This is a genomic window from Moorena producens 3L, assembly GCF_000211815.1.
Lineage (GTDB): Bacteria > Cyanobacteriota > Cyanobacteriia > Cyanobacteriales > Coleofasciculaceae > Moorena > Moorena producens.
In genome coordinates, this window is the sequence record NZ_GL890840.1 from 545,138 (window position 1) to 585,591 (window position 40,454).

At 43.9% G+C, this 40,454-nt stretch carries 36 protein-coding genes and 1 pseudogene; 21 read left to right on the top strand and 16 right to left on the bottom strand.

All coding sequences use genetic code 11. The annotated features are described in order from the left end of the window. Positions 1-4: 4 nt before the first annotated feature. Positions 5-223: a hypothetical protein gene (locus tag LYNGBM3L_RS38075; protein ID WP_229414377.1), complete on the bottom strand. Its 219-nt coding sequence runs from the start codon at positions 221-223 to the stop codon at positions 5-7. 68 nt (positions 224-291) lie between these two features. After that, positions 292-555, bottom strand: a complete 264-nt coding sequence (locus LYNGBM3L_RS08665) for a hypothetical protein (RefSeq protein ID WP_008177637.1) — start codon at positions 553-555, stop codon at positions 292-294. A 174-nt stretch (positions 556-729) separates the two neighbouring features. On the opposite strand from LYNGBM3L_RS08665, the gene LYNGBM3L_RS08670 reads away from it, so the two are divergent. Continuing rightward, positions 730-1,557, top strand: a complete 828-nt coding sequence (locus LYNGBM3L_RS08670) for an ABC transporter permease (protein ID WP_008181450.1) — start codon at positions 730-732, stop codon at positions 1,555-1,557. Positions 1,558-1,616: 59 nt separating this feature from the next. Here the strand turns inward: LYNGBM3L_RS08670 and LYNGBM3L_RS08675 are convergent, their stop codons facing one another. From LYNGBM3L_RS08675 to LYNGBM3L_RS08690, 4 genes are all read right to left on the bottom strand, one after another. Beyond that, positions 1,617-2,927, bottom strand: a complete 1,311-nt coding sequence (locus LYNGBM3L_RS08675; protein WP_008181451.1) for a hybrid sensor histidine kinase/response regulator — start codon at positions 2,925-2,927, stop codon at positions 1,617-1,619. A 2-nt stretch (positions 2,928-2,929) separates the two neighbouring features. Then, on the bottom strand, positions 2,930-3,379 hold the full coding sequence (locus LYNGBM3L_RS08680; RefSeq protein WP_008181452.1) for a response regulator: 450 nt from the start codon (positions 3,377-3,379) through the stop codon (positions 2,930-2,932). 20 nt (positions 3,380-3,399) lie between these two features. Beyond that, entirely contained in the window at positions 3,400-5,436 is a 2,037-nt protein-coding gene (locus LYNGBM3L_RS34770; RefSeq protein ID WP_008181453.1) for a PAS domain-containing sensor histidine kinase, read from the bottom strand. 294 nt (positions 5,437-5,730) lie between these two features. Continuing rightward, entirely contained in the window at positions 5,731-6,384 is a 654-nt protein-coding gene (locus LYNGBM3L_RS08690; protein WP_008181455.1) for a DUF8692 domain-containing protein, read from the bottom strand. Positions 6,385-6,933: 549 nt separating this feature from the next. On the opposite strand from LYNGBM3L_RS08690, the gene argB reads away from it, so the two are divergent. The 3 genes from argB (at position 6,934) to LYNGBM3L_RS43060 (ending at position 8,674) form a co-directional block, all read left to right on the top strand. Beyond that, positions 6,934-7,827, top strand: coding sequence for an acetylglutamate kinase (gene argB / locus LYNGBM3L_RS08695; RefSeq protein ID WP_008181456.1), 894 nt, complete (start codon positions 6,934-6,936; stop codon positions 7,825-7,827). A 100-nt stretch (positions 7,828-7,927) separates the two neighbouring features. Beyond that, entirely contained in the window at positions 7,928-8,446 is a 519-nt protein-coding gene (locus LYNGBM3L_RS08700) for a hypothetical protein (protein ID WP_008181458.1), read from the top strand. A 33-nt stretch (positions 8,447-8,479) separates the two neighbouring features. Then, positions 8,480-8,674 (top strand): hypothetical protein, encoded by a 195-nt coding sequence (locus LYNGBM3L_RS43060; RefSeq protein ID WP_154659714.1) that lies wholly within the window; start codon positions 8,480-8,482, stop codon positions 8,672-8,674. Positions 8,675-8,694: 20 nt separating this feature from the next. Here LYNGBM3L_RS43060 and LYNGBM3L_RS08705 read toward each other — a convergent pair whose 3' ends face one another. Beyond that, positions 8,695-9,018 (bottom strand): PepSY domain-containing protein, encoded by a 324-nt coding sequence (locus LYNGBM3L_RS08705; RefSeq protein ID WP_008181460.1) that lies wholly within the window; start codon positions 9,016-9,018, stop codon positions 8,695-8,697. A gap of 137 nt (positions 9,019-9,155) precedes the next feature. Here LYNGBM3L_RS08705 and LYNGBM3L_RS08710 point away from each other — a divergent pair, with 137 nt between their 5' ends. Both LYNGBM3L_RS08710 and LYNGBM3L_RS36140 read left to right on the top strand, forming a co-directional pair. Then, positions 9,156-9,989: a DUF3153 domain-containing protein gene (locus LYNGBM3L_RS08710; protein WP_008181465.1), complete on the top strand. Its 834-nt coding sequence runs from the start codon at positions 9,156-9,158 to the stop codon at positions 9,987-9,989. 369 nt (positions 9,990-10,358) lie between these two features. Then, positions 10,359-10,704: pseudogene (locus tag LYNGBM3L_RS36140) on the top strand (zinc ribbon domain-containing protein); the annotation flags it as partial. Here LYNGBM3L_RS36140 and LYNGBM3L_RS45560 read toward each other — a convergent pair. Together LYNGBM3L_RS45560 and secA are read right to left on the bottom strand one after the other, a co-directional pair. Beyond that, positions 10,637-10,786 carry a hypothetical protein gene (locus tag LYNGBM3L_RS45560; protein WP_008181467.1) on the bottom strand — a complete coding sequence of 50 codons (150 nt, stop codon included), beginning with the start codon at positions 10,784-10,786 and terminating at the stop codon, positions 10,637-10,639. The pseudogene LYNGBM3L_RS36140 and the gene LYNGBM3L_RS45560 overlap by 68 nt on opposite strands. 192 nt (positions 10,787-10,978) lie before the next feature. Next, positions 10,979-13,795, bottom strand: a complete 2,817-nt coding sequence (secA, locus tag LYNGBM3L_RS08715) for a preprotein translocase subunit SecA (protein WP_008181469.1) — start codon at positions 13,793-13,795, stop codon at positions 10,979-10,981. A gap of 164 nt (positions 13,796-13,959) precedes the next feature. On the opposite strand from secA, the gene LYNGBM3L_RS47135 reads away from it, so the two are divergent. Continuing rightward, entirely contained in the window at positions 13,960-14,103 is a 144-nt protein-coding gene (locus tag LYNGBM3L_RS47135) for a hypothetical protein (protein WP_229414379.1), read from the top strand. A gap of 33 nt (positions 14,104-14,136) precedes the next feature. Here the strand turns inward: LYNGBM3L_RS47135 and LYNGBM3L_RS45565 are convergent, their stop codons facing one another. Then, a complete protein-coding gene (locus tag LYNGBM3L_RS45565) occupies positions 14,137-15,264 on the bottom strand; it encodes a hypothetical protein (protein ID WP_008181471.1) in 1,128 nt (375 codons plus the stop codon). 366 nt (positions 15,265-15,630) lie between these two features. On the opposite strand from LYNGBM3L_RS45565, the gene LYNGBM3L_RS40125 reads away from it, so the two are divergent. The 3 genes from LYNGBM3L_RS40125 to LYNGBM3L_RS08725 all read left to right on the top strand — a co-directional run bounded on the left by LYNGBM3L_RS40125 (position 15,631) and on the right by LYNGBM3L_RS08725 (position 17,710). Beyond that, positions 15,631-15,846, top strand: coding sequence for a hypothetical protein (locus LYNGBM3L_RS40125; protein WP_131827014.1), 216 nt, complete (start codon positions 15,631-15,633; stop codon positions 15,844-15,846). A gap of 178 nt (positions 15,847-16,024) precedes the next feature. Then, complete coding sequence (locus LYNGBM3L_RS40130) at positions 16,025-16,441, top strand: hypothetical protein (RefSeq protein WP_131827015.1); 417 nt, start codon at positions 16,025-16,027, stop codon at positions 16,439-16,441. Between the two features lie 81 nt (positions 16,442-16,522). Then, on the top strand, positions 16,523-17,710 hold the full coding sequence (locus tag LYNGBM3L_RS08725; protein ID WP_008181473.1) for a GNAT family N-acetyltransferase: 1,188 nt from the start codon (positions 16,523-16,525) through the stop codon (positions 17,708-17,710). Between the two features lie 238 nt (positions 17,711-17,948). On the opposite strand, the gene LYNGBM3L_RS08730 is transcribed toward LYNGBM3L_RS08725, so the two are convergent. Beyond that, complete coding sequence (locus LYNGBM3L_RS08730; RefSeq protein WP_008181476.1) at positions 17,949-18,896, bottom strand: Rpn family recombination-promoting nuclease/putative transposase; 948 nt, start codon at positions 18,894-18,896, stop codon at positions 17,949-17,951. Between the two features lie 369 nt (positions 18,897-19,265). Here LYNGBM3L_RS08730 and LYNGBM3L_RS08735 point away from each other — a divergent pair, with 369 nt between their 5' ends. The 7 genes from LYNGBM3L_RS08735 to LYNGBM3L_RS08765 all read left to right on the top strand — a co-directional run bounded on the left by LYNGBM3L_RS08735 (position 19,266) and on the right by LYNGBM3L_RS08765 (position 30,588). Then, entirely contained in the window at positions 19,266-20,588 is a 1,323-nt protein-coding gene (locus LYNGBM3L_RS08735) for a P-loop NTPase fold protein (protein WP_008181478.1), read from the top strand. Between the two features lie 645 nt (positions 20,589-21,233). Continuing rightward, a complete protein-coding gene (locus tag LYNGBM3L_RS08740) occupies positions 21,234-21,809 on the top strand; it encodes a Uma2 family endonuclease (protein ID WP_044492501.1) in 576 nt (191 codons plus the stop codon). Between the two features lie 195 nt (positions 21,810-22,004). Beyond that, complete coding sequence (locus LYNGBM3L_RS08745; RefSeq protein WP_008181483.1) at positions 22,005-27,932, top strand: tetratricopeptide repeat protein; 5,928 nt, start codon at positions 22,005-22,007, stop codon at positions 27,930-27,932. A 433-nt stretch (positions 27,933-28,365) separates the two neighbouring features. Next, the gene (locus tag LYNGBM3L_RS08750; RefSeq protein ID WP_008181484.1) at positions 28,366-28,893 is read left to right on the top strand and encodes a P-loop NTPase family protein; all 528 of its coding nucleotides are present in this window, start codon (positions 28,366-28,368) and stop codon (positions 28,891-28,893) included. Between the two features lie 51 nt (positions 28,894-28,944). Further along, positions 28,945-29,916: an NAD(P)-dependent alcohol dehydrogenase gene (locus LYNGBM3L_RS08755; RefSeq protein ID WP_008181485.1), complete on the top strand. Its 972-nt coding sequence runs from the start codon at positions 28,945-28,947 to the stop codon at positions 29,914-29,916. Between the two features lie 46 nt (positions 29,917-29,962). Further along, a complete protein-coding gene (locus LYNGBM3L_RS33785) occupies positions 29,963-30,292 on the top strand; it encodes a hypothetical protein (RefSeq protein WP_008181486.1) in 330 nt (109 codons plus the stop codon). A gap of 38 nt (positions 30,293-30,330) precedes the next feature. After that, a complete protein-coding gene (locus tag LYNGBM3L_RS08765; protein ID WP_008181487.1) occupies positions 30,331-30,588 on the top strand; it encodes a hypothetical protein in 258 nt (85 codons plus the stop codon). A gap of 212 nt (positions 30,589-30,800) precedes the next feature. On the opposite strand, the gene LYNGBM3L_RS08770 is transcribed toward LYNGBM3L_RS08765, so the two are convergent. The 3 genes from LYNGBM3L_RS08770 to LYNGBM3L_RS36150 all read right to left on the bottom strand — a co-directional run bounded on the left by LYNGBM3L_RS08770 (position 30,801) and on the right by LYNGBM3L_RS36150 (position 34,364). After that, on the bottom strand, positions 30,801-32,963 hold the full coding sequence (locus LYNGBM3L_RS08770; RefSeq protein ID WP_008181488.1) for a heavy metal translocating P-type ATPase: 2,163 nt from the start codon (positions 32,961-32,963) through the stop codon (positions 30,801-30,803). Positions 32,964-33,208: 245 nt separating this feature from the next. Beyond that, complete coding sequence (locus tag LYNGBM3L_RS08775; RefSeq protein ID WP_008181489.1) at positions 33,209-33,604, bottom strand: ArsR/SmtB family transcription factor; 396 nt, start codon at positions 33,602-33,604, stop codon at positions 33,209-33,211. Positions 33,605-34,109: 505 nt separating this feature from the next. Continuing rightward, positions 34,110-34,364: a hypothetical protein gene (locus LYNGBM3L_RS36150; protein WP_071986830.1), complete on the bottom strand. Its 255-nt coding sequence runs from the start codon at positions 34,362-34,364 to the stop codon at positions 34,110-34,112. 330 nt (positions 34,365-34,694) lie between these two features. On the opposite strand from LYNGBM3L_RS36150, the gene LYNGBM3L_RS48485 reads away from it, so the two are divergent. The 4 genes from LYNGBM3L_RS48485 (at position 34,695) to LYNGBM3L_RS43070 (ending at position 37,880) form a co-directional block, all read left to right on the top strand. Further along, on the top strand, positions 34,695-34,823 hold the full coding sequence (locus LYNGBM3L_RS48485; protein WP_267872000.1) for a hypothetical protein: 129 nt from the start codon (positions 34,695-34,697) through the stop codon (positions 34,821-34,823). Positions 34,824-35,468: 645 nt separating this feature from the next. Beyond that, complete coding sequence (locus tag LYNGBM3L_RS08785) at positions 35,469-36,896, top strand: MAC/perforin domain-containing protein (RefSeq protein WP_008181491.1); 1,428 nt, start codon at positions 35,469-35,471, stop codon at positions 36,894-36,896. 499 nt (positions 36,897-37,395) lie between these two features. Continuing rightward, positions 37,396-37,557, top strand: a complete 162-nt coding sequence (locus LYNGBM3L_RS43065; protein ID WP_008181495.1) for a hypothetical protein — start codon at positions 37,396-37,398, stop codon at positions 37,555-37,557. Positions 37,558-37,742: 185 nt separating this feature from the next. Further along, positions 37,743-37,880 (top strand): hypothetical protein, encoded by a 138-nt coding sequence (locus LYNGBM3L_RS43070; RefSeq protein ID WP_154659715.1) that lies wholly within the window; start codon positions 37,743-37,745, stop codon positions 37,878-37,880. On the opposite strand, the gene LYNGBM3L_RS08790 is transcribed toward LYNGBM3L_RS43070, so the two are convergent. Then, positions 37,831-39,171 carry a TIGR03279 family radical SAM protein gene (locus LYNGBM3L_RS08790; protein ID WP_008181497.1) on the bottom strand — a complete coding sequence of 447 codons (1,341 nt, stop codon included), beginning with the start codon at positions 39,169-39,171 and terminating at the stop codon, positions 37,831-37,833. The genes LYNGBM3L_RS43070 and LYNGBM3L_RS08790 overlap by 50 nt on opposite strands. Before the next feature lie 387 nt (positions 39,172-39,558). Beyond that, a partial coding sequence (locus tag LYNGBM3L_RS08795) for an undecaprenyl-diphosphate phosphatase (RefSeq protein ID WP_044492424.1) occupies positions 39,559-40,454 on the bottom strand: 896 nt, incomplete at its 5' end.

Below are 40,454 nucleotides of genomic sequence, written 5' to 3' on the forward strand. Positions count from 1 at the left end.
GCCCCTAATTCAGGGTAAGATCGGCAATGTATAGCCAGTCGTGACGATACTCGCACGGACGCTGTAGCAAGTATAGTCCCATCCGCAATACCCATTGCCGAATACTACTATAACTCGGTAAAATTTGACCGATGAACCGACTCAATAGGGCAAAATTTTTCGAGGCTCCCCGGAAACTGCTTAAACTTTCAACCACAAACGAGATGGCTAAGCTAATCGTCAATGCTCCATAATGGTGGCTGGCTAACAGGGTGCCTTGGGTTTCAACGATCCCAACGGTGGCAGAGCCGCCTAAGGACGGGGGGGGACTGCTGTCTGATCAGACAGGGGGCTAAGCGATGGGGATGAGGTCTGTTGACGATACCCTCGCACTTCCTTTTCCGCTATCTGGGCTCGTCGTTTCCACAGGGCTCGACTTTTCTCTAAGTCCCGAATCCGGATTTCTTGTGCTCGCAATTTCTTTTGCTTCTCACTCGCTCTTTGCTTCCAACGATCACGGCTTTGCTTAAATAAATTGGCCAGACGCTCAATTGAGCTTTTGTATCCTTGTATCATGGGCAGATCCTGGCAACCTCTTCACACAGATTATGCATGAACTCATCCCATCAATCAAGTCCTAGAGTGAACAGCCTAGGCACTGCCCACCCTACGATTAATGACAATGGTGCTCAGGGTCAGTGATAACATTTAGTAATGTAAAGGAAAATTAACTTAATTTAAACGGATACTGTGAAATCCAATCTATCACTGCCCCATCAAAACACCATAAAAGGGTCCCAGTTACCGACTATCGTCACAGACAGCCTCACGGTTTTGTGGGGGGACTGGCTAAAATTACGGGTGCGAGCCACCCAAGTTGTTGCTAGTGGGCTAATCTCCCCACTGATCTACATATTGGCATTTGGTCTCGGTCTAGGGAGTACCTTAGATCGGACAATGGTTCCCCCAGTTGGTGAATCCTATTTAGAATTTATTCTGCCAGGAATGGTGGCGCTGTCGTCTATGACCATTAGCTTTGCTGGCACCACCTTTTCCATTTGCGGTGATCGGCTATACACGAAAACCTTTGAGGAAACCTTGTTGATGCCAGTGCATCCCTTAGCCTTGCATGTCGGCAAAATGATGGCGGGGATTTTGCGGGGATTAATGACATCTGCTTCAGTGATTTTAGTCGCAGTGCTGTTTACTGGGAAAGTATGGAGTTTTCTCAATCCCTTATTTTTATTGTTGCTAGTGCTTAATTGTGCTGTGTTTGCCGGTTTAGGGGTGATAGTGGGATTGAATGTCAAATCCTTGGAAATGGTTGGTCTTTTCAACAACTTCTTAATTGTGCCGATGTCCTTCCTAGGTGGGACATTTTTTGACCCAGGCACCTTACCTACAGCCCTAAAAGTGATTGTCTATCTATTGCCTCTAAGTTATACCAGCACTGGACTCCGGGCTGCTGCTTACTTACCTGTGTCTGAGTTTCCCTGGTATGCGATACCGATTCTGCTGGGGTTTGCGATCGCACTTTCTCTATTTGGTGCTCACCAATTCGCTCACCAGCAAGACTGATTAGGCACACTTACACGCTTACAGTAGGTATTAAGCGTTAACGACTAACCACTATTAACCTAAGACCTAACACCTGAAGAACGGGATGAGTGTAATGGTAATGTGACCGTAAAGGCTGTACCAACTCCCACTTCACTATCTACACAAATCTCACCACCGTGGAGATTGACACATTTTTTGACAATTGCTAATCCTAGTCCGGTACCAGAGATAGTACCAACATTACTACTGCGCTGAAAAGCCTCAAATAACCGTTCTTGGTCTTCTGGGGGGATGCCAATTCCGGAATCTTGGATCCGGAACATAGTACTATGATCACTCATGATCAGATCAAATTGGATATCACCCCCATCCGGTGAATACTTAATCCCATTGGAGAGCAAATTAGACAGAATTTGCCGCAATAGTTTTTCATCTAGATCAGCTTTTTCAAACCAACCCTGATTAATACAGCAGGAGGTTTCCTTTGAATTATTTGTACAGTTAAAGTTAATAGTCAACCCAGTATTAGCTGTTAGTTTAAATTCTTCGACAATTTCCTTACAGAAGGCTACCACATCTATAGGTAATGGTTTGAATTCCAATTTTCCTGCCTCAGCTTTACTGAATAGCAGTACATCACTCACTAACTTAGTCAGATGTTGAACCGTGGTTTGAATCCGCTGAAAATGACGTCGCTTTTTTTCGGAAGACCATTTATGACTATAATGTTCTAGTAATTCTGTCGAAGAGAGGATGGTGGCTAGTGGGGTGCGATATTCATGAGAAACGACAGAAACAATCCGAGATTTGAGGTCATTGAGTTCTTTTTCTTTATTCAACGCCTGACGAAGTTCTTCTTCCAAGCACTTCCGACTGGCAATTTCCCGTTGCAGGTACTGATTTTTTTGCCTTAATTCATCAGTTTGTTCCGCAACGCGATGCTCTAATTCTTCATTGAGTCGTTGCAATTGCTCCTCACTTTGTCGAAGCTGCTTCATAGTATTGGCTCGCTCAATAGCATAGCGAATGGTGCGGATCAGCAATTCACTATCAATTTTGCCCTTGACTAAATAATCTTGTGCTCCTTTTCGTAAAGCTTCTAGGGCGGTCACTCTATCATTAAGACCCGTTAACACCACAATGGGTAAATCCGGTACTACCTCGTGGGTTTTTGTGACTGTAATCAATCCCTGTTTATCCGGTAACGATAGGTCTAACAAGATTATATCAAAATGATGTTTACTGAGAGAATCAATAGCATCTTGTAACTTTTCTACCTGCACCAGTGACCACTGAATCTCTTGGGCATCAGTTAAAATGATTTGGAGAAGATCCGCATCAGCTGGGTTATCTTCTACTAGGAGTATTTTCAGGGAATTGGTGTCCATATTTATTGATATGATGGCAGTCTAACAAGGTCTAACCAAAATTCTTCAATCTGCTTCACCATCGACAGAAAATTTTCCCAATCAATGGGTTTACAAATGTAGCAGTTAGCTTTTAGCCTGTAAGTATTGATAATATCTTGCTGAGAGTCAGATGTGGTTAATATAATAATTGGTATCGTACTTATCTGGGGGTCTTCCTTGATTTCTTGGAGAACCTCGCGACCATCTTTTTTAGGTAAATTCAGATCCAGAAAAATTAAATGTGGACGTGGGGCTTCCTGATATTTTCCCTGCTGACGGAGGAATGCGATCGCTTTAGCACCATCATCAACCCAATGAAAGTTACTAGATAGGTTGCTATCACATAATGCCTCTAAAATGAGTTCGGCATCACTCGACGAATCTTCTACCAGCAGAATATCAATTGGTTGAGTATTTGTGATAATATTCATGATGCCAGTTCCTGAAATTTCTAGATAATGTTTAAATCCTGGTGATGCTGTGGTATTGAGAAGTAAAATGTTGTGCCTACTCCTAGCTCTGACTCTACCCAAATTTTTCCGCCATGACGCTCTACAATCTTCTTACAAACTGCTAGACCAATGCCTGTGCCGGGATACTCACGGCGGGTATGCAAGCGCTGGAAAATAGTGAAGATGCGCTCAAAGTATTCAGGCTCAATACCAATACCATTATCACGAACTGAAAAGATAAATTCTTTAGCCTTCAGTTCCGCTGAAATATGGACTCTGGGTAGCTCTTGGCTGCGAAACTTAATGGCATTACCGATCAGATTTTGCAGAAGTTGACTCAGTTGTATATCATCCCCCATAACTACAGGTAAGGAGTCATGGGTAACTATGGCATCGCTCTCGATAATCGCTACATTTAAATTGTCTAAAACCCGATTCAGTACTACCTCACAGTCAGTAGCTGCTAATTCTTTACCATGGGTTCCCACCCGAGAAAAACTCAGCAGATCTTGGATTAACTGCTGCATGTTAGTAGCGCCATCTACGATGTAATGAATATACTTATCTGCTTGAGCATCCAGGTTACTCTGGTATTTTTTAGCTAAGAGTTGGGTGTAGCTACTAATGGCTCGCAGTGGTTCTTGTAAATCATGGGAAGCCACGTAAGCAAACTGTTCTAACTCACGATTAGATTGGGATAAATCTTGATTAAGTCGTTTGAGGGCCTCTTGAGCTTCTTTACGCTCTGTAATCACCTCAGTACTCATAATGATACCGCTAATTTTCCCAGCAATGTCAACCCAAGGACCGATTTCCCACTTGAGCCACTGTTGTTCACCATTAGCGCGAATAAACAAATCTTCTTCACACTCTGCTGAATAACCCTCTAAGCACCGTTGGTGTATTTTCTTCCAACCCTCAGGAGTTTCTGGAAATACCTCGTAGTAGCTTTTGCCAATGATGTTGTCATCAGATATGTTGTACTCTGAGTACCAGTTGCGACTAACAAACTGGTACCTCATCTGCTGATCGAACATGGCAATAGCTGCGGGTACATATTCCAAAAATCGGTTAAGCAGCTCTAGGTTGTTGCCTAATTCCGACTCAACCTGGCGTCGCTCTCTGATTTCAGCTTTTAAGACTTGATTAGCTGCTGCTAGTTGCTTTGTCCGTTCTAATATTCGTTGTTCTAACTCTTCATAGGCTTGGGTGAGGACATCATCCTCTAGCTTGCGCTTCGTGATATCCTGTACCACGGACACCACTCCGATGATGGTGCCATCAGATTCAATTAAGGGAGCATTGTGCCACTGGCAAAATATACTACTGCCATCTTGTGGATGGTAGTTTTCGGTAATGCAGTTGCTATACTGAAAATTCAAACAGTCTTGCAGAACTCGCTGGAACTGCTCTACGGAAGATTGCGGCTTGATCAATTGATGGGCACGATGTCCAAAGGCTTCCATCTTGGAATAGCCAAAAATTTTCTCGGCTACATGGTTCCACTGCATCACTTCACCATCCAGGCTCCACTCAATGAAACCAAGAGGAGTTTGCTCTACCAAGAGGGACAAGGTTTGTTGGGATCTCAGTAGTTCTTCTACGGTTTGCTTACGTTCAGCAATTTCCTTTTCCAGAGCTGTGTTAGTCGCTTCTAGTGGAGCTCGACTGGAGAATGCTAAGACTTTTGGCATCACTACTACTAGTGCGATCGCGCTAGAAAGAGAAAGTATGGCACTAGTCCCTTTGACTAAACCAGAGAGCCAATAATCGGGATGCCAAATTCTCCAGACCTCCAGCAAGTGACTGTTGCCACAGAACAAAACCCAGGCACTAAATAGTAATAAAATCTTGAGTAATGGCAGATCTTGGTTTTGAGACCAACAATAGATCAGCAACAGCAGAATAGAGTAATAGGATAGGGCAATTAGCAAATCCGATCCAGCATGAAGTCCAACTAATTCAGGCTTCCAGACATAGCAATGCTCCTGGGATAGATAATGACCGGAGAACATGTCTTGTAAGGTTTTGAGCATATGCCGTTGGTCAATTGGGCAAGAATTTCCAGCAGCACCGACGGTAACAGCAATGGTCAGATTAACCAGCTTGGTTTCGTACCAAGTAGCAGATCTCCCACTTATCCGTTGGAGTTAATTCCCTTTTGAAGTGGAACTGGGTATCAAGAAGGTAATCACCTCCGAGGACACTAAGACACACTTAGTTCTTATATTGTTAACGTTTTGACCACCGACTGTAAATCTGTGAAATTACGGAATTTTAACTTGCCCCATAACTCTTTGCCCAGAGAACTTTAAATCCCAATTTAGGAATTAGATAGCTCGATTTCTCTTTCTATTCCAAGATTGCAGCATCACCTGCCAGCATACCTGGCTGAAATAGAGAGTGATGTTCATAATACCCAATAACCGAGTGGCATCTTCTAGCATGGCTCGGGTTCCTTTTCCTGACAAATGGGAGAAGTCCACCAAACCAGATATGACAAATAAAATTGCCGCAATCATCAGGAGTATATATGGTGTAGCTCGAATTATCCTCCAAAAAGCTAATCCATAGAGGATGGCACCTATGCCATACATAAAATACACCGGCGCTTTGGAAATCCCTTGTTTTGCTAGTATTAAATTAATCCTGAAGACATCATCAATTAATAATATTCCAATGCCAAGGGCAGAGTATAAAAGAAATCGATTTATTTTTTGATTGGGCTGGATTTTGTTCAGCAATAACCAGCACCATAAACAAATGGTTACTACTACGCACCACATTAATTCAGACACAGCTGATAAAGTGCCGATGTAGGGGCGATTGAGAAGAAAAGGATCATCAAAAAGTCCTACGACTATATAACCCCTGTCCTGAATCTTGACATAGATACTTAAAACTAAAAATAGTATAATAACTAAGCTGTTATACCAAAGAATATAATTATCGTGGCGCAGCTGTTTTATAAGGATTTTCAGCATCGAGGTGAAACAGGTAAATAAGCAATTGTTTGTTGGGCTATATACTTAAGCTAACACAGGAGCTAATGGTAATCGGTCATTGCTCGGTAGTAGTGAGGAAAAATTACTGATTACTAATTTACCATTAAGGTAAATTTAATATAAAGCCCTGGTTGAAGCTGTTAGCCTTGTTTTCTTCTGTTAAATTAGTCTTGGCTTTTGCTTGTAAATCCGCAATTTTTTCTAAAAACTATCTGATTTCAATCTGGGTGAGGTACCTCGTCCTAGGTTAATTGGAGTCGGGAGTCGGGAGCGGTGCGACCCGTGGCGAATTTAATTCGCCAACGGAAAGCGCACCGAGGGAGTCGGGAGTCGGGTCGAAAATTATACCCATATCACCATCTGACCATCTGACCCATCTATCTTTTACGAGAAGAAAACAGCTCTACCTCTGTTCCCCTGAAGCTTTGTCTGTTCCAATTCTTAAGGAGGGTGTGATTCCATCTAGCCCTAAGCCATGAAAATGATTTAAACTGCTGTGGATGTGATTATAGATTTCAGTGATTGCCTATGCTCTATACTCAAGAGTACATTAGGGAAACTGAAGCAACCCGCGTGCGGGTACTCAGTGAAGCACTACCCTACATCCAAAAGTTTGCTGGTCGCACAGTCGTGGTTAAGTATGGTGGTGCGGCAATGAAAGACAGCAATCTCAAAGAACAGGTGATCCGGGATATTGTATTCTTAGCTTGTGTAGGTGTACGACCAGTCGTTATCCACGGTGGTGGTCCGGAAATCAATAGCTGGCTGGGGAAATTAGGGATTGAGCCACAATTTAAGAATGGTCTGCGGGTGACCGATGCTGCCACGATGGATGTAGTGGAAATGGTGCTGGTGGGTCGGGTGAATAAAGAGTTGGTCTCTGGGATTAACTACGCCGGTGGTAATGCTGTTGGGCTGTGTGGCAAAGATGGTAACTTATTCGTAGCACGCCCAGAAGGTCAAGAGGGTATTGGCTTTGTTGGGGAAGTGAGCACTGTGGATGTGCGGCTAGTAGAGTCTTTGGTCAATAGTGGCTACATTCCAGTAGTGTCTAGCGTGGCGGCTGATGATACTGGCCAAGCTTACAATATCAACGCTGACACGGTGGCTGGTGCGATCGCAGCTGCTTTAGAAGCAGAAAAGCTGATCTTGCTGACTGATACCGCTGGGATTTTGAAGGATCCTAAAGACCCATCTAGCCTGATTCCTCAGCTAGATATTCAACAATCACGGCAGTTGATTGAGAGTGGGGTAGTGTCTGGTGGGATGATTCCTAAGGTAAACTGCTGCGTGCGATCGCTTGCTCAAGGGGTACGTGCGGCTCATATTATTGATGGTCGCATTCCCCATGCCCTGCTCCTGGAAATCTTCACCGATGAAGGAATCGGTTCGATGATTGTCGGATCAGCATTTACCAACTAAGCACAAATGGCCAATGGCAACTAAGAAATTGTTAATTGAAAATTAAAATTAACAATTAACAATAATTAATTATTAACAATTAATAATTAAAGAATGACTAATGGCTAATGAAAAATTTTCCCTAGAGTACCAGTCAGGAAAAGCTGCATTTGAACGAGGAGAGTATCGTGCTTCTATAGAGCATTTGACCACAGCCAGGAATTTGGTAAATCTATCCTCTGGGCTCGGGGGAGAGGTGCAAATGTGGTTGGTGATGGCTTATGAGGCAGCTGGGCAAAAAGCGGAAGCGATCGCACTATGTCAACAGCTGACTAGCCATCCTGACCTAGAAACCTCCAAAGAAGGCAAAAATTTACTCTATATTCTGCAAGCTCCTCAGCTTACTAGACCAGCAGAATGGATGACCAACATTCCTGACTTAGGTGCGATCACAGAAAGTGACGACCGGGAGAGTTATGTGAATTATAGGTCTTTTAGCGGACGCAAGCAGCCTAGCCTAGGCTTGGTACCAGAACCCCTAGATCCTGCTGAGATTAACACTAAGGATAATCAATTCGTCTGGCTAGCTGTTGGTTTGGTGAGTTTAACCCTGGGTGGATTGATTTGGTTTGGGCTTTGATATGACTAGCTAGCAGAGACTGTTTTTTTAACTTTGCTTAAATCCAAGGGTTGGGTGGGTCGCACCGCGTCGCAAAAAGCGCGGGTCGCACCGCTCCCGATTCCCGATTCCCGATTCCCGATTCCCGTTCCCCTCCTGGGAGGGGTTAGGGGTGGGTTCCGATTCCCGATTCCCGATTCCCTGCTCCCTGCTCCCTGCTCCCTAGAAAAATGTACCTCACCGAATTAAAAACTGCTATAGTCAGTTGATTAACTATCTGGGGCGGTTTTTTTATCCATCGCTTTGCTAGAAAAAAGACCTTTCTTGCTGATACTTCTCCAATACATTACTATACCTGTAATTAACATAAAAAGTAATCCTAAACCATTTAAAAGTACATAAATTGGCCTCAGTTGATCACCAAGGAATCTTCCTTCGTGAATCACCATTAAAAAGTGGGCTTGATCTTTGGAAAGCCCAAACCAGCTTCTCCCTAATCGATAGGCTATCCCGGTGATTGCTGTGATCATGAAAGGCAGTAAGATGATTGGAGCTAAGGTACTATGCAGTTTACGTAAAGTAGGCTGATTCATAGGATTTCGGCTGGTTTTTGATATTCTATAACATGATTACAGCATGTTATGGTATCAGTTTTGGGTTATGTATGTAACAAATCGACCTATTGTTTAAGAAATCCCTAAGGACACTAAGAAAAAAAGGAGAAGGGTTGGTGAAGTTAAATTTTGTGAGTTTAAGGCAGTTGGTTAGTGGAACTCTGGGGCATTTACGGGTTCTGGGGGTGATTGTGCTGGCATCAGTGCTACTGTCTGGTTGTGTCAAATATGATCTTGGGGTCAGGTTTGACGGTGAACACCATGGCAAGATTGTCCAGCAGATCAAGCTTGGAGAACAGCTGACAAAGTTGAGCGATGCTGAAGCGACTGAATGGCTCAGAAGTCTCGAAAGTCGGGCAAAGCAGCTTCAGGGGAAAACTCAGCGCCTCTCAGACCGAGAAATTGCGATCGCAATTCCCTTTAACAACGGTAAGGAATTAGTATCCAAGTTTGAGCAGTTTTTTAACCCAGTTGGTCACCCAGAAGATGCCCGATTAGCACCAGAGAGTGATAGTAACCCCAGTTTTAACTCTAATTTACGCCTAGATCAAAACAACTTTCTGGTGGTGCAACGAAATCACTTAAGCTATGACCTGGATTTGCGCAGCCTAGGGGTAATCAACTCTGATAATGGCAAGATTGTGGTTACTGCTGGTTCACTGTTCGATTTGCAGTTTAGCCTAGAGACCCCTTGGGGAGCACACAGTATTGAGAAATCCCCCAATGTCATTAGCCCCAAAATTTATGATGATGGACATCAGCTAGTTTGGACACTGCAACCTGGTCAAATTAACCATATCGAAGTGGCATTTTGGCTACCCAGTTTCCTAGGTATTGGTATGATTATTATCATACTGGTGGTATTAGGTGGTTTCTACATAAAATACAAGTCTTTCCCCTGGGAAAGAACTGAAACTAATCAACCAGCAATACCATCAAAGGTGATGTAGTTTAAACCAGTTAGAGTTATACCAGTTAGAGAAACCAGTAATAGCTATTGGTTTCTTAACCACTAAGTTAATCAACATTAACTGGTAAGCATTCAGCCGTTAGCTGTCAGCCGTGAGCCTTTGGCTCACGCTACGCGAACAGCCTAATGCTTAAAATAAACCTCGAACCAAAAAATTTAACAGTTCGAGATTTTATCAAATTGAAAGTCTGGGTAAAAGCCCATCTAAGCATTCAGCAGTCAACCATTGGCCTTTGGCAAAGTGTGCCCATAAGCACATCAAGTAGCGTGCCCATAGCCCATAAGCTGATACGCGACACGCTGATAGCTGAATGCTTACGTTAACTTTCTATCATCTTATGAATAATTGTGGTTGGAGCACTTTGGTAATAAATTTGGCAGGATAACGGTTGCAGTAAATCCTGCTTATACTAGCCAGAATTGTTCTGAGTGCGGCGAAATTGTGAAAAAGTCTCTATCAACTAGAACCCATATTTGTAAGTGTGGATGTCAGTTAGATTCGCCGAAGGCGACGCTACGCGAACGAGACCATAACGCCGCCATTAACATCCTCGCCCATAGCATTGGGTACGGTGGGGCACATCGGAACCCTGGTCTTAGACCGAAACGCTTTCGGAGAACTGTCCTCTACTCTTCCTGGTTCCGACCTGGTTGAGCAAGACGGTTCTGTGAACAAAGAATCCCCGCGTCTTTAGACCGGGGAGTGTCAAATTCCTTTGCAACGAGCCAGAAAGATTGCTCAGTATCGTCAGGCAGAACGAAAGTTGATTCGACCATAGAGTTAAGTGCAACATTTTTGAATTAAGAATTAAGAATTAAGAATTAAGAATTAAGAATTAAGAATTTGGAATTCTACATTCTACATTCTACATTCTTAATTCTGCATTCTACATTCTACATTCTTAATTCTGCATTCTACATTCTACATTCTTAATTCTGCATTCTACATTCTACATTCTACATAAGACATCAAACTGCTTGTGGTTGCATTTGTGGCTGGAACTGGAACAGGGAGAATACCACATTGCGGCGGATATCGATCATCATTTCCAAGAACATCTCATAGCCTTCCTGCTTATACTCAATCAGGGGGTCTTTTTGGCCATAACCTCGTAATCCCACTGACTCCCTTAGGGCATCCATGGATTGTAAATGCTCTCGCCAGAGGTTATCGATTTGATTCAAGATAAAGAATCGCTCCGCTTGCCGCATTAGTCCTGGCTGAATTTGATCGACTTGAGCTTCCTTGATATCGTAGGCTTTGCGGACTTCTTCATGGAGGAAGGTTTTGATTTCCCCGACCGTCATATCTTCTAGATGCTGTGGTTCTAGATCTTGCAGTAAGTAGACAAATTCTTTGACCTTTCCTACCAAGCTCTCTAAATCCCACTCTTCTGGTGGTAACTCTGGGTTAACGTAGGCGTCTACAATATCACTCATAGTCTTTTCGGCATACTGGATGACTTGTTCTTTGAGGTCTAGTCCTTCCAGCACTCGCCGTCTTTCTGCATAAATTGCCCGCCGTTGGTTGTTCATTACCTCGTCATACTCAAATACCTGCTTCCGGGTATCGTAGTAGAAGGTTTCCACTTTCTTCTGGGCATTTTCTAAGGAGCTGGTGAGCATCCCGGATTCGATGGGCATATCTTCCTCAACCCGGAACATATCCATCATTTTTGCTACGCGATCGCCTCCGAATATCCGCAGCAGATTGTCTTCCAAACTGAGGAAAAATCGGGTAGAACCGGGGTCCCCTTGCCGTCCAGCTCGTCCTCTGAGCTGGTTATCAATACGGCGGGATTCATGACGTTCAGTACCAACAACGTGCAGGCCACCTTTTTCTACCACCTCATCATGTTCTCGGGTGGTGAATGCGTCATATTCCCCTCGAATTGCTTTATAGACTTCCCGCAGCTTTTGAATAACTGGGTCATTGGTGGGAGCATTTTCTGAAGCGATCGCTAATTTCTCTTCTGCTTCTAGTTCCGGTAAACTCTGCTGTCCATATTGTTCAACTGCAAAATTTACTGCCTCTTTTAGGCTTTGTTCCGTTTCCCGGGACAATTTGGTCGGGAAAATCTGAGGGCTAACTTTCCAGCTTTTCGGTTTCTTTCCTGGAGCAAACCCAACAGCATCCGATTTAGGCTTGGCAGTAGTTACCGCTATGGGGGCAAAGGCTTCGTCTTCCTCCGGCTGCACTATTTTGGGCATAAAATATTCCCGTAGCTTCAGCCGTGCCATGAAGTCAGCATTACCTCCCAAAATAATATCTGTTCCTCGCCCGGCCATGTTGGTGGAAATAGTCAAAGCTCCTTTCCGTCCTGCCTGAGCCACAATTTCTGATTCCCGCTCTACATTTTCGGGTTTAGCATTGAGCAGGTTATGGGGTACCCCTTTTTCGGCTAACAGACCCGACAACAACTCGGATTTTTCTACACTCGTGGTTCCCACTAGCACCGGACGGCCTTGTTCATGGAGTTCAGCACATTCTTCTGCTACTGCCCTCCACTTAGCTGGCTCGGTCTTGTAAACCACATCGGAAACGTCTCGACGTTTAGAGGGTTTGTTAGTGGGAATAATCGTAACTTGCAAGTTGTAGATTTTTTCAAATTCCGCTTCTTCTGTTTTCGCGGTACCTGTCATACCGGCGAGTTTGGGATAGAGCAAGAAGAAATTCTGATAGGTAATGGTTGCCAGGGTTTGGGTTTCATTTTGAATGTCTACCCGTTCCTTGGCTTCTATGGCTTGGTGTAGACCATCACTCCACCGGCGTCCTGCCAACACTCGGCCAGTGAACTCGTCTACAATCACTACTTCCCCATTCCGCACGATATAGTTGACATCTTTCTGAAAGAGTTCCTTAGCCTTCAGGGCATTGGAAATATAATGAGCCCAAGGGTCTTTGGGGTCGTACAAATCTTTAACCCCTAGAAGTTGCTCTGCTTCGATAAAGCCTTCATCGGTCATCAAGATGTTACGGGCTTTTTCATCAACTTCGTAGTGTCCTAGTTGTTCAGCATTGTCTGGATCTTCTGGATAGAGCATGCGGGCAATTTCTGCGGCCTTAATGTACTTCTCGGTCGGTCGCTCCACTTGCCCAGAAATAATCAGTGGGGTTCTGGCCTCATCAATCAGTACTGAGTCTACTTCGTCAATGATGCAATAATTAAATGGACGTTGCACCACATCTGACATTGCTGTGGCCATGTTGTCCCGGAGATAGTCAAAGCCTAACTCACTGTTGGTGCTATAGGTAATATCACAGGCATAGTTCTTTTGCCGCTCGACCGGGGACATGCCCGATTGAATCAGCCCGACCGTCAGACCTAGGAAGCGATGAACTTGTCCCATCCATTCCGCGTCCCGACGGGCTAAGTAGTCGTTAACGGTTACAATGTGAACCCCTTTACTATCGATGGCATTGAGGTAAGCTGGTAGAGTAGCCACCAGGGTTTTTCCTTCACCAGTTTTCATCTCTGCGATTTGTCCTTTGTGCAGGACAATGCCACCCATGACTTGGACATCATAGTGACGCATACCCAGCACTCGCTTTCCTGCTTCCCGCACTACAGCAAAGGCTTCTGGCAGAATTTGATCAAGAATTTCATCACGCTCTTGACTAGTGTTGGCTTTCTCCAGCTGCTGTTTAAACTCTGTGGTTTTGCCCCTGAGTTGTTCATCCGATAGTTGCTGGATGTCTTCTTCGAGGAGGTTAACTTCTACAACATCAGGTTGGTACCGTTTGAGCTTACGTGCGTTGGGATCACCAATTAGTCTCTTAAGCATAGCAGGAGAGGGAGATGTATAGTTGTGGGATGTATAATTGTGCGTTTAGGTACACTTTTATAGATATACTACCAAACTCCTGTGTCAAAATATGGGAAAATAGGGTAATAGGTAATTCAGCACTGACCCAACTATACCTTATTCTTTTGCTTGGGATACCCATCATGCCATCATCCCATCTTAAGCATTCAGCATTCAGCATTCAGCATTCAGCTAATGGGCTACGCCCACGCTACTTGAGGTGCTATCAGCTAATGGGCTACGCCCACGCTACGGGAACGGCGGACGCTACGGAAGGTTTAGTTTAAGCTGACCGCTGACCGCTGAATGCTTACATCCCATCATCGCTTTTCCATTCCTGCGATCGAGTCACTCTTCCAAGGAGAAATTAAAACAATTAATCGCCGGAATAGGTAAGTAATCATTCTTTTTGAAAGGTATGGTGTCAGGGATTTTAATCCTTCTCGCTGGACTTTTCTGAGGTAAAAGACAATTCCTCTGAAAAAATCATGCCAGCGTCTCCCCCAGTATTCTTTCTGAATTCCACCTGGATCAAGACGTATATTGTATGGATTGTAATTATATATATTTAATGAATTGAGTTGAGTTAGACCTTCTTGAGCGGCAAACTGTTCATAAGTGATGCCATTGTTCCGAAACTGGGGATTAGTATCGGGATAAATCCATTCCGATACCATCCAATCTTGACTAGCAAACAAGAATTCTGCACAGTTTTTCGTTACCTGAGCATATTTCAGTCTAATCCCAATGGGAATTTCAGCCCAAGGACCATGCTGCCAGACGAAATCTGGGTCAAAAAATGCTTTAAATGCCAAGTCTTTGCCATTAATTCTCAGGCGAGCTACCCGACCAACCATGCCAGCTCCAGCTATTTCTACCTCAACCTTCATTCCCCCTGTAGATAGCATTTCAGGATGAATTGGAGCTGGTTGTGTAGGCAAATCCTGGCAGGGCAAATCCTGGTATAGCATGGCCTTGGAATATAACCCCTTGGGGTTGACTTCTAATTTTTCTCTGGAAGGCTTCACCTCTCTTGGTGCGCTTTCCCTAGGTCGGGAAACCCGACCGGGGTCGCACCGCTCTACAACAGATTTTGGACTGTGCTGACATACTCTGGTTTTTTTTACTAAAATAAATCTCTTGTTTACCCTACCTAATCTAAGCCGCACTCTTTTTAGGTAGAGTGTGACTCGGTGTCCTTCTGAGGAGGTACTACTGACATAGTTGGCTAATTTGTCGAAAAATTGTCTTAACTCTTTGATGGTAATCCCGTTAGTTACATCCAGTAGCTCGGAAGGTGGTGGATAAAAGTATAGCTTTTTTTGACCAGTAGATTTGATCACCTGTTGGCAGAGGGCATGAAATTTCCTGGGAGACATCAGTTTTTGCTGAGCCTGACGTATAATTGGTGCGACGAGCGATTCCTCCCACTGCTGGTAATCTGCCATGGTATTATCCTTTTTCTGCCAAATTTATTATTATCTACTGTTTTAATCATCTTTGAGATCTAAACTTCACACTTCTTAACTATTTTGGTGAGGGGTGAGGGTTGGTGGTCAGTAATCGTAAGCATTCAGCAATCAGCCTTCAGCCTTCAGCCTTCAGCCTTCAGCCTTCAGCCTTCAGCCTTCAGCCTTCAGCCATTCCCCTAGCGTGCCCATAGGCCAAGGCTCAAGCTAAGGAAACAGCAGACTTAACTCAGATTAAACAAATGCTTACCTCTTTTATTCAAAATGCTTTCCTCATCAATAAGAATGTGCATAACCCATGAGCTGATACGCGACACGCTGATAGCTGTTCGCACCTCAAGGAGCGTGGCCATTCGCGTAGCGTGGCCAACGGCCAAGGCCAAGCGTGCGCGTAGCGCATTAGCTGAATGCTTACGTTCCTTTGGAACCGCTTCGCGATCGCATAAAAATACCACCAGAGAGGGGGGTATGGGAACATTCGTTAAGGTAAGCTACGTCTATCTCGTCTATCTGTGTAAGTATTTAGCGATCAGTTATCAGCTATCAAGGATGGATCTTTAGTTCGACTCTCTTGGTGCGCCTTCCCTAGGTCGGGAAACCCGACCGGGGTCGCACCGCAAAAACACCTGACTAAAAAGGTGAAACAAACCTAACTAAACGCCTTTAGCTGATAGCTGACGCTTTTACCTCATCTATCGCTAGCTGAAATAGCATTGCTCTTCCACAGGAGGTCAGCAATATGAAATTCTCAATTGTGCTTCTCACAGGACTGATGGCTCTAGTGCCTGTCGCTCCAGTTAAGGCTGAAAGCGGTGCGACCCCGGTCGGGTTTCCTGACCTAGGGAACGCGCACCAAGAGAGTCCCATCGTTGTTGGGGATAGTAACCGAGACGTTCTCATCTCTTCATTCGGGCGTAAATACAAGAATCGTTCACGCCGCAGGCGTCGGCGCATCTATTATCCCAGGCGTGGGCGTGGGCGGGTGCGCATCTATTCTCCTAAGCGTGGGGGGGTGCGAATCTATTCTCCTAGGCGTGGGCGCGGGCGAGTCTATTATCCCAAGCGCAGGGACGATGAAATCTACTATCGTAACCGTAGGGGAGTAAGAATATATTCTCCCAGGCGCAGGCACGATTCGATTTTTTATCGTTACTAAAAGATTCAAATCCGATTGGTATCGATCACCATTAAGGGAAGTTTGTATTATAGTAGTATATGTAATACAAACTTCTTTAATATGACACTTGGGTTGGACTATAGTCCGGTTGACAACTCACAAGACCTTGAGCAGATTGGGGTGATTATATCTCAGTGCTTTGGGGTTTCCGTAAGTGACTGTGAGGCTTACATTGAGCGTATTGGTACTGAAAACTTTCGCATCATTCGCCAAGCTGGAAATGCGATCGCTCATTTAGCAATTTATCCGATGGCACAATGGTACGGTGGTAAACCTGTGCCGATGGCAGGAGTTGCTGTGGTTGGTGTAGCGCCAGAGTATCGCGGTCAAGGGGTAGCTTACCAATTAATGGCTGAGACTATCATGCAACTCCATGACCAGGGCGTGCCAATTTCTACTTTATATGCTTCTACTGACACCCTATACCGGAAAGTAGGCTATCAACGAGCAGGAAACCGTTGCCTGTGGAAATTGTCTACCAAAACGATTTCGTTAAGCGAACGCAATCTTCCCATGCATCGAGTGGAGCCAGAGAATTACCAGATCTTCGAGGAGATCTATCACCAACAAGCTCAAGCCAACAATGGGAATTTAGACCGCCATCACGCTATCTGGAAACATCTGGTGAAACCAATAGTAGCAAAACCAGAAGAAACTATCTATAGCTATCTGATTGGTTCAGAAACTCTACCGGAAGGTTACATTATTTTTACTCAACAGGAAGACGATCACGGGCTTCGGATTACGATTGACGATTGGGCATTGCTGACCACAGCTGCTATCAAGCGTTTTTGGACTTTTATCGCTGATCATCGCTCCCTAGTCAAGCAGGTGTATTGGTATAGTTCTCCCCATGACCCGTTAATGTTACTGTTACCAGAACAAACGGCAAAAATTGACACTCGATATTACTGGATGTCACGAGTGATTGATGTTCCCAAAGCCTTAGAAAAGCGAGGTTATCCGGTAGGAATTGATGGGGAATTACACTTAGAAGTTGAGGATGATTTGATTAGTGCTAATAACGGTAGATTCCGTTTACGTGTTAATCAAGGGCAAGGTGAAGTTACTCCAGGAGGTAATGGGGATCTTCAAATTAGTATCCGAGGCTTAGCGTCTTTGTATACTGGTTTATATAGTCCTAGACAACTGCAACTTACCGGTTATTTGAAAGCCACAAACGAAGCTTTGTCAGTAGCGACATTATTGTTTTCTGGATCTGAACCTTGGATGCCAGATATGTTTTAATATAAGCAGTCAGCGCTCAGCGCTCAGCTATCAGCTATCAGGTTATGGGTCACAGGCTAGAAGCCTGTGCCACGATTTGTCAGAGGCTTGTTATATCATATTCAGATAATAATTTATCAAAAAACATAGCTTACTTCTGGTAAGTAATTTCCATCTTCATCCCCTGTTCCCTGTTCCCTGTTCCCTGTTCCCTGTTCCCTGTTCCCTACTATTTATAAATGTTCAACCGAACATGATATTACTCTTGAGTTGGATTCAACCAAGCTCTTAAATCCTCAAGATTAGAGAAATCTAAACAGGCTTCACTCAACCCTTCCAACTGATCCAGTGATAGTTGATGAATTTGCTGTTGCAGTTCACTGGGTATTTCTCCTAAGCTACGGGATAGCAGACGGAGTATCAGTGCTCGTTCTCGTTGTGCTCCTTCTTCTCGACCTTTTAGCAAGCCTTCTTGTAACCCTTCTTGTCTAGAAGTTTCGACAATATTATTCATGTCTCGGTAATATTTGAGACTATTTTGGTAGTTATCCTGTTCAGTGCGAGAAAAGTTAGCAATTTCTGCCACATCAAACAGTTGATTGAATACCGACTCTTGGAAAGGTTGAGGGCGATTGTTTAATTCTGAGAGATTTTTTAGGACAAACAGCCATTTATCAAAATGTGTTTCTAACTGGTCTAGAGTTTTGGTAAACTTGGGCAACTCAATGTAAAGGAATTTGAGTTTGTCATAAAATACCTGACAATCCTGATTTTTTAGCTCCACGGTATGTAGGATTGTCTTATCGTCTTTATGGTCGTCAAAAACAAAATCTAACACCCCGACAGTATAAACCGCCTTTAACTGATAATTCCAATCGCATTTTTGCGCTTGTTCTTGGATCGGAAATGTGGAATAATAAACACTTCTATCTTGAAAGAAGTTTTGTTTTGCTTTTTGAATCTCGACTATAAAACGTTCCCCAGTTTTGGATTGACAATAGATGTCAAAAATCCCTTTGCGGTCTACAGGAGTATTTCCTAAATTTTCCGTATTCTTGAAGGTGACATCTTCAATGTGATGTCGGGGTGGTAAAAGGGTGTTTAGAAAATCAATAAGTAGCCCTTTATTTGGCTCAGTACCAAAGACACGCTTAAAGCCAAAATCGGTGAGTAAACTAATGTACTTATCTTTGAGTGGATAGGCCATGACACTGCTAGAGCAATCGCCCCATTGATGCTCATGTATGAATGGATTTATTTGATAATATTATACTATATTTTTGATAAATTTGCAAGTCACAAAACTAGTATAAAAACAGTTTTATTTAAGTCAATAAAAACTTAAATAAATGTCAAAATTAGCTGAATGCTTCTAATTCACTTAAAAATTAAGTTATTCTAACTCCTGACTCCTAACTCCTGACTCCTGACTCCTGACTTCTTCAGGTATAGTGTTTATGATAGTTAAGGTACATCTAAACTTTATTCCCTACTCCCGTCTTGATGCAGTCGCTCATGGGGGAAACCCCCAAGACCGCGCTGCATCGCTACTCCCTACTCCCTATTCCCCTTAACGATGAGCAACGCCAAGTATTGGAAACCAGCTTACCAACTGTTTAACCCAGAGCAACCCCTGACGACACCAGAGGAAATCAGAGACTTTTATATCCAGCGAGAGGATAGTCCAGTAGAAAATTTAATCCCTATTCTGGAAATGGAAGACCAGCCAGTTAAGTTTTTATTAGCTGGTCATCGGGGCAGTGGAAAAACAACGGAATTGCGACGAATTGAACAGGAGCTAGCAGAAAATTATGCTGTAATCTGGGTTGATACGGCAACAGCTCTCGACCGGTATAATATTGGTTATGCTGAGGTGGTGGTGTTGATTGGAATGGAAGTTTGTCGCCAAGCTATTAAACCAGACTGGTGGTCAAATCGGGATCAGCGCTTACTGGATGATTTGGAAAATAGCCTGACAACTGTAATTTATCAAGATAAAGAAACAGATACTGAACAGTTAGAGTTACCAGAGGTTTTAAAAAAATTGGGGTTAATTCTCAAACGGGGATTAACTCGGGAAATGAGCAAAACCCTTAACATTCGCCCTGCTGTTAGTGACATCATTGCTCGCGTCAACGATATTATTAAAGCTGCTGAAAAAGACCGCAAGCAAAAATTATTAGTAATTGTAGATGGTCTCGATCGCCATGATTATATTACTGCTCTGGAAATGTTTGCTAGTCCGCTCCTGACAGAATTAGAGTGTCATATCATCTACACCATTCCAATTTCTTTACGATATTCCCCTAGCTTTCGCCAACCGATGGAAAGCTTTCAATGTTTGGATTTGTATAATTTGCCTGTATTCCAGTGCGATTGGCCTACGGCCACGCTACGCGAACGCAATTCTGGTCCCACCTCAACCCCTAACCAAGTTGGTCGAGATATCTTGAAGTCTGTGATTACCAAACGATTAGCTAAAATTAACGAGACAGACCTATTCACTCCCGATGCCTTAGATCTATTATCTGAGAAGAGTGGTGGTGTGATCCGGGATTTAATCCGACTAGCGCGGGGGGCTTGTCAGGTCGCCCTGAAGAAACGAAAGGAATATGTAGACACAACCATTGCTAAGGAGGCAATTCAAGAAGAACGCAAAGCCTATACTATCAACGACTATCATTTTCCGGAATTGGCTACTGTTCACGAAACTGGTCGCTTAACTACCAATACCCATCATTTGCCCAAGCAAGGCAACATTGTGATTTGTGATGAACTTTTACAAAATAAGTATGTCTTAGGGTATTACGGTGACCATACCTGGTTTGATGTGCATCCGATTATTATCGAAGACTTGGAACAGTGGCAAGCTAGTCAGAATTCAGCTGTTAGCTCTTAGGTTTTAGGTAAGCATTCAGCATTCAGCATTCAGCATTCAGCATTCAGCATTCAGCATTCAGCATTCAGCTATCAGGGGCTTGTGGCCAACCTACTTGAGGTAATTTTGGCGTTGCTGATTCTGGGTATGGTTTTGCCCCCCTAGGGTGTGTTTTCAAAGTTTTCCGCAAGATATTAGATCCCCCCCAGCCCCCCTTATTAAGGGGGGAGCCATACTCAAAGTCCCCCTTTTTTAAGGGAAACGGGGGTACTCGGAGTTTGAAGACACGCCCTAGCCCCCCAATTTTGGGGGGAACAAGACTTTCAAAGTCCCTTCCGGTGCGCTTTCCAATGGGCGAGTAAATCGCCCTTGGGTCGCACCGCAAAATTGGGGGATTTAGGGGGCTTGACTAAAACCAGATGTCCGCGCATTCATTCCTTGATTCAGCAACGCCGTAATTTTGAATAAAATAAGCTGTTCGCTTAGCTTGAGCCTTGCCCTATGGCCACGGGACAGGAATGGCTGACAGCTGACTGCTGACGGCTGAATGCTTACGTAGCGTGAGCTAAAAGCGGACGGCTGACGGTCTAGGCTTTGGGTTTTGTTAGAATTAAACAGCCCTGCTTAAAAAGGGGGGAAGGGCATGGGTAATCGGGAATGGAAGCAATGACACAGACACTCTCAAAACCAAAAGACCAACGGCTGATTCACTCTGGGATGAATTGGCAACAATTCAAATTACTGGAACAGAGCTTTGTTGATTCACCAGGAATACGGTTATTCTACTACAGAGGAGAAGTAGAAATCTTGGCAGTTTCTCAAGACCACGAAACCTTTAGCCGCTTGATCGGGATTCTGTTAGCTATCTACTTTGAAGAAAAGGGAATTGAGTTCACCCCTACAGGAAGCTTTACCCAAGAAAAACCAGGGGTAGCCTCAGCACAAGCGGATGAGTCTTATTGTATCGGAAAGCCAAAGAAAATTCCAGACTTATCTATCGAAGTAGTTTTTACCAGTGGTAATCTCTCCAAACTCAATCGCTATCGGGAGTTGGGTGTACCTGAAGTCTGGTTCTGGGAAGATGGTCTATTTACCTTACATCATCTCAGAGCAGACGGTTACGAACGAATTTATACCTCAGAGGTGTTACCAGACCTAGATATGGAGTTGTTAACTAGGTCTGTAGTAATGGCGTCTACAGTTGAGGCAATGAGGTTTTTCAGAAAGGCAATTTCTGAGTAGTCGCGATGGTAATGGGTAATAGGGAATTTAGAATTTAGAATTTAGAATTGATAGGGTTTCTTGCATCTATTATGAGGTACTCTTCTCAACCTCATAAATCCAATAAATTAACGATTTTTGTGAATACTAATCCTCGCTCCCACACTCCCCATCTCCCCATCTCCCCATCTCCCCACTCTCACTCAAGATTCACCCATGGAAACAGCCCCTGACCCATTGACGCCTGCTGACCATAATGAGCTGGATAGCTTAGTCACGACTCTAGCACTATCTAGTGGCACCACCATTATTTTTGCTATTGCTCCCGAAAGTGGTCCCAACCATCCGGTGGTGCAGCAGTTTACATCTGTTGTTAATCAAGAAGCCTTTAGTGAGGAAGAGTTTCAGGTTCGCAACTTTTTCTACAGTCAGGATTCTTTAATTAATTTTCTATACCGTCTCAATCCCGTTGATCAAGAGACCTCTGTCAACACTCCTGCTCCCAGTCGTCCTCTGATCATGGCCTTCGGGATTGATCAGTTGGAGATACCTCGTCGCATCAAAGAGCTAAAACGACTGAATGTCGGTAGAGAATCCCTGTTTGAGCGAGACATGGTATTGATGTTTTGGCTCAATAAACCACAATTTTTGGATGAGTTTCGCCTCCGGGCTCCGGATTTCTGGGATTGGCGGGAGCAGATTGTGGAATTTCAAACCCATCCCCCCCTGGCACAGTTATTTTATCCCTATCTGGATTGGTTAATTGCCCAGAATTCTTATCTCAAGTTTAGTGGCGTGATGCAGGTGCAGCGCCAAGTCGATATTTTTCTGGATCAGGTTTATATTTCCCTCAAGGCTGAACGTCAGAAGCTGGTGGTTGATAGCTCCGATGCTAGGCATTTATCTAAAGCTAATTTATCTAGCCCTTCGATTAGGTTTGATGAGTTTGAAGCAATACCCCAGGATATCGATATCTCTAGCAGTACTAAAACTATTCCGGAAAAGGTTGATTTAGCGAAAGCTATACAGGATAGTCAGTATAGCGTGATTTTGGGAGACCCTGGTGCTGGGAAAACTACCCTGCTGAAATATCTAGCGCTCCATTTTGCCACCGCTCAACGGGATGACCAGAAAACGGTATTGGCAGGGGAGGCTAACGAGAATTTGGGGCAAACTCGCTTACCGGTGTTCTTTCGGATTGCTGATTATGCGGAACGGTTGGCAACCGAATCCGACTTGAGCTTGCAACAGTTTCTTAGGGAATTCTCTGAGCAGTGGCAAGGTGAATTTACAAATCAGACTGGTAACGAACTGAGCAATAGCCCCCTAAATCCCCCAATTCTGGGGGACTTTGAGACAGGAGTTAGCAATAGCCCCCTAAATCCCCCAATTCTGGGGGACTTTGATACCATTTCCCCGCAAAATTGGGGGGTTAGGGCGTGTTTTCAAAGTTTTCCGCAAGATGATGATCCCCCCCAGCCCCCCTTAATAAGGGGGGAGCAATACTCAAAGTCCCCCGAGCGAGGGATTGCTCGCTCGGGGGATTTAGGGGGATCTCCGAGTTTGAAGACACGCCCTAGGGGGGCAAAACCAAGTCAACTTGGTAGATCCGATAATACTACAAGCATTTTTGAGCATTTGCATCACAAACTCCATAGTGGGATGTGTCTAGTGCTGTTGGATGGCTTGGATGAGGTGTTTAATCAGGAAATACGTCAACAGATAGTTAACCAAATTGAAGAGTTTGTTACCAAATTCCCGAAGAACAAGTTTGTGATTACTAGCCGGATTGCTGGCTATCGGGAAGTTAAATTAAGCCAACGGTTTTCCCATTTCACCATTACTGAGATGGAACCGGAACAGGTGGATCGTTTTCTGGACCGATGGTGTCTAGCGGTAGAGAAAGCTCAAAGGCCGGATGCCAGTCAGCACTATTGGCAGCAGGAAGCCGATCATCAAAGTGGGGAACTTAAGGAAGCGATCAGAGCCAGTGAGGGAGTCAAGCGTATGACCGGGAATCCCTTATTGTTAACAATTTTGGCATTAATTCACCGCAATGGCTCTCGCTTGCCCAATCAACGGGTAAAACTGTATGAATTAGCCGTCCAGACCTTGACGGAAGATTGGCAATTGAGCAAAAAATTGCCTGGTGTTGAGACCGTAGTGCTCAAAGAAAGTCAGGTGATGGCACTGTTGGCTCCCTTGGCTTACTGGATGCATGAACACAAACCTTCGGGATTAGTTAGTGAAGCAGAGGTTAGGGAAAAACTAGCCCAAATCCATGGGGAGTTGAATGATGAAGACCCGGATTCCGAGAGCGTGCAGTGGCAAATTAATGATTTTTTGCTGAGGGTCAGGGAAACAACCGGTTTGTTTGTGGAACGTGCCCCTGGTAGTTATGGGTTTATGCATCTGACCTTTGAAGAATATTTTGCCGCTCGGTATATTGCAGATAATGATGTTAGTGAGATTCTCGATATTATTAATCCCCATCGATATGAAGCCCGTTGGCATGAACCAATTTTGTTAGCCTTAGGGTATTTGGGGAGTGAGAATCCCAGACGGATTAATAAGTTAGTTCCAAAGTTGTTTAAACCCTTAGATCAGTATCAGCCTAGGATTGATCATGGGGAAATTAAGATTAGAAAAACCTCATCAAAGGATGTGGTTTTAGTGTGGCCAGTTTTAGGGGAAGATTCAACGGTTTCATATCAGGAGTCACCATCGGTATTGCAGGATTTACTGTTTGCCAGTCGGGTTTTGGCTGATGTTGATGTCAACAGCAAGATTCGAGCCAGGGTGATTCAGCAGTTAGTCTCGACTTACTTGGGGTTAGATGAAGACTTTGAACATGAAACGATTAAGGAATTATTGACCAGGCTACGGGAGATTGAAAGATTTAATCAAAAGGATGAAGTGATTAAGTTTCTCCAGGAAGCCGCTAATACTATAAAGCTAAGTGAAGAGCAATGGGTAAAAACTCAGTTAGCAAGTTTATACATAGCTTGTGGTCAAGCCAGAGAAACCTTAGTTAGTAGTGTAAATGAATTTGTTCAACAGCTAGTTAACCAAGCAGAGCTTATGCTATGCGATGATCTGATCAATTTGGTGGCAGAAGTAGGGGAAGAGATGACCCCAGCTCTCGAAGCAACCAGACAACATCCGATTCGGGTTCAGGCAAGTCAACAAGCCATAGAGTTTGTAACAGCACTGTCTTACCTCCGCCCGAATAACTATGATCAGGCTATTGAGATTTTAGATGAGATTAATCAACAGCCAAATAGTCCGATAAAGGGTTACATTGCTTGGGCAATAGCTACTTGTTACTACAAAAAGGAAGAATATGAAAAAGCGATCGGATTCTACCAAGACACCGTTGATATCAATCAGCAGTTGGGTAACCAAAAGAATGTAGCAAAATTATGGTCTTGGCTAGCTAATTGTTATCGACTATCCGGGAACTATCAGCAAGCGGTGGATTGTCAACTCAAAGATTTAGCCATCCGTCAGCAGCTTGATGACCAATCACGTATAGCATTAGCCTACTGGAAGCTCGGTAGAATCTATCAAGATTGGGGTAAGTATGATCAAGCGATACCATACTATGAACAAGGCCGTGACCTTTATCAGCAGTTGGATAAACAAAAAGATGTCGCCAATTTGTGGTATTGGCTAGGTGATTGTTATCGACTATCCAGTGAATATCAGCAAGCGGTGGATTGTCAACTCAAAACCTTAGCCATCCGTCAACAGCTTGATCACCAATCAGATGTAGCATTAGCCTACTATCAACTAGGTAGAATCTATCAAGATTGGGGTAAGTATGACCAAACAATTATATACTACCAAAAAAGTCGTGACCTTTATCAGCAGTTGGATCAACAGAAAGATGTTGCCGATTCCTGGTATTGGCTAGCTTCTTGTTATCGAGAATTGGGCAACTATCAACAAGCAGTCGATTGTCAACTCAAAACCTTAGCTATCCGTCAGCAGCTTGATCACCAACCGAAGATAGCATCAGCCTACTATCAACTAGGTAGAATCTATCAAGATTGGGGTAAGTATTCCGATGCGATCAAATCCTACCAACAAAGCCGTGAGCTTTATCAGCAGTTAGATTTACAAAAAGATGTCGCCAATCAGTGGTATTGGCTAGGTAATTGTTATCAAGAATCGGGTAACTATCAGGAAGCTGTCGATTGTCAACTCAAAACCTTAGCCATCCGTCAACAGCTTGATGACCAACCGAGGATAGCATTAGCCTACAATCAGCTCGGTAGAATCTATCAAGGTTGGGGTAAATATGACCAAGCGATCGCATCCCACCAACAAAGTCGTGAACTCTATGACCAGTTGGATAAACAGAAAGATGTTGCCGATTCCTGGTATTGGCTAGCTATTTGTTATCGAAACTGGGGCAAATATCAGCAAGCTGTCGATTGTCAACTCAAAGACTTAGCCATCCGTCAACAGCTTGATGACCAACCAAGAATAGCAAATGCCTACTATCAACTTGGTAGAATCTATCGAGATTGGGGTAAGTATGAAGATGCGATCGCATACTACCAACAAAGCCGTGAGCTTTATCAGCAGTTGGATTTACAAAAAGATGTCGCCCATTCGTGGTATTGGCTAGCTGTTTGTTATCGACTATCCAGTAAATATCAGCAAGCGCTGGATTGTGAAATCAAAAATTTAGCCATCTGTCAGCAGCTTGATGACCAACAGTGGATAGCATTAGCCTACGGTCACCGAGGTACAATCTATAAAGATTGGGGTAAGTATTCCGAAGCGATCACATACTACCAACAAAGCCGTGACCTATATCAGCAGTTGGGTAAAGAAGAAATAGTAGCAACGTTGTGGTCTGGGCTAGTTGATTGTTATCGAGACTGGGGTAAATATCAGCAAGCTCTCGATTGTCAACTCAAAACCTTAGCTATCCGTCAGCAGCTTGATGACCAACCTAGGATAGCATTAGCCTACTGGAGCCTAGGTAGAATCTATCAAAATTGGGGTAAGTACGACCAAGCTATACGATACCACCAACAAAGCCGTGACCTTTATCAGCAGTTGGATAAACAGAAAGATGTCGCGGATTCATGGTATTGGCTAGCTGATTGTTATCGAAACTGGGGCAAATATCAGCAAGCTGTTGACTATCAGCTCAAAACCTTAGCCATCCGTCAACAGCTTGATGACCAACCTAGAATAGCATTAGCCTACTATCAACTAGGTAGAATCTATGAATCTTGGGGTCAGTATGAAAATGCGATCGCATCTTACCAACAAAGTCGTGAACTCTATGACCAGTTAGATTTACAGAAGAATGTTGCCAATCAGTGGCGTTGGCTAGGTGATTGTTATCAAGAATTAGGTGATTACTCCAAAGCCATTGACTATTACCAGCAAAGCCTAAATCTCCATCAACAACTGGGTCAAAATGAATATATTGCTAATCGGTATCGAAAAATTGGTAACAGCCAACGGCTGCTAGCCAGAAATACTCCAGACACAACCGAAGCCCTCCACTTACTCAACCAAGGGGAGCAAAGTATTGGTCAAGCCATCGAAATTAGTCAAGCCAACGACTACAAAGCCAACCTAGCCTACAACTATACCGCTCTTGGCTTACTCTATTCCGAACGCTTGCGCCGATTACCCTCCAACCATCCTACTTTACCGGAACAGATTGAGCAATTTGAAAACAACTACACCATGGGCTTAACCTTACTTTCAGAACTTGGAGAAATTGTCGATAGGGCGGAAGAAATTCTAGATATCTCCCGGGCTTACCTAGAGGTGAATGTCTTAGAAAACCTTGACCGAGCGGAAGCGTTAGCCATGGAATCTCTACAAATATTCCTAGACTACAACCGTCGGAAACTAGAAGCCTCTGCTCGCCAGCTATTAGGGGAAATTTACTTGCGTCGTGTTGAGGGTAATCAAGGGAATACTAAAGCAAGGGCTTACCAATTTTTTACGGAAAGTTTAGAACTCTACCGGAGTCTAGATATTCAGGGGAAAGTGATAGAATTGGAGCAACAATTAAAGGGAATCGGGAATCGGGAATCGGGAATCGGGAATCGGGAATCGGGAATCGGGAATCGGGAATCGGGAATCGGGAGTAGTGATAATCTTTGACTATTTCAGTACTAAAATTGATTGTTATCACTGCCGTTATTAAGTTTTTTTGTACTGGTGCAAGATATAGCGCTACGCGCAAGTCCGCAAGTCAGAAGTCAGAAATCCGAAGTAAGCTATGATTAAGTTTCGGAGTTTAGGAATTGTCTTACATCTATAGCGTTTCTCGTATCTATGAGGTAGACATGATTTTTTCCCTGCTCCCTGCTCCCTACCTTACAAGGGTAGGTTTTTTACAAAGGGGCGAGTAGGTACTTTCATATAATATAAACTTCTACCCATATGTATAAAAATACACAATCATTTCCGGGATAATTTTTCCCATTTCCCGCTTCTGACGACTTCCAACTCCCGATTCCCGATTCCCGATTCCCGATTCCCGATTCCCGATTCCTGACCCAAATGTAAAAAACCTACTCCCTACTCCCTAACTATGAAGAGAGTTGCAGTATTTGGCAATGCTGGCGCTGGCAAATCGACCCTCAGCAAACGTTTAGCGGAAATAACTGGATTACCCCTGGTACCCCTCGATCTCATGCAATATAGACCGGGCGGTGATCAGGTGCCCCATGCCGAGTTTAAAGCCGCCCATGATCACCTCTTGCAACAGGAGCAATGGATCGTTGATGGATTTGGCTCACTCGATACCGTGTGGCAACGGCTAGATGTAGCCGATACCCTGGTCTATCTCGATATGGCTGTGCTGCGACATTACTGGTGGGTCACAAAGCGATTTGCTAAAAGTCTTTGGGTGCCACCGGAAGGCTGGCCTGAAAATAGTCCCCTACTAAAAGGCACACTGAATTCCTATAACACGGTCTGGTTGTGTCATAAAAAGCTAACGCCTAAGTACCGGACTTATGTGGAAGCGGCTAAAGCAACAAAGCAGGTTTACCATTTGCGATCGCCCCAAGAGGTAAAGCATTTTTTGGAAACTATGGTGACAGAATTTGGAGGGTAAGCCGGTCCACATCAGCAATGGAATACACCACTATCAAAGACATAGAAATTCATGAAAGCAATTGTTTTAACAAAATATGGTTCATCAGATGTGCTTGAGCTTCAAGAGGTAGAAAAACCAAAGCCGAAGGAGGGTGAAGTCTTAGTCAAAATTCAGGCCACAGCGATCAATGACTGGGACTGGTGCCTGATGCGAGGCACACCATTTTATATCCGTTTGCTCTGTGGTCTGTTTAAGCCAAACATCCCAATTCCTGGTGCTGAAATCGCCGGACGAGTTGAAGCGATCGCCCCCAATGTCACGCAGTTTAAACCTGGTGATGCGGTCTATGGAGATATTTCTGAATGTGGGTTTGGTGGATTTGCCGAGTATGTCTGTGTGCCTGAAACGGCTTTAGCCTTGAAGCCTGACCCCATGACATTTGTTGAAGCCACAGCACTTCCCCATGCCGCAATGCTAGCAGTACAAGGTTTGGTTGATCAAGGACAGATCCAGCCCGGACAAAAAGTATTGATCAACGGTGCAGGTGGTGGTGTTGGTACGTTGGCTGTGCAGATCGCCAAATCCATTGGCGTGACTGACGTGACTGGAGTGGATAGCTCTGATAAATTCGACATGATGCACTCAGTCGGATTTGGGCAAACGATCGATTACACCCAGGAAGACTTTACACAGGGCAAGGAACGGTACGACTTGATACTAGATACCAAGACAAATCGCTCGATATTCAATTATCTACGTGTACTGAATCCCCAGGGAACCTATGTAACGGTTGGGGGGGACACCGCTTGTCTTTTTCAGGTATTACTCTTGCAGGCAATCATTCGTATATTTAGCAATAAGAGAGTCTGTCTGGTTACTCTCAAACCAAACAAGGATTTGGATTACATCAATAAGCTTTTCAAAGCTGGCGATGTCAAGCCCGTGCTAGATGGCCCTTACACATTAAGTGAAGTGCCTGAAATGATCCAGTATTTCGGTATAGGCAAACATCAGGGCAAAGTGGTTATCGCTCTAGAGTAAGAGGTAAAATTGAAATAGCCACTAAAGATGAGCAGGAAATGGAGTCATGATTTATGAAGTTATCCTCAGTAGAGAAAACGATAAATATATCGCCCGTGCCAAAGAATGGCCCGAAGTCATGGTTGTAGAAAATAGCCGTGATGCTGCCATCAATCAGCTTAAAGCCCAACTACTTGACTATCTAACTAATCAGGTTGAAGTAGTTGAAGTTGACATTCCCCTACTAGGGAAGACAGGAAATCCTTGGCTGGATAAATTTGGATGGTTTAAGGATGACCCGACCTTTGACGATCTACAGGCTGAAATTGCTGCCTATCGGCAAGAAATCGATCAAGAGATATTGATTTTACCAATTCTATCCCCTGATTGTCTATAATATAGTTGCCCATTGTTATCGTTGTTCGGAATGTGACCATGACGACTTTAGTAAAAAATCAAAAAATATACGATGAATTTATTAATTTTATTGCTCAAGGAACTAGCCCAGAAAGTGTGACTAATTTTAAATATTCGGAAGCTACAAAGGAACAGATAGACGATTTAGTGGAACGAGCAAAATTAGGAGATTTATCCCCATCTGAAAAAAACGAACTTGAACAGTTTTTAGTGGTCGAACATCTAATTAGATTGACGAAAGCTAGAGCTCATCAATACCTTAAATCTGTCTTTTAGTAGTGAAACGATTAGTCAGTCCCTAACTCTTATGATGGAGCATTTCCCTCAAGTCATTCCTCCTAAGATTACCGATATTGAGGCTAGACAAGTTTTTTTAAGGTTACTTGTTGAGCGAATGCAACAAAACCCTATTCCTTCTGATTCTCCTAAGTTTACACGAGATATGTTCCATGAACATAGTTAAAAGCTTAAATAATTTCTACACATCTTCAATTCTCCCTTATCTGCAATACCCGACTAGCATTAAGAATCGCCAACAGAGCCACTCCCATATCGGCAAATACAGCTTCCCAGAGAGTTGCTACCCCCATCGCACCCAGAGCAATAAAGATGACTTTCACTCCCAAAGCAATAATAATATTTTGCCAAACAATACCTAGGGTTCGGCGGGCGATCGCGATCGCTTCTGCTACTTTAGAGGGAGCATCAGTCATAATTACCACGTCGGCGGTTTCGATAGCAGCATCTGAGCCTAATCCCCCCATAGCTATGCCCACATCAGCACGAGCAATTACTGGTGCGTCGTTGATGCCATCTCCCACAAATGCGGTTTTATGGTTAGTTTGGTTTACTGCTGTGAGGATCTTCTCTAAAGCATTCACCTTATCCTCTGGTAAAAGTTCGGCTTGAAAATCATCTATCCCTAGGGTTCGAGCGATAGTATTAGCTATGGTTTGACTGTCTCCTGTCAGCATCACAGTTTTAATCTGCTGTTGGTGCAGTGCTTGGATAGCATTGATAGCATCTTCTTTGAGTTCATCGGCAATTAAGATACGCCCACTGTATTCACCATCCACCGCTAAGTGAGCTACCGTACCATCAGCCACACAAACATCATGGGAAATCCCCTCTCGATGGAGTAAGCGATCGTTTCCTGCGATCACAACTTTTCCATCAATTTGGGCGCAAATACCCTGTCCCGCAATTTCTTGATAATTTTCAACCTTAGAACTATCAATCGGTTTGCCATGAGCTTGTCGAATCGATTGGGCGACGGGATGATTTGACCCAGATTCTACATGAGCAGCTAATTCTAGTAGTTGCTCTTGACTCAAACCATTGTGGGTAATAATATCGGTGACTCGAAAGTTTCCTTTAGTAAGGGTGCCAGTTTTATCAAAGACGACGGTTTTCACCTGAGTTAGGGCATCTAAAAAGGTAGAACCTTTAATCAAAATACCGCGCTTGGCTGCTCCTCCAATACCGCCAAAATAGCCCAAAGGAATACTAATGACTAATCCACAGGGACAGGAAATCACCAATAGCACCAAGGCTCGATAAGTCCAGGTACTGGCGCTTGCTCCGGAAATCAGCAAAGGTGGTAACAGGGCAATTGCTAGGGAAAGAAACACCACAACGGGTGTATAGTAGCGGGCAAAGCGAGTAATAAACTTTTCCGTGTCGGCTTTTTTGCTTCTGGCGTTTTCCACCAAGTCCAAAATTCTGGCAATGGAAGACTCGTCAAAGGGCTTAGTAACGCGAATGGTTAGCCCTCCAGACTGGTTAATCATCCCTGCTAACACCAGATCTCCTGTTAGAACAGTACGGGGGACTGATTCTCCTGTGAGGGCAGAAGTATCCAGTTGGGAACTTCCTTCAATAATCTCACCGTCTAGGGGAACTTTCTCCCCAGGGCGTACCCGAATCATTTCTCCAACAGCAACTTGATCAGGGGAAACGGTTTTTATCTCGCCGTTAACTAGCAGATTAGCAGTATCGGGACGCACTTCCAGCAAGGCTCGAATCGAACGACGCGATCGCCCCACCGCAGACCCCTGTACCAATTCTCCCACCTGGTAAAACAACATCACCCCCACTGCTTCCGGTAGTTCGTGAATAGCGATCGCGCCTATGGTAGCAATGGTCATCAGAAAGTTTTCGTCAAAAATCCGACCCCCCAGGATATTTCGCCCCGCAGTGGTTAGCACTCCCCAACCACAGAGTAAGTAAGCAGGAATCAAGATGGCATATTCAGCTATGCCAAAAGGAGTCTGATGTAAACTATCTTGAAAAATCAGTCCGATTAACAAAAGGGGAGTAGCGATCGCGACCGCTCTTAACTCGCGCCACAAGTTAAATTCATTCTTTCCTTGACTGTTCCCGCAGCAGTCATCATGGGTTGTCACCTCCTGTCTTTGACTGTTCCCGCAGCAGTCATCATGAGTTGTCACCTCCTGTCCTTGACTGTTCCCGCAGCAGTGATCATGGGTTGTCACCTCCTGTCCTTGACTGTTGCCGCAGCAGTGATCATGGGTTGTCACCTCCTGTCCTTGACTGTTGCCGCAGCAGTGATCATGGGTTGTCACCTCAGCAACGGCTTCAATGCAATGCCCAGACTTGCAGCAGTCTTGATGATGATGGTGTTCTGCCATAGCAATATCTAACTGTGAACATCTCCTGAATATCTGAAAGACTATTCAGACGAAAGATAATTCAAATTATATAGTAAGTAGCTGTGCAAAATAAATTATTGACAGTATTTTTCATTACTATGAGGTACCAATTATTTTTTATCTGTTCGCATATACAAGGCTTAATAGTCCCTAAAACCCGGAAATATGTACCTCACAAGGCGTAGAATTGCTATATTACTTCTTCCCCTATCTGTGCTCAATAATCAACCTTGATCAAGGTGTTGAGCTACCTCTCGATAAAAAGTCACAATATGTTCATCGGCAAGGCTGTAGTAAACGTTGCGACCTTGACGGCGATATTTGACTAGCTTTTGCGATCGCAATACTCGTAGCTGATGAGATACTGCCGATTCCCCCATTTTTACTATCGCTGCTAAGTCGCAGACACAAAGCTCTTGCTGTGCGAGGGCTGAAAGCAACTTTAGCCGATGGGGGTCGGAAAGAACGCTAAAAAACTCTGCCATCTGTTGCGCTTTTTCCGTTGCTAGAACCTTACTCTGCACCTGCCACACATTATCTAGATGAACTAGGGACTCATCACAGCTTGGAGCATCAGAAGAGTAGACAGTTGGTTTATTTAAGGAACTAGAATCAGCCATGATGAATTATATTTACTATGTAATCTCTAGATCTATGATACTATAGCGTTTCCCGCAGTTATGAGGTACAGTTTTCTTTTACATTGATTCCCTGTCTGGTGCGCTCTTACCATTAAGAATTAAATTCGCTCAAGGTGCGACCCGAACGCGCACCTTGAGGCAAAGCCGACGCGGGGCGCGTTCGGGTCGCACCTCTTGATGCAGCGCATCGCTATTCCCAATTCCCGATTACCTACTCCCAATTACCGATTCTAAATTCTAAATTCTAAATTCTAAATTCTAAATTCTAAATTCTAAATTCTAAATTCTAAATTCTAAATTCTAAATTCTAAATTCTAAATTCTAAATTCCCTACTCCCTTAAAAAAAAATAGCCGCAGAAATACTATCCACGGCTAGGAAATTGACCATTAGTGATTCCGTTTTCAACCCTATCAGGACCTGCTCCCATGGGAGCAGACTCGATGATTTTGCCAGGGGGCAAAGCCCCCCAGAAAGTTAATCCGTTAACCCAAAGTTATGTACTTCGTCATCATCGTAATAAATTCCCCAGGAATGCCCGTCGGTTGCAAAGGACTCCACTCAGAAATCTCCGCATAACGCAGTGCATAGAGGCTATGCATCGTGTTGATGATAGCCTTGCGGGAGCCCTTCAGAATGTGCTTAACAGGGTATTTTTTTGGAGAGGATTCCTGAGGATTATTACTAGGAGTTATATCCTCAGGGTTATTTTCGGGATTTGGGCGAAATTCGGAATCCATCTTGGTCACCTTTTGCTTGTTGTTAACAATATAATCATAAAGATTATAAAATATCTTGTCAAGGGTTTTTATGATTTTTTTTGGGGAAAGGTATTTTAAATAAAATGTACGGTAACGGAATGGAATCTGATTTTTTTAGGAGTAGTAAAAAAAGGGAGCAGGGAACAGGGACTAGGGAGCAGTGATGAGTAGGAATAAAAATTATTGTACTTTATAAATAGAATAAATTTGTTTCGGTGGACTAATACAGCTAAAATGGTGCTTGAGTAAAATCCCTTAATTCATTGTAAATTAAGGCTTTTTTCAAAAATCTATCCTACTACTTTAGCTGTGCTATGCCACTACAAGAGCGATCGCACTCATGACAGGGAGCTTCTACTAACAGACCCACGGTTTTATGAATTAATGGCTATTGGTACATCCCACCAAACTGGCGATCGCACTCGACTCGTGTTATAATAACTTTTATTAGACATATCCAAGAATCTGTAATCCAGTCGCAGCAATCACAAGGAGTGGGTCAAAGACTCATTTAAAACTGAGCCATAGGAACGATTTAATGAGGTTTTGGAGTCTCAAAATCTAAATCTGGATTAAAAATATAACTCATTACAATGTCAATTACTTGATCACATTGTGCCGATTTTATTAATTCTAAAATTAGATAACCAATGTCTTGATGCAGTCGCTCATGGTTTGGGTTCTGTGTGCGGAACCTGCATCAAGACGGGAGCAGGGAGCTTCGGAGCAGGGAGCAGGGAAGAGGGAAAAAATAATGTGTACCTCATAGCTACGATAAACGCTATATTGTCGTTTTTTGACCAACAATTTTTCTTATACTTGTTTTGTTTATTTAGGATTTACTTGAATATATTTACAAGTGTAATTTGTCATCTTTACCGTTTATCCATAGAGCATTTTTTGATTATACTTTATTTTTAGGATTTTTAGGATATAGCAATCCTAAATAGGTTGTGGTAATTTTCCAAAACGTGATCATTGTTATACCTGGGTTTCAATCCGATCACTTGTCACCAATCATTTAGGGTTGCTATATTATCGGGATATCTAGTTTAACAAATCAGTTTACCCTAGGAGAAAAGCATGGCTGATAATCTAACCGGCATCGGATATCTTGGCTGTACCTACGACATCTACGGTTACTATGCCCGGGCTAACTCCGTCAATACCAGCAAGCGACTGTTTTCTTTGCCTGACGCAGATACAGAAATCACGGTCCACGATGATCAATATTCTTACCCCAAGGATGCCATAGGCACTCCTGTCTTATTATACGAAACTGATCAGAAAACCTCCTCTTACGAAAGTACTGAAGATCTATACACCAAGATGTCAGTTTCTGCCAACTTGTCCGGTTCCTATGGTCTGTTTAGCTCCGAAGTTTCGGCTAAATACTCACAGTCATACACCAGTAGCAGCTACTTCTATCACGTTGAAAAATCGGGCTATGTCAACTCCTACAAGTTGACCCTGGATCTCGATTATGCGCTGAAAAATCTTGATGAGGACTTCAAGGATGACCTCTACAACATGGACGCCGAGGAGTTAGTGGCAAAATACGGCACTCACTTTCTCTACGAGGCTGTTTTCGGCGGTCGCTGGTCTTATAGTCAAAGCGTCTCAAAATTCAGTTATAGCAGCTCCCAGGAAGCCGAAGTGGAAGTAGAGGCAAACTATGGCGATTACTCGGGATCAATTTCCACTTCTAACCAGACCGACCAGTCGCAATCGAACAATCAATCTAATGGCGAGTTTTGGTGCATCGGTGGCACTCCCGACACTTTGGTGGATGGCTTTGATGATTGGGCTGCATCGGTTCCTGGTAATTTCGTCCTCGTGGACTTTACCTCTGACTCCCTGAAGAAGATTTCGGAGTTAGTGGAGAATGATGACGCTCGGAAAGAGGAAATCGACGCCGCCATCCAAGCTGTTCTTGATGCAGGTACGAACCCTAGTACTAGTGAGCTCACTACCAGTTCTCAAACAGACCAGTGGATCGCAGGCGACAATAAAGATATGGAGGTAGACTCAGGAGCCAAGGATGGCTACGCAGTAGTTGGCTTTGGAGGTCTGATTAAGGACAAGAAGTTCAATCTTACTGCCGTGTGCTACCTTAATCTGTCTACAGCCCAACGTCAGTGGGAGGTGTTTGGAGACGAAACTACCTTTAACCAGACCGATTACGAAACCCTAGGGGAAGTCCCAGACGGCTGTGTACTGACAGGCATTGGGTTGAAGGGAGACGGCAGCAAGTTCACCAAAATGGTGCTTCACTACCAAGAACTCACCCCTGCTAGCTCCACGAACAACTATCTCGTCACCAACCTACAGTCAATTGCTTTTAAGGGTACAAAGGAAGTAAGTTCTCCTGATAGTAGCTACGAGATTGAGTTTAATCCCGGTGATAATAATGATATGGTGATTACGGGCATTGCCGTGGGGTACCGTGGCAAAAAGGAAAAGGTCAATTACCTCAAACTCTATCGCAATACTATAGTGGAAAACAACTAGTAATTTTACCTCCCATTACTTTGACCAGACCGTAGCTAAATCACTAGACTTCGCGGCAGTTATCGGGAACAGGGAACAGCATAGTTTACTATAGCGGTTTTTAGCTTAATGAGGTACACAGGATTTTTGCCCTGTTCCCTCTTCTCTTTTATCTGTTCCCGATTCCCGATTCCCGATTCCCGATTCCCGATTCCCTGCTCCCTGCTCCCTATTCCCTAAAATCAGAAACTCTGTACCTCACCAAATTAAAAATCGCTAGATCACATCAATCCTAAGCTCTAATGTTGTTATCTACAGTGCAGGGAATTCTACTACTTTTCACAGTAGGATTGAACCTGCACATTTTATCTTTATATCTAAAATTACAGCAGCAAGTGCATCTGTTGTCTGAGCAACTCCGGCTGCAGCAGCAGTTATAGCAGAAGTCAGAAGTCAAACTCTTGCGCTTACTTAGGTTTGAGACTTTTGTCATGTCCTAACTGCCCTGGCGACTGCTATAATGGATCGGGCATTTACTGAAATTCACAACAATTCTCTGCAACAGTTGGCATTCCTGATCAGAGAATTGCAGATTCGTGAAATGTCCCAACAGGAATTAATCGAGTATCTGCGTCAGGTGTATCAGGATATCCAGACTAGTGTTGAAAATCTCAAGGAATAATACCGAGTTGCATTCAAAGAGAGTAGATTGCTTGGATAGGGAGATAGGGAGATGGGGAGATAGGGAGATAGGGAGATTGGCGGAAGAGAAAGTTGTACGTTTGACCGCAACTTGGAATAAGATTAATTTGTTTTTAGTTAATAATTTTGATATCTAAACTATAGATAAGCTGATGTGCCTTTAAATTGGTTATTCTCCGTTATCTGTTCCCTGTTCCCAATTCCCGATTCCCGATTCCCGATTCCCGATTCCCGATTCCCGATTCCCTACTCCCTACTCCCTATTCCCTATTGCCCCATCAATCAATTCCTCAATACCATTAACCGGAATAATCGGAGTCTTGAGCTGATCAGCCACTTCTGCCACAGTCATATCATCCAGAAACCGGGTATCACCATGCTTAAGCATCAACCCAGGTAACAGAATCATTTCTCCTAAATCTTTTCCTGTTAATCCCTTCAGTAAATCCTGTCCAGTCAGCAAGCCAGTAACCGTTATCTCCTGACCCCAGTAATCACTTGATAACGCAACCATTTTAATCTCCAATCCAGCCACAGCATTGAACCGCTCTACCACAGGTTCAAAGGCTTTTTCCACCGCATTACCCACCACCCAAGTCCCCCGCCGGGGGATTTCTAGACCCTTAGGCAACCGTTGAGTAGCAACAGTTTGGAATTCTTTCAAGAATAGACGAATCGAACCGACACCATTCCCAATTTGAGGGTAGTCTCCGTAATCGGATTCTGGAGGTAACTCTTCTCTAGCAATCAAAAACCACTCATCTGCCAACCAAGCAAAGGTAGACCCCAACTGGTGCTTAAATTTCTCCTGAAGCCTTTGAACTTGAGCAATCACTTCCCTCGCTTTCTCCCCAGTAACGCTAATCAGTTCATCCTCCTGGGGTCGAAATCGAGTCAATCCCACCGGTACTACTGCCGTTGAAGCCACTGCGGGCAGATCACCAGTATAGAATTGCGCTAAATCTAACAGAGTACGTTCTAAGTGAATGCCATCATTAATCCCAGGACATACCACTACCTGGGCATGAATTTGTAGCCGTCGCTCCTGAAACCACCTTAACTGCTCTAAAATTTGCCCAGCCCGAGGATTTTTCAGTAACCGTATGCGCACATCCGGTTCAGTAGCATGAACCGAAACATAAAGAGGAGATAGACGCATCCGTTCGATTCGATCCCACTCGGTTTGAGTCAGATTGGTCAGGGTTAGGTAAGACCCATACAGGAAACTAAGCCGATAGTCATCATCTTTAAAATAAAGGCTTTGGCGCTTACCTGGTGGTTGTTGGTCAATGAAGCAAAATGGGCAACGATTATTGCACTGAATCAAACCATCAAATAACGCTGTCTCGAATTCCAGCCCTAAATCGTCATCATAGTCTTTCTCAATTTCGATCACATGAGTCTTACCCGCCCCATCCAGCACTTCCAGTTCTAAAATTTCATCCGCACACAGGAATTGATAATCAATCAAATCACGGGGATGGCTACCATTGATCGCAACAATAGAATCCCCTGGTTCAAATCCAATCTCAGCGGCAATGGAGTTGGGAAGAACCTTAGTGATTAATACTGGACGAATCGAGCTTTGACTCATTGATAGCAGTTTTCAATTGGGTGAGGCACAAAGTCCTAGGTTTTAGGGAGCAGGGAGCAGGGAGTAGGGAGCAGGCAAGAGGCAAGAGGCAATAGGCAACAGACAACAGGCAAGAGGCAAGAGGCAAGAGTGAAAAAATTCTATCTACCTAATAGTTATGAAAAACGTTGTATTATATAGCGTTTATAGGATTTATGAGGTATGCTTCTCAACCTCAAAGTCCCCCTTGATAAGGGGGATTTAGGGGGATCCCTTTGTACCTCATGGCATAGAGAATTGCTATATCCAAAATATATATCCAAATCTACCATAGTTGAAGGGATAATTCTCCCCATCTCCCCATCTCCCCATCTCCCTATCTTCCCACACTTCCGACACTTGCGGACGCTAACTATTTTGTAACAGCCCAGTTATGATACCACCTAAAATTACTAACCCAAACAATAACCGATACCAGACAAATATCCAGACACCTTTTTTCTTGAGATAGTTAATCATCCATGCGATCGCTACGTAGGAAAATACTGCTGATGAAATCACCCCTACAATCAGTGACATTGCGCCAGCATCCCCGATGCCATCTTTGAGCAAACCAACTAACTCCACTAAACCAGCTAAGGTAATGGCGGGGATGCCCAACAAAAAGGAAAACCGTGCTGCGGTTGCTGGTTCCAAACCCATGAATAAACCAGCAGTGAGAGTTGAGCCAGACCGGGAGACACCAGGCATTAAAGCCAACGCCTGAGCCAAGCCCATCCCGATCCCATCTTTAAGACCTAAATCCTCAAAGTTACGCTTACGCTTACCCACCACTTCAGAAACACCCATCAACAAACCCATCACAATCGAGACATAGGCGATTGACATGGTACTCCGTATCGGGGAATTGTCATAATCAGGGATAAAGATTTTAATCAGCAGTCCAAAGAACACAATAGGTAGGGTTCCCAACGCAATTCCCAGGGCCATCTGGAAGTCTTGGGATTGGTAATCGGATTTACGGATAGCTGTGAATGCGCCAGTAGTGACTTTAGTTAAGTCTGCCCAGAAGTACCACACCACTGCCGCAATGGAGCCTAGTTGAATCACAGCCGTAAACGCAACCCCTGGATCACCCCAGCCTAAGGCCACAGGTACCACTTTTAAATGAGCGGTACTACTGATGGGCAGGAATTCCGTAAACCCCTGTACAAAACCCAGCACCACCGCCTGAAAAATAGTCATGTGAGGCGTAGTAATTGTGGCAGTGGTACTGGTTGAGGATAAGACATCTGGGGCAGGAG

Coding starts and splice junctions, on each gene's coding strand:
- LYNGBM3L_RS33785 (WP_008181486.1), top strand. CDS start 29,963: ATGATTTATGAAGTTATCCTCAGTAGAGAAAACGATAAATATATCGCC.
- secA (WP_008181469.1), bottom strand. CDS start 13,795: ATGCTTAAGAGACTAATTGGTGATCCCAACGCACGTAAGCTCAAACGG.
- LYNGBM3L_RS36150 (WP_071986830.1), bottom strand. CDS start 34,364: ATGGATTCCGAATTTCGCCCAAATCCCGAAAATAACCCTGAGGATATA.
- LYNGBM3L_RS08740 (WP_044492501.1), top strand. CDS start 21,234: ATGACACAGACACTCTCAAAACCAAAAGACCAACGGCTGATTCACTCT.
- LYNGBM3L_RS08700 (WP_008181458.1), top strand. CDS start 7,928: ATGGCTAATGAAAAATTTTCCCTAGAGTACCAGTCAGGAAAAGCTGCA.
- LYNGBM3L_RS08790 (WP_008181497.1), bottom strand. CDS start 39,171: ATGAGTCAAAGCTCGATTCGTCCAGTATTAATCACTAAGGTTCTTCCC.
- LYNGBM3L_RS08770 (WP_008181488.1), bottom strand. CDS start 32,963: ATGGCAGAACACCATCATCATCAAGACTGCTGCAAGTCTGGGCATTGC.
- LYNGBM3L_RS08735 (WP_008181478.1), top strand. CDS start 19,266: ATGAGCAACGCCAAGTATTGGAAACCAGCTTACCAACTGTTTAACCCA.
- LYNGBM3L_RS08750 (WP_008181484.1), top strand. CDS start 28,366: ATGAAGAGAGTTGCAGTATTTGGCAATGCTGGCGCTGGCAAATCGACC.
- LYNGBM3L_RS08765 (WP_008181487.1), top strand. CDS start 30,331: ATGACGACTTTAGTAAAAAATCAAAAAATATACGATGAATTTATTAAT.
- LYNGBM3L_RS08690 (WP_008181455.1), bottom strand. CDS start 6,384: ATGCTGAAAATCCTTATAAAACAGCTGCGCCACGATAATTATATTCTT.
- LYNGBM3L_RS08665 (WP_008177637.1), bottom strand. CDS start 555: ATGATACAAGGATACAAAAGCTCAATTGAGCGTCTGGCCAATTTATTT.
- LYNGBM3L_RS08730 (WP_008181476.1), bottom strand. CDS start 18,896: ATGGCCTATCCACTCAAAGATAAGTACATTAGTTTACTCACCGATTTT.
- LYNGBM3L_RS34770 (WP_008181453.1), bottom strand. CDS start 5,436: ATGCTCAAAACCTTACAAGACATGTTCTCCGGTCATTATCTATCCCAG.
- LYNGBM3L_RS45565 (WP_008181471.1), bottom strand. CDS start 15,264: ATGGCAGATTACCAGCAGTGGGAGGAATCGCTCGTCGCACCAATTATA.
- LYNGBM3L_RS08745 (WP_008181483.1), top strand. CDS start 22,005: ATGGAAACAGCCCCTGACCCATTGACGCCTGCTGACCATAATGAGCTG.
- LYNGBM3L_RS08755 (WP_008181485.1), top strand. CDS start 28,945: ATGAAAGCAATTGTTTTAACAAAATATGGTTCATCAGATGTGCTTGAG.
- LYNGBM3L_RS08680 (WP_008181452.1), bottom strand. CDS start 3,379: ATGAATATTATCACAAATACTCAACCAATTGATATTCTGCTGGTAGAA.
- argB (WP_008181456.1), top strand. CDS start 6,934: ATGCTCTATACTCAAGAGTACATTAGGGAAACTGAAGCAACCCGCGTG.
- LYNGBM3L_RS47135 (WP_229414379.1), top strand. CDS start 13,960: ATGCCATCATCCCATCTTAAGCATTCAGCATTCAGCATTCAGCATTCA.
- LYNGBM3L_RS08675 (WP_008181451.1), bottom strand. CDS start 2,927: ATGGACACCAATTCCCTGAAAATACTCCTAGTAGAAGATAACCCAGCT.
- LYNGBM3L_RS45560 (WP_008181467.1), bottom strand. CDS start 10,786: ATGGTCGAATCAACTTTCGTTCTGCCTGACGATACTGAGCAATCTTTC.
- LYNGBM3L_RS08705 (WP_008181460.1), bottom strand. CDS start 9,018: ATGAATCAGCCTACTTTACGTAAACTGCATAGTACCTTAGCTCCAATC.
- LYNGBM3L_RS08785 (WP_008181491.1), top strand. CDS start 35,469: ATGGCTGATAATCTAACCGGCATCGGATATCTTGGCTGTACCTACGAC.
- LYNGBM3L_RS40130 (WP_131827015.1), top strand. CDS start 16,025: ATGAAATTCTCAATTGTGCTTCTCACAGGACTGATGGCTCTAGTGCCT.
- LYNGBM3L_RS08775 (WP_008181489.1), bottom strand. CDS start 33,604: ATGGCTGATTCTAGTTCCTTAAATAAACCAACTGTCTACTCTTCTGAT.
- LYNGBM3L_RS43065 (WP_008181495.1), top strand. CDS start 37,396: ATGGATCGGGCATTTACTGAAATTCACAACAATTCTCTGCAACAGTTG.
- LYNGBM3L_RS08725 (WP_008181473.1), top strand. CDS start 16,523: ATGACACTTGGGTTGGACTATAGTCCGGTTGACAACTCACAAGACCTT.